We start from the raw sequence: 57,671 nt of genomic DNA, 5'->3' as shown, positions 1-57,671 counted from the left end.
AGAGATAACTAATTCTCTTACTAGCACTTCCCACGTCAAAATCTAAACGGCAAGATGTTCGAATAATCCAATTACTCCATTGTTACTTTTTGATCATTGGAAACAAAATGGGAAAGGATGATTACCATGAAGAAAGCGGAAGTTGGAAATATCATTGAATTTAGAGAAGGCTTAAAAGGAATCGTCGAGAAAGTGAACGAGAACTCAGTAATCGTGGACGTCACGTATATGGAAAATTATCGTGATTTGGAGCTTGAACAAAAAACAGTCGTAAACCATAAAAATTATAAAATCATAGGATAATTCAATTTATCAAACGGGATGGTTACTAGATGACCATTCCGTTTTTCACTTTTTAGCAATCGCCCCATTCGATTCCCCCGCTTTTTGTAACCATTTCCATTTCATGCCGTCTAATTCATTAAAGGGAAAAGCACCTGTATGTGATGCAGGAATATCCAGTTTGAAATTTCTATCAGAAAGAGGAGGGAAACACATGACTTGTTGGACACGTTATATTGGCTGTGTCACATTCGCCGCTTTTCTGCTGACTGGATGCGGTACGGCCACAGACGAAAATGCAGATGAGCCACAGGAAGATTCAATAAAAGAGGAGAACGGAGGCAACACTTCTCAAAGAGGCAATCGTAATAAAATAAGACTGATGGAGCAAAACCTGCAGTATACAATGAACGGGGAAGCAAAAGAAAAAACAGCATTCCTAAAAAAAAGTGATAATCAACCGTTCAGCCTCTATGTTTTGCAACAATTCAGGTTAAGTGCCGAAGAACCTGGAAAAGATATTGTGTTCCTGATTGAAGATGACTCCATTTATATGAGAATCGAATTGTTGAAGGCCGATGTCAGTTGGGATGAGGTGGAAGAAAATGTTCAAGACCAGCTGAAAAGCATTTCAGAAACGACTAGGGATCCTTCACTCGATATCGAGAGCGGCACAGGATTTGAAGTGGAAAGTGGGGATGATGTCATCACTTCCATTTTGCTCAAGGATGAAAAAGCCCCCGTCCGCTTAACGATGTTCACGAAAAAAGATAAAGATTACCGGGATGCTTTTCTAGAGATGGCTAAGACGCTGATGAAAGGGTGACCATTGATTTCCCCATGGTACGGAGGGCTAGGGGGCAGGCCCCCCGTTCTCCATTACTCCTTGCCTGCCTTGCTCTTCCAGACCAGCACTAAAAAAAGGAGGCTTATGTATCCAAAAACCGGATAAATATATCCTAGTAACCTTCCATATCCGAATTCACTAATGACTAAAGCTATTAAAAAGATCACCGCTATGATCAGCATGCTTGGCAATTTAAAATAACTGCTGATTTGCCTCTGTAAGCCATATATGTTTCCGATGACCGATGTGAATATCTCTCCGTATATCACCAAAATGAACATCCAATACAACTGACCGGCCGCAGTTCTCATAATAACTGCTGAAGGGATTTCATAACGATTCACATCAGGAAGTGTCATAAGTGAAAAATGCCCCGTCAATAAAATGATGGTCAGGAATATCCCTCCAAGAATTGCTCCATGCTTAATGACCTTCTCATCTCGAACTTCATACGCAACCGGAACCAGCACAGCTTGTGCCAAAGCAAGATTAAAGGCTGTGTAGGCAAAGGGGGACAAAATCATTTTCACGGTGATCACATCATCCGGAACTTTTGTAAGGGTCTTAAAGAAATCCCCATTACCTAAAGTCGAGAAAAAAAGAATCACGCTAAAGCAGATCATGATTGGTACAACAAATGAGTTCACAGTGAAAACACCGCGCATGCCCATCATCAGGACCAAGGATGCCAGGATGATCGTAGACCAACTTCCTATACTTTTAGGCACGCCAAGTTGTTCTTCAAAAACGGCTCCAGAACCCGAAATCATGACAGCCGTCACCCCTAACAGCATGATTAGGAAAAAGAAGTTGATGATTCCTGCTATTTTCTTCCCAAAAAGAAATTGATTGAACTCCTCATACGAAGATGCTCTGATCCTTGCGGAAATAAGCATGATTTTAGTCCCGGTGAATATGAAAATATAACCTGCTATTAAAATCCCGATAAAGCCATAAAAACCATAACGGGTAAAAAACTCGACAATCTCTTTTCCAGTTGCAAATCCCGCACCTACGACTGTGCCTACATAAACCGCTGCAATCTGAAAACTCCCTGACCATCTTGACAGCATACTCTCCCCTCCTCCCTACATTTATATGTAAGGAAGGGACATTTAAGACAAGCCGGGCAATATTCCTTTCGTCGGCTGTTTTTTTCCTCCGTTTTCATTCTCTCACAGTGCAGTCTGAAACCCCCTATGCATTTCACTTTGAAGCATCATTCCGAATGCATGAATATTAAAAAAAACGCTTGGAATAATCTCCAAGCGTTCAGACTGTATACTAATAAATAAACGTACCAGTTGATTCCAGAAATTCACTCCCTTTCCGCCGACTGTCTTTCATGCCGCATCATTGCAAGCACCTCGGCAGGAGTGTGGCAAATTTCTTCAATCCAATAAGGTTTCTTTCTATATAAAAAAGTGTTCATGAAGGATAACCAAGACTTCTTTTATAATCATGGTTCAGAGTTAGACCATTTCATAATGCCTTATCATCAACAGTGGAGAGCCATTCGTCTATCACCTTCACAACGGACTGTACAGTACCGTCAACAAACGGTGATTTCAGATTCGCAGATTCAACGAGACCAAGGAAGGACTTGCTGCCTCCAAGTTGGCACAGATTCAAATAATCCTCCCAAGCCGTTTCATCTTTTTCAGTCGACCTTTTCCAGAATTGGAAAGCACAAATCTGGGCCAATGTATAGTCGATATAATAAAAGGGTGATTGATAAATGTGGCTTTGCCGCTGCCAATACCCGCCATGCTCCAAGAATTCATTTCCTTCATAATCGCGATGCGGCAAATATTCCATCTCGATCTTACGCCAAGCCTGCTTTCTTTCAACGGGGGAGGCATTAGGATTTTCATAGACAAAATGCTGAAATTCATCAACAGCTACCCCATACGGGAGGAATATGAGGGCACCGCTTAGATGGGAAAACTTATATTTTTCCGTATCTTCCTTGAAAAATAGCTCCATCCATGGCCAAGTTAGAAATTCCATGCTCATCGAATGGATTTCACATGCTTCATATGTAGGCCAATAATATTCAGGAATATCAAGATCACGGCTGCGATACACTTGGAATGCATGACCTGCCTCATGTGTCAAAACATCAATATCCCCGGAAGTGCCATTGAAATTAGAAAAGATGAATGGAGCTTTATAGTCTTCTATAAAAGTACAGTAGCCACCGCTTTCTTTTCCTTTTTTCGCCACAAGGTCCATCAGGTCATTATCAATCATATAGTTGAAAAACTGATTCGTTTCAGGCGATAGTTCCTGGTACATCCTTTTCCCATTTTCGATGATCCACTCGGCATCGCCTTTTGGAATGGCATTACCCGTTCTGAAATGAAAATTCTCATCATAATAGTTCAGCTTCTCCAATCCAAGACGTTCCCGCTGCCGTTCCTTCAGCCGGGTGACAAGCGGTACCACTTCCTCTTTCACCTGCTTGCGGAATGCAGCAACCATATCAGCATCATAATCAGTTCTTGTCATTCGATAATACCCAAGTTCCACGAAATTCCCATAACCCAGCGCTGTCGAAATCCCATTCCTCACCTTGACAAGTTCATCGAATATACGATCCAATTCCTCCTGCTTTTCTTCAAAGAAACCGTAATATGCCTCACTTGCATTTTTCCTTAACTCACGGTCCGAGGACTCCATAAAAGGCTGAAGCTGCGCAAGCGTTAATTCTTTTCCATCGAAGCGAATTTTTGCAGAGGCAATTAATTGTGAATACTCACTTGATAATTTATTTTCTTTTTGAAGCTGTGGTATGATTTCGGGCGAAAAGGTTTTGAGTTGGGCCTCAGCCAGGTCAAATAGTTGAGTTCCCCATTTCTCCTCAAGCTCCTTACGGAATTTCGAGCGAACGAGATCATTGTAAAATTTCGAGGTCAATTCTTCCATTTCAGGAGAGAAGTCATCTAAGTAATCATTCTCCGCTTTATAAAAAACATCATTGGTATCTATGGAATGCCGGATATAGACTAAATTAAACATCGTACCTACATAATTTCGTATTCCGTTTATTTCTTCCATGGCTTTTATTTGTGCATCGGCATTTGCAGCATCCGTAAACTTTTCCAAAGCTTTCATGAACCGGGTTTTAATTTCATCCATTTCAGGCCGCTTATATTTATACTCATTAAATTTCATATGTAAACTCCCTTTCGAATATAAAACATTTTTTCTGTATAACCAGTGTGACGGTATCCAATCGAATTCGTTACCAAGTAACATTCACCATTATCACGGTTGTCGTAATGTAATTTAATTCGCCATAGCTTATTAAAAACCTTTTTATGTCGCTAAAACAAATTCATGTTTTATCAGACATAAAAAAACAGCACCTGTAGTCAAATCCAGGTGCTGGTTCTTTAGCTAATTTTGAGCGGAATACCCAATCTTTTTAAGCAATTCGATCACGGTCGCCTTTTCATCTTGCGTAAGTACACTCATGATATCATCGATTCTTTTTTCATGCTCAGGAAATACTCCTTCAATAAAGGCCTTTCCTTTATCGGTTATCTTTGCAAAGGTTACACGGCGATCCTCTTTACATGCTATTCGCTGCAGATATTCCTTCTGTTCAAGTTTATCCACGACATAGGTAATGCTGCCGCTGGCTAGCAGGATTTTTCCGCCTATTTGCTGAAGAGGCTGATCCCCTTTATGATAAAGCAATTCCAGTACTGCAAACTCAGTTGGATTCAAACCCTCTTCAGCTATATGTTTATTAACCACATCATTAATGGATCGATGAGCTCTAGACATCACAATGAACAGTTTCAAAGACTGTTGGATGTTATTATTCTCCATAACTTCACAACCTTAAAAATTTTTAATTAAAATATCTTGAATTAAAAGTTATTATATGACATTAAGGATTTTTTGTCAATCTGCCCTGTTAGTATGCACTATTGTTTAATCAATCATTTTGATATACTTGAAAAAAAAGCTAAAGTAGTGACAAACATGAAAACGAGGCATAAATTCACCACATACCTACTTATTGTTATTTTACCATTAATTTTTCTCTCTATCATTTATTGGATGCATTTAGAACGTTCCCTTCAAAAAGAAAGACAGGAACAAGCTGAATGGGCGGGAATGGTTTATCAAGAATACATAGATCAAGTTATAAGGGAAACGAAGGAAAACCTTGAGCTGCTTAGCCTTAGCAGTTCCGTGCTTTATATGGATGATAAAAAAACCGAACTTCTTATGAACTGGATCAAAGATACAGATTCCAGGTATGCCGGAGTATATTGGCTAAATCGCGCCGGTGTTTCCATTTCGGGTACGAATAAGAATTTCCATCATTACCATTTAATCGAACAAAATGATATAGAACGTGCAGTAAAAACACAAAAAGCAGTTGTAGCAGGAACAAAGGAGCTTTATAACGCTCATTTTAATTATTTTTCCATTTTTGCTCCCATACTGGATCAAGATAAAAAAGTGCAAGGGTTTTTATTGGCACATATCAGGCTGGATCATATGGAAAAAATATTGAAAATGCTCAGCCCTGGTCATACCTTTATATTGGAAACAAAGGACAAAACCCGAATTTTAGATATAAATGCCGAGGGATTCAATGGACATTCAACATGGGTGGATGTTCCTTTGACCGAAGTCGATTGGACACTGTCCGTCAAAGTGCCCGACAAGATTAACACAAATAACATGAATGTTTTTTTAATGCTTGTCTTTTTCACCTTCTTTATTACTCACATGATTTATATCATCATGGAGGAACTGATCGTTCGCAGGCATGCCAAAAACCAAAAATTACTAAACGAAAGCCAAAAAATAGATTTTGTCGGTACATTGGCTGCAAGTACTGCACATGAAATAAAAAACCCACTTACCGGCATAAAGGGGCTAGTTCAGTTACTGGTTGAAAAACACCCTGAGGAGCAAGATCAGTTCTATTACTCTGTCATCATGAAGGAAATTGAACGGATCAATAGCATCGTCAGCGAATTTTTGATTTTAGGAAAGCCAATGGTACAAACTTTATCCTTATATGATATTCGCAGTATCATTGCTGAATTGAGACCAATAATAGAATCAGAAGCACGTCACTTCAATATTGAAGTGGAATGGAATATCATAAAGGAGCCAATCCTGGTTCATTGTACAAAGGATCAACTCAAACAAGTCATTCTCAACATTGCCAAAAACGGTTTCGAGGCCATGGAAGTTGGGAAAAAGTTAAGGATTCGAATTCACCATGAAAATGAATGGGCTAAAATCATGATTATCGATAACGGGCAAGGACTGACTGAAAAAGATATAGGGAAAGTGTTCGATCCCTTCTATACATCGAAAAAAGAAGGAACGGGATTAGGGCTATTTGTGTGTAAACGAATCATTGAATCTTTTAACGGCACCATCGAGTTTTCAAGTAAACCTTTGGTCGGTACAACCGTTACAATCAGCTTGCCGCTTATAAAAGACCACACTTAGCAATACTTTGAAGAGTTATCGATTTTTTCATGAAGACTAGTAATGATCCCGATTTATTTAAAGATGTCATGCATACGGTGCATGCTTATTGAATCTATTTATGGAATAGGTAAAAATCTTAATAAGGAAGAAGGATATATACAGATGGGAAGTATCGCTGCCATTAAAACAAAAACGCAAAAACAAGATATGACTCTGAAAATCATGATCATCATAGGCATATGCCATTTAATGAATGATTCTCTTCAGGCCGTCGTACCGGCCATGTTCCCAATCCTCGAAAAATCAATGTCGCTTTCGTATACACAGCTTGGAATGATTGCATTCTGCCTGAATATCGTCTCATCGCTCCTGCAACCGGCAGTTGGGTTTTATACGGATAAAAAACCGTTTCCATATGCATTGCCCATTGGGTTGACCAGTACTTTAATCGGGGTCATCATTCTCTCAATTGCCCCAAACTATACCATTATCCTTGGTGCAGTCATCCTGATGGGCTTAGGGTCGGCCATATTCCATCCGGAAGGCTCCAGGGTTGCCTACATGGCAGGCGGACCAAAGAGAGGCCTGGCACAATCCATTTATCAGGTCGGCGGGAATAGCGGGCAGGCACTTGCCCCACTCATCACTGCCATCGTACTTGTTCCATTTGGTCAAAAGGGCGCACTCTGGTTTGCCCTGGTTGCCTTAATGGCCGTTATCCTATTGCTGTATATTGCCAATTGGTATTCCCAAAAATTAGTTCACTTCCAGCCTAAAAAGCTTGCTGCAAAAATAATCAATAAAGAGCGGTCCCATAAAGTGGCCAAAGCCCTGGTATTGATTTTATTCATAATCTTTGCCCGTTCCTGGTATGTATCGTGCATGACGAACTTTTATAGTTTTTATTTGATCGAACAGTATTCATTCACGATAAAAGCCGCACAATTTTTCCTATTTGCCTTTTTGGCAGCTGGTGCTGTTGGTACTTTTTTCGGAGGCCCGCTTGCTGATAGATTCGGACGTAAAAACATCATTTTCTTTTCTTTCGCTGCCAGCATGCCAATAACCGCACTTTTACCATTCGTACCTCCTACAGCCGCTTTTATCTTATTATTGATAGCGGGATTCATTATAATGAGCAGTTTTTCCGTCACGGTAATATACGCACAGGAATTGGTCCCGGGAAAAGTCGGTACGATGGCAGGCTTGACCGTAGGTTTAGCCTTCGGAATGGGTGCCATTGGATCCGTTTCATTGGGAGCCATTGCAGATATAATTGGAATTGAATCCATGATTAAACTAGTGGGATTCCTGCCATTACTGGGAATCATCAGCATATTGCTACCGTCTGATCTAACATTGAAAAAATGGTATGCAGAAGATTGATGCAAAATGGTTTTTTCCAGGAACATATTCTTTATGTCTAAATACAATGAATTATTGTTTCACCCAAAAATCCGCAAAGAAGTATCGATAAGTACCTTACAAAGGAGAAATTTATGAGTGGAGTTTTATTAGGAAGCATCCTATCTGCTATGTCTACAGGGTTTGGTGCGTTACCGATCTTGTTCATTCAAGGTTCAATCACACATCGATTCAGAGACACGCTACTGGCATTTACCGCTGGAATCATGATGGCTGCTTCGTTATTGAGCCTGATCCCGGAGTCTCTGGCCACCGGAGGGTATATTCAGCTGGTAATTGGGGTTTTTCTCGGGGTAATGACATTAACGATCATGGAACAAAACATTCCTCATATCGATCTCAGCCATACGAAAAGTGGTATTCAGTTCGATGAAAAGGCCTTGCTCATCATCACTGCCATTACACTCCATAATATTCCTGAGGGGCTTTCTGTCGGGGTCAGTTACGCCTCTGATACAGCTGATACAGGTAACTTGATCGCTTTTGCCATCGGCCTGCAAAATGCTCCGGAAGGCTTACTGGTCGCCTTGTTTTTAATTAATCAAAAAATCGGTAAACTCACAGCATTCCTGATTGCAACCTTAACCGGCACCATCGAAATAATTACAGGCTTACTGGGTTATTATTTAACCTCTTACATTGGGTTCCTGGTTCCATACGGCCTAGCTTTCGCCGCCGGGGCCATGCTTTTCATCGTTTATAAGGAACTGATTCCCGAAAGCCATGGGGATGGTAATGAACGCACATCCACCTATTCCTTCATTATCGGCCTTTTGTTCATGGTCATATTATTGGAAATTTTATAATTGCGGTACTTCCATGGCTGGCTCCATCAAGTGAGTCAGCTCTTACTTTTTATTTATCAGTGTAATCCATTCAGAAAAATCAAGACTTCTAAACCAATCCGATGCACGAAGGACACCTTCTGGTGACCTCCCCTCGATATATACCCCAAATCCAAAGGAAATTCAAAAGATATATTCTTGTTTATATAAGTCTTTCTTTATTTGTTTTCAGATATGATTCATTTCACCAGAAATCACACAAAGTTGATTGTCTCTTGCCTGCTAATATAAAAAGTCATGGGCATTCAGTTCCTTCTAAAAGGAAATGTCTTCATTAAAGGGCTGCTGTACAATAACAACCATTTCATCTCGCTTATTTCTCACTTCCACTGATGAATGATGTTGAAGAATCAGATACTCATTTATAAGTTTGTCAAGCTGCTCACTTTGGCGAAGGGTATACTCATGGCCAAGTCCATACATTTTCGCCAACTCCATCATTTCCCAACGCTTCATTCGAATCTCAGAACAAATTTCCGTTGCACACCTAGAATTCATAACTACATTCACTACTCCTGCCCTTTTAAAGTTACATTATAATAAAGAAGTATTACAAAATATGCCTTATATGTAAATAGATTCGCAAAAAAAGACAAAACTTCTTAAATTGCGATATGGCTTGGTCCATCAGCAGACAGGATATGACGGAAATTCCTAAGCATAAGCATCATATATTATCAGGAAGATTTCATATGAAGACAGCTCCGAAAATCGCTTTGAAAGATTCCCCTATTTGGATGCTATTATTAGTTTTCGCTTATTCAATTCGAGCAAATAATATTTCAATGATTTAAAAGCAGGACAGCCCCTTAAGTGAAGCAAAAATGTTTATCATTATTACAACCCTCATTTGAAATCCCAGGATAATGATGATGGAACAAAAAAGGAATCCGATAAAGGATCCCTAATGAAATATCCATGCTTTCCGTTAACTTAAGAAAGGTATAGAGCATTACATTACTCGAATGGCAAATAAATATGAAAGCTCGTCCCTTTTCCCACTTCGCTTTCCACTTCTATATAGCCATTGTGTTCTTCAATGATTTTATAGCTGACCATGAGCCCCAGTCCTGTTCCCCTATCCTTCGTCGTATAAAAAGGTTCACCCAATTTTTTTAGCATTTCCGTTGAAATCCCCATGCCTTTATCAGTAATTGAAATGCAAACGTATTTCTCTGAAAATCGGCTTGTTTTAATGTGAACAGATCCACCATCCGGCATGACTTCCAATGCATTTTTGATGATATTAATGAACACTTGCTTTAACTGGTTCGCTTCACATAAAACTCTACAATCATCTTCTTCAAAGTTTGTCTCGAATTGAATATTTTCCAATAGTGCCTGAGCGGCCAGTAATTCCAGTGTCTCTCTCAATATGGTATGAACGTCCTGTTTGAAAACTTTTAGCGCCTGCGGCTTTGCCAGAACCAAAAATTCCGTGATAATGGTTTCGATTCGCTTAATTTCGGATGTAATCACATGAAAATATGTGGAGAACTCCCCTTTAACACCATCCTCAAGCAACTGGATAAAACCTTTTAAAGCTGTCATTGGATTCCTGATTTCGTGAGCAATACCTGCCGCCAATTCACCAACGACATTCAAAGTATCCGATTTACGGATTTGTTCCTGCATTTCGAGATTTTTACTCACATCACGGAAAATGCTTAAATTCAGATTCGAATATAAATTTTTCCTCGTCAAAAATTCAATATGCTTAACTCTTCCATCTTCGAATGTTATCGGAATGATGGAGGAGTATACCTCATGCTTATAAACATTTTCAATGTGAGAGTTCAATTCTGGAGCATTTTCAGGTATTTTATCGATGAACCCCTTAACAGATAAAGAAAGCAGTTTGCGCTTCGAAATCTCCAATATTTTCTGACCCGCTTCATTAATATCCGTGAACCCTTCATGATTCCATAAAATCAGGCCGTCTAATGTTCCCTCAAAAATCTTCCTGAACTTCTTCTCACTATCCCTTAATTCCTTCTCAATCAGCCAGCGCTCACTGACATTTCGAAAGATCGTTACGTTATATCCGTCACCTTCATGTTTTTTTGCAGTCAATTCTAGCAATTTAATTTGGTTATTAGGCATTTTATAAATCAGCTCACCCCGCACCTGGGTGTCTCTTTCAAACGTTTCCATCATCTGACTAAAATGGTGATTGTTGCTGTAAACGTATTTCCAGATATAACTGCCAATCAAATCCTCCCTGCTGGATTCGAATATTTTACATGCTGAATGATTGACCCGAAAAATGATCCCGTCATCATTCCAGAATATGATTGCATCCATGGACTGGTCGAATAATTCCGCAAAAATCCGTTCGCTCGTCTCTAACTTTTTTTCTATTATATTTGATTCTGTAATTCTTCCAAGCACAGACATATATAGTTCATTTCCTACCGTTGAACTTATCGAAAAAGTAAAATGATGCAGTTCATCCCCGACCTTTATCTCTACCTCCCCTTTATAGTTCGACTCATCAAAGGCTCTTTGTATGCTCTCATCCCAATATCCCCGATAATCTGGGGAGATGAGGTCCCTCATATTCTTACCGACAATCTCTTTTTTCGGAATGCCCAAGGCATGGATAAAGGCATGGTTCACTTCCATTATTATTCCTGAACTGTCGAATAGAACGATGCTTTCTATGGCTGTATCGAAAATGTCCAAAAACATCTGTCTTGACATCCCTGTTTCCCTTGACGAAGAAACATCCAATGTCACATCCCCCAAACGATAGAACTGCTGTCCTTCGGAAAGTGATCCCATTCGTATAAACTCTATTTGCTTAAGGGCTCCGGTATGTAGCTGGATAATTTGCCTTTCACTTTCATTCGAGGTTTTTAGGGTGCTTGACACTTCCTGGTTATTTAAAGGGATGACATCGAGAAAATCAGTTATCCTCATGGACTCCAGTTGATCTTTAGGTGTTTCCAGCAGGGCACAAGCGGCATCATTGGCATAAGTGAGACGCAGTTCCTCATCAACCCTGATATAAGGCTCTGACATTGAATCGAACATATTCAGAAACCCTTCGATCTGTTTATTCAATTTTAAAATTTCCTGTTTATATTCCGTTTCATTCTCATAACCGATATTCATATTAACCCCCCTCATCAAAACCCATACCTACCCAACCATATTCGACATCCATCTTGATTTTCCTCGGTATTTTTCGAAAGTCAGCACAAACACCTTTATCCAAAATTAACCTATATATCAAATGATAGTATATTGAATGCTGTAAAACTTAGCGTTAAGCTTAATTTAAGGTTTTTATAATAAATTTAATAAATAATGATTTAGTACAAGGTATTTAGGGAATAAGAAATAACAATGCTTTCTAGCTACCTTAAAATTTATTAAATGGAGGCAATAAATGAAACAACGTGATTTTTTCTTCGATAACGCCAAGTTCATTCTCATGGCATTTGTCGTCTTTGGTCATTTGCTGAATACGTATATACATGACAGTGAAACGATATATGCTTTATATAAAACCATTTATTCCTTTCACATGCCTGCCTTTATCCTTGTTTCAGGATTCTTTGCGAAAGGTTTTTATCAAAAAGGGTATTTAGGTAAAATTACTAAAAAGCTGATTTTACCCTACATCATTTTCCAATTGATATATACCGTTTACTATTATTTCTTATATGAACGTTCTGCCATCACTGTAGACCTGCTTGACCCCCAATGGTCGCTATGGTTCTTGATCAGTTTATTCTGTTGGAATATCATGCTGCTTGGTTTCTCAAAGCTAAAGCCATCAGTAGGCATAGGTTTATCTTTAATAATCGCATTATTGATTGGTTATATAGACAATATTTCCAATTACCTTAGTCTCTCCAGGACATTCGTTTTTTTCCCGATGTTTTTGATCGGGTACCATTTAAGCAAGGAACATTTAAAAAAACTATTCACTCCCAAAGTTCGTTTGGCATCACTTATTGTCATGTTTGTGATTTTTATCGGTTTTTATTTAAATACCGATATTAATTATAAATGGCTGCTCGGTTCGAAACCATATGCCGAACTTGAAGATGCGACAATCGTGTCCATGTTTAAACGCCTGGGATTTTATGGATTGAGCATCATTTCAGTGTTCAGCTTCCTTTCGTTCATCCCACGCAGACAATATTTCTTTACGAATTGGGGTAAACAAACCCTTTATGTGTATCTGCTGCATGGTTTCTTCATTCGTTTCTTCCGCGAAAGCACCATACAGGAATACTTCAGCAATACAGAGAGCTTTATCATGCTCGCCGGACTCTCTTTCTTGATTACCGTGTTATTATCAAGTGAAATGATCGCTTCCATGGCACAGCCGATCATCGAATTGAAGGCGACCAAAACAAAACGATTCATGACTAAAACGAAAGACTATATTAAACAAGCGTTTTAAATAAAACGGATGAAGCATTTCCTGCTTTATCCGTTTTTTCAAATTCGATTCTTATCCGACTTTCAAGCAGAAAAGATTCCCCTTCAATACCATAACTCATTTTTCAAATGGAGCACGCTATGGTAAAATAACTCGTTAGTGCTTGTTGGCTTAAAAAGACATGTACACGAAAGGAGCCAGGCGTTTCTTTTACGCCCTTTAACATGAATATAATAATCAGTACTCTAAACGCAAAATATATCCATACATCGCTATCCATCCGATATTTAAAAGCTTACGCCCAGCCTGATTATGATGTCCAGCTGGCAGAATATACGATAAAAGATCCAATTATGAACATCGTTGGTGACCTTCATTCCAAAAAACCTGATGTCATAGGGTTCAGCTGCTATATTTGGAACATCGAGGAAACAATGAAAGTCGTAGCCATGCTTAAAAAAATCAACCCGGAATTGGTCATCATTCTCGGCGGACCTGAAGTCACCTATGATGTTGGGGAATGGCTTGATCAGATTCCCGGGGCTGATTTCATCGTAATCGGTGAAGGTGAAGTCACCTTCAAGGCCCTTTTATCTGAAATTGAAGGTTCGAATGACTATAAGAAGATCGGCGGCATTGCGTACCGACAGGATGGAAAAAAAATCATCCAGCCTCAGAACGGCAAGGTTGATTTAAAATCCCTCCCTTCTCCATATCGTTTGGAGGAAGACCGCGGCGACCTATCTAAACGTGTCACCTATATCGAAACTAGCCGAGGTTGCCCGTTCAGCTGCCAATTTTGCCTTTCATCGATTGAAGTGGGTGTCAGGTATTTTGATCGTGAAAAGATTAAAGAAGATATCAGGTACCTTATGGCTAATGGGGCAAAGACCATTAAGTTCGTTGACCGAACCTTCAATATCAGCCGAAGCTATGCCATGGAGATGTTTCAATTCTTAATCGATGAGCATCTTCCCGGTGTGGTTTTCCAGTTCGAGATCACGGCGGACATCATGCGTCCGGAAGTTATCCAGTTCTTGAACGACAATGCCCCTGCAGGACTGTTCCGCTTTGAAATAGGGGTACAATCGACGAATGATCATACGAATGATCTAGTAATGAGAAGACAGAATTTCGAAAAACTGACCAGGACCGTAACCATGGTAAAAGATGGTCAGAAAATTGATCAGCATTTAGACCTTATTGCCGGTTTACCGGAAGAAGATTATCATTCTTTCCGAAAGACCTTCAATGATGTTTTCGAGCTTAGACCCGAAGAGATGCAGCTTGGTTTCTTAAAGATGCTTCGTGGAACCGGCTTACGGATACGAGCCGATGAACACCAATATATATACAGCGAACATGCTCCTTATGAAATATTGGGGAATAATGTTTTATCCTTCGATGACATTGTCCGCATTAAACAAGTTGAAGATGTACTTGAAAAATACTGGAACGATCATAGAATGGATCATACTACGGAATATCTTGTCAAAACGGTATTTCAATCACCGTTCGACTTCTTTCAAGATTTCGGTACCTATTGGGATGAACAAGGGTGGTCACGAATCGGCCATCAGCTTGAAGACTTGTTCAGACGTTTACAGCGGTTTTTGGCTTCCCGGGAATCTGCCGAACTTAAAAACATTATCGGACTCATGAAATTGGATTATTTCATGAATCAAAAATACAAACCACGTAAACCTTGGTGGGAAGCTTCATTAGATAAAAGTGGTCGGAAAGAGATATATGAATATATTCTCAATAAGCCTGAACAGCTTGGTTCCTCTTTCACCGCTTTGGCCCTGAATGAAAAAGAAATACACAAACACACATTGCTCGAGGCACTTCCCTTTGATTTGGAAACGTATTTAGCCGAGGGAACAATCGTCGATAAACCTTCATTCATGCTTGCCTATTTTGATCCGAGTGGTAAGGGATCAACGATTTTCCCTCTTTCAAAATCCGGCAGCATCAAGCTTTAATAATAAGGACGGACCCAAGGCTGGGTCCGTCCTTTTTTACTTATCACTTTCACGTTTTTTATTTTCTTTTGCCAAAATTTCATAAATTTTAGTTGCGTTCATATCGCCGCTGAATTCGATTCCAAATTCAGTTCGTACATGTTCACCCATCTTCTCCCCGCTGTTCCGTTTTTCTTTATCCATTACTTCTTCCTTTTCTGCCTTGCTTTGAATTGCGGTTGGCACCTTTCATTGCATTTTCCTCCATTGCGAACTCATTGGAAAATTCATTTTCAGCTTGGTTTCTTTTTGGCGTTTTACTTGCTTTGACAGCTCCATCCACATTGGCTTTCCGTTTCATTTTCATCCACCCTTTTTAATATAGTTTACCTTTTAGAATGGGGTAAAAATGCCGGAAATTATTCAGGGATAATATAGGGACAGACGAGAAAAATAACCGTAAAACGAAAAGGGAGACACTACATGAAAAAGAAATTGGATTCACCAATTGTCAACGATACACAGCCACACCAAATTAACGCACCAAGCTTTAAAGGGACCGGCATAAAACCACAGGCTCCATTCGTCAATGATTATGGAGTCGTCATTGGCGACAGTAAATATGCCTCCGAAAACTCACCACTCGAAAACTGGAGCGAAAATACAGACCCGGAAATCATGGCTGGAGACGAATGGGTACACCCTACCAATGATATAGGCTGGAATTCAACTGAAAACCGCCAACTATTAGAATCTAAAATAGCGCCGCAGCCGCCTTTCATGCATCCAGATAAAGATGTTAGCACTGATACGGATTGAGGCGTGCTTTCTTTAGGGTCAAAGGAACAAGTGAAATCCTAGAAGGGGTGCATCATACACCCCTTATTCTCATTTAACCTGCAAAATCAACTTCCCTTTCGTTTGCCGGGCGTTCATTTCCTCATGAACGGCTGCTGCCTTTTCAATTGGGTAGATGCCCCCGATAGTTAACTTAAGCTCCCCAGACGCAACGTATGCAAAAAGGTCTTGAATGCTAGGCAACAGCAAATCCGGGTGTTTCATGATCTGTGGCAGGAAAAAACCCACGACGGATTGATTGCGCCTCATTAATTGCTGCGGGTTCATCGTATAAGGCTTACGACTTGCATTGCCAAAAACAACAAGACGTCCAAAGGGAGCCAAACATTTCAACGTTTTATTGAAAATATCCCCTCCCGCCATTTCCAGCGCAACGTCTACTCCCTTTCCTCCGGTGACCTCACGGACTTTCATTTCCCATCCTTCTTGTGTGTAATCAATGAGTTCATCTGCCCCCATCTCTTTAGCCAGTTCCAACTTTTCCACTGTACTGGCGGTGGCAATCACTTTTCCAGCCCCGAAGATTTTGGCTAACTGTACGGCAATCGATCCCACTCCCCCTGCAGCAGCATGGACCAATACCGTTTCACCCTGTTGCATGCGTCCCATTGTCTTAAGAATATGATAAGCACTCAGACCTTGGAGGGGCAAGGCAACAGCTTCATGGAACTGAATGGCATCAGGAAGCGGAATGGCCGAGAATTCATCAGAAAGGGCATATTCTGAATATCCACCAGATTCAATTAAGCTGACGACCCTTGTACCAGGTTTGATTTTGGTCACCTTACCACCGACTTCCACCACTACGCCAGCCACTTCCGCACCGGGAATGAACGGAAGCGGTGTAGGAACTACATATTGCCCTTCCCTTCTGGCTGTATCTGCATAATTGACGCCTACACAATCGATTTCAATCAGAACTTCATGCCCTGTTGGCACAGGTCTTTCCGTTTCAGTCAATTTCAGTACTTCCGGTCCGCCGTATTCTTCAAAATGAATAGCTTTCATCTTTATCCCTCCCTTATTAATTTCCTGTAAATTCCGGCTTTCTTTTTTCTTTGAATGCCGCTACCCCCTCCAGATGATCTTCCGTGGAAGCCATCAAGGTTTGCGTAATACGTTCCTGTTCCAGTATTTCATCAAGTGTAGCCGTAAATGAATGGCTGACGAGCTTTTTCATCATCCCATATGCTTTTGTCGGTCCATTTGCCAGTTTTACCGCAAGTTTCAATGATTCCTCTTCAAGTTGATTGAGTGGATATAAATAATTAATGACACCTAGCTGATATAAGCGTTCCCCAGAAATTGGCTCGGCCGAAAAGAAGAGCTGCTTTGCAAGGTGGGGCCCTACTAATTTAGGTAAAAAATACGAACCCCCTCCATCAGAGATCAGGCCTACCTGTGAAAAACTCATGGCAAATTGACTATCATCGGTAGCCACGATTAGATCACAGGCGAGTGCCAAATTGAATCCGGCACCAGCAGCAAATCCATGGACAGCAGCGATTACAGGAACCTCGGAAGCATCCAGAGCCAATATGCATTCATTCATTCTGCCAACATGATCATACAATTGACCTGCAGTGGCCTGCCCCATTGACTTCACATCGCCTCCTGCAGTGAATGACCTTCCCGCACCTTTGATGATGACTGCCCTTATATGCGGTGTTTGTTTAACATCCTTAATCGCTTTCGTTAAGCTTGCAATCATATCCGGACTAAATGCATTCAAGCTTTCAGGGCGATTCAAAGTCAGGATCATTACATTATCGATTACTTCTTTCAATAAGTGTTCTTTTAACATTTACCCATCCCCTTTTTCTATTTGATCAACCAGCCGCCATCCACCAATAAATCCGTACCAGTCATATAGGAAGCCTCCGGGGAAGCAGCAAAGGTAATGACATTACTTATTTCCTCCGCTTTCCCCACTCTTTCCAGTGCCGTGTTCCGTTGAATGGACTTTACGAATTTTTCATTTTGCAGTCCATCCTCCGTCAATGGCGTTTCAATGAATCCCGGTGATACGGAATTGACCCGAATGCCGACTGCAGCGAGTTCCAGTGCCAAAGATTTCGTTAAACTGATGACTCCGGCTTTAGCAGAGCTGTAATGCGGGATGAACGCTCCTGCCTGATGTCCTGACAGTGAAGCCACATTCACGATTGCCCGATTGCTGGAACCTTCATTTCCGCCACTAGCTCCTTCTTCCATCAATTTACCCAAGTACTTGGAAACTAGAAAGACACTTTTCAAATTGACATGTTGAATCATATCCCAATCAGCTGCAGATGTATCCAGGAGCTTCGAGGACTTTGAACCACCTGCGTTATTGATTAAAATGTGAAGGTCACGATATTTTCCCTTCACATATTTGGCCAGCTCCATTACCTCTTCCTCGACGGTAACATCTGCAGGGAAAATATCAGCAACCGGAATCGGGTGCCTGGCATTGATTTCTGCAGCTGCTTCCTCCAGCTTTCCTTTCGTCCGCCCTACCAACAGCACTTTTGCCCCTTCGTCCGACAAGCGCATCGCCGTAGCTTTCCCAATACCAGAGCCTGCACCTGTTACCACCGCTATTGACTGCGAAAACCTCATCCCCTTCACTCCTTATCTTTATTTTTGAACTACGATTCCTGCCTTTTCAATTCCGCTTCGATCCTTCCATCCACCAACTCTGGGACAAGATCCAACGAACCTTTTTGCGCCGCCAATTCCAAATCGGGGATCAAACTATGTTTGTCAAACAACTGTCCGACATACGATGATTTCAGGATATCAAAGGCATTTTCGCTATTCGTGCGATAAAGCGCATTGGCAGCCTTTGCTGCATCGTTGAGTATAAACGTACCTTGTGATCCAGCAATCAGGCAATCTATCAAATGGCCTGCACCGTAAAAGTCTTCCAGACTGAATTCACCTGAATTTCCCGAACAAACGATGAGGATCGTTTCAGTTTTATGATACTTTTTTATTTTTTCCGCAACAGACGGATTATTCAACAAAGAAGCAATATAAACCCTTTTGGCAGCGGCTGAATTCCTCAACGCGACCGTTCCATTAGTAGTGGACAATATTAAAGTTTTGCCGCGTACCAACTTACTCAATAGCGTTGGACTTGGATACATTAAATCATCAACCGGCTTTGCTTTTAGTTCTCCTGCCACTACAAAATCCCCATGGTCCAAGTCCTGGCTTTTCACCAAGGCATCCAGTGGATCCATGACAGGTATCACCTGGCGTGCTCCATCATGAAGTGCTGAAATAATCGTGGTAGTCGCTAATAACACATCCAGGATGACCGCAACTTTCTCCCCTTCTTGAAGCTTTTCCACATCTATCTCTTCTTTTTTTAGTAGTAAATGAATGTTTTGAATATATTCCATTTTATTAAACTTCCTTCGCAGCTACATTTGCAGCATGAGTGAGTAAGCTTTTCACCGTTTTTCCAAGATTGGAAAAACGGGGATCATCAGTCTGGCCTTTTTTATATCGATAATAGATTTGCTGAAGGATGACAGCTAACTTAAAATAACCAAAGGTTAAATAAAAATCGACGTTGGTAACATCCCTGCCACTTCTTGCTGCATACGCCTCGATAAACTCCCTTCGAGTCAGGAAACCAGTTAAAGTCGTGACGGACGCTTGACCCACACCGATTTTGATAAGTTCCGGGTCACCGCTTTCAGTCCAGTAGCTTAATGCCACTCCTAGATCGGCTAGCGGATCACCAACGGTGGACATTTCCCAATCAAATAAACCAACCATCTCTGTAAGGTCCTGGTTGAACATGGCATTATTGATCTTATAGTCATAATGGATTATTGAAGTCTGGCTATACTTCGGGATATTCTGTTGAAAATAATTAATAAGCGGACGTATTTCCTTTATTTCATCAGTCTTTGCTCTCTCATAGCGGGAAATCCATCCGTGTACTTGTCTTTCAATGAACCCTACAGGTTTGGATATTTCGACCAAACCCGTTTTCTCATAGGGAATCGAGTGAAGATCAGCAAGCCGATTCACCATCACATATGAAAGCTGTCGGCACTTTTCAACAGCAGGCTCGATTCCCTTCGGAAATTCAGTATCTATTACAATTCCATGTTTCCTTTCCATTAGGAAAAAAGGGGCCCCCGCAACCGATTCATCATCCGAGAACAGAATAGGCTCGGGAGCTGCTTGGAAATATGGGTTGATTGAGGAAAGGATATGATGTTCACGCTTCATATCATGTGCCTTTGGAGCAACAGGGCCAAGCGGCGGCCTTCTGAGAACAGCCTCCCACTCACCAACTTTCAGCTGATAGGTCAAATTGGAATAGCCCATAGAAAATTGTTGTAATTCCAACGGTTCATTTGGAAGGTCCAATACATTTTTTCTTAGGAAACCTTCTAATGCACCAATATTCAATTCCTCGCCGGGCCGAACAGGAATCGTATCGTCAACCATGTTCTTCCACTCCTTTAGACTTTGTCATTCTAATTATGAACAAGATGTGAAATGAGCTTTTCTTTAATAAATTCAGGAATAGGTTCACTTTTTTGTTTCAAAAAATTAAAACAGACTAAAACTGCACTTCCTTTAGCAATCACTTCCCCAGTTTGTGAACAGAGGATATCATGGACCATATCACAGCTTTTCGTACCTACCTTTGTCAAAGATGTACGAATGGTCAAGAGTTGATTGAAATATCCCTGAGCAATAAAGTCGCATTTAGTGGAGGCTAACAAAAAATTCCAAGATTCTACATTTGTCGCCAGGCCTAAAGCTTCAAAAAATTTCAGGCGTGCTTCTTCGAGGTATATGAAATAGCTTGTGTTATTGATGTGGCCCAAAGCATCCGTTTCGGAAAAACGGACGTTGACTTCCAATTCATGCATAAGACCCCTCCTTGATTAACGATGTACGAAAGCAGGTTTACGTTTATCCAAGAAAGCGGAAACCCCTTCTTTAACATCTTCAGTTTGGAAGATTTCTTCAAAAAGATTCGTTTCAATCTCTAGACCTTGTTCAAGTGTTGCCTCACTTCCTTCATTAATCGCCTTCTTGATTCTCGAAAGTGACTGAAGTGAGTGCCTTGTCATTCGTGAGGCCAAGATTTTCGCTTCCGATAAGCCGCTGCCTTGCTCAACGACTTTATTGACAAGCCCGATCTTTTCCGCTTCCGCGGCACCAAGCGGATCACCGGTAAATATAATCTCTTTTGCCTTTGCATTTCCTACAAGTCTTGACAAACGCTGTGTACCGCCAGCTCCAGGGAATAAGCCTAATTTCACTTCCGGCAGTCCGATTTGAACTTGTGTTTCAGCTACTCGCAAATCACAGGCCAGTGCCAGTTCGCATCCGCCGCCCAAGGTCAGGCCGTTTAATACAGCCATCGTAGGTTTAGGAAACTGTTCGATTTTAGTTAGGACGGCATGACTTTCCTTAACCATTTCTTTCATATTCGGGTTCCCCATCATGCTAGGGAATTCTTTTATATCAGCCCCTGCCGCAAATGCGATATTGCCTGCACCGGTTATGAGTACCGCAACAGTTTCAGTATCTTTTGATAGTTCATCGAAAGATTCTCCCAATTCTCTGAAGACTTGTTTACTGATTACATTTAATGGAGGATTATCGATGGTGATGACCGCAAGCTTATTTTCCTTAACCACTTTAATTAATTTTGTCATCAATTCTTCACTCCTTGGTTTGGATAATCATACCAGCCTTTTCCTGTTTTCCTGCCTAAATGTCCTTTATTCACCTTTTCTTCTATACAAGCATTTGGCTTGTCTTCTTGATTTCCAGTTTCATTGAAACGCTGCTGCATGACAAAATACCCTACATCAATACCTGATAGATCCATCAGTTCAAAAGGACCAATGGGATGGCCTAAAGCTTTCCTGCAAATCAAATCGATATCCTTATAGTCAACAATTCCTTCTTCATACAAATATAAGGCCTCACGCTGCAACGCTCCCAAAATTCGGTTGGCTACGAATCCCGATATCTCTTTCCTCAACAAAACTCCTGTCCTATTCATATTCTCTGTGACTTCCATTGCAAGCTTCGCTGTTTCCTCGGATGTTTGGTCACTCATTACAACCTCAACACAATCCATTACTAGAGGCGGGAAAAAGAAATGCATATTAATGAACTTATCCGGACGATTCGTTACACTCGCAATCAGGCTATTGACAATCGTTGAACTATTCGTGGCAAAGATGGTTTCTGCTGGGGCCAGTTCTTCAAGTTTGGCGAAAACCTCCTGCTTCACATCAAGTTTTTCAACTACCGCTTCAATGATCAAATCAGCCCCACTGGCCGCTTTCTCAAGTTCGGTGGTATATTGAAGACGGCTAAAAGCAGCCAATTTACGATCTTCAGACAATTTTCCTTTTTGAACCCATTTAGTCAAAATGACGTCCAATTTTTCTTTGGCTGCATTCAACGCGTTTTCATGAACATCCTGAAGAATCGTTTCGTAACCTCCTAGTGCAGCAAGCATCGCAATTTGATGCCCCATCTGCCCAGCCCCAATAACGGTAATTGATTGGATTTGCTTGTTGGCCATGCCTTCTATCTCCCTTCGACTAACCGGTTAGTATGTAACCTGGTCACGCTTCAATTCCCTGCAGAATCATCCCCATAAAAATGGCTGCAACTTCCTGTTCGGTTTTTTCACCTTCTGGGTCGAACCAATGATAGCTCCAATTGGCCACACCCAAAATAGCAAAAGAGATGATCGATGCATCGAGATTGGAACGCAGTTCTCCGCACTCGATGCCACTAATCAGAACTTGCTCGATTTTATTACGGAACTCATCCCGCTTAGGAAGGATTTGTGCAAGCTTATCGTCACTTAGATTCTTCATTTCACGGAAAAAGACCGTTGCGCTGGATTTTTTGGTTTTAATGCTCTTTAAAAGCATCAAGACCATATCGAAAAGTTTATCCTTGCAGCTTTTCCCAGGTTCCAACATGATTCTTTCCTGCTCACTAAGCAACTCGTCGATATAAGCTAGATGAATATCCATTAGCAACTGCTCTTTGCTCGTAAAGTAATAATAAAACGTTCCCTTCGTCACCCCGACCGATTCGACGATATCAGAAATCGACGTTTCACTAAAGCCCTTCTTTTCAAATAAGCGTATGCTATGTTCTGTCATTTTTTCTTTCATGTATGCATCCTCGCAATCTGTTAAAATTTCAGCTGAATTGATATCATACGCTTTCGTGCCATCAAAGCCCTTTTATTTCCTGGAAAGTTCTTCTCTTAAAGCCCTCCTTAAAATCTTTCCGACATTTGTTTTCGGTAACTCTTCACGAAATTCAACGAAATGCGGAACTTTATAAGCCGATAGGTTTGCACGGCAGTAATCGATGATTTCCCGTTCATTGGCCGTTTTATTATCTTTAAGTACAAGCACCGCTTTTACCGACTCCCCTCGGTAAGCATCTGGAACTCCGATGACAACGGCTTCCTGGACAGCTGGATGTTCATAGAGAACTTCCTCGACATCTCGCGGATATATATTATAACCACTTGCGATGATCAAATCTTTTTTCCTGTCGACAATATAGAGGTATCCATCTTCATCAACTTTGGCGATATCACCCGTATAAAGCCAACCATCCCTTAGGGTAACCGCCGTTTCCTCTGGCATATTCCAGTACCCTTTCATCACTTGAGGCCCTTTGACGACCAATTCCCCCAATTCGCCAGACCCCACTTCTTTTGTTCCGTCTCCCAGGTCCATCACTTTATATTCAGTCGAAGGGACACCAATCCCGACGCTCCCAGGTTTCCTTTTTGCAAATGCCGGATTACAATGCGTTGTTGGCGAAGCTTCCGTAAGACCGTAGCCTTCCAATATCTTCGCACCTGATTTTCGTTCGAACTCACGCAGCAGTTCCACGGGCATCGGTGCACTTCCGCTGTTACAGACCTGAATGGAGCCCATTCCATATTCTTCTGCCTTCGGATGATTCGTCAACGCTACATACATGGTCGGTACACCAGGAAAAGTGGTCGGCTGTTCACGCTTAATCGTTTCCAGCACTTCTTCTATTTCAAATCGTGGCAGCATGATGGAGTCACCCGCGATATACACGGATAAATTCATTGCGGACGACATTCCAAAAACATGAAAAAGCGGGATGACCGACAGCGTTCTTTCAGTACCTATTTTTAATTCATGCTTGAAGAATTCATACGTTTGAACGACATTGGCCAGAATATTGCTGTGTGTCAGCATCGCCCCTTTTGAACGGCCAGTCGTTCCTCCTGTATACTGAAGAACGGCTATATCATTTTCCGGATCGATTGATACGGGATTGATTTTTCCGTCTCCTGTCTTCATGAATTGATCAAAAGACGCATCAGGCTGAAAATCTGCATCCGAAGTCTGCAGGCTTACGACGATAATATTTTTCAAATTTGAATGTTGCTGCACACTTTTCACTTTCGGGTATAATCCATCCAATACAACGATCGTTTCTGCACCGGAGTCCTGTAAAATATGCTGCAGCTCCCTTTCAACCAGCATTGGGTTGATTTGGGTGATAATGGCTCCTGTTGTCAATGATCCATAATAAGCTATGACGTACTGCGGACAGTTAGGCAGCATGATGGCGACACGATCACCTTTTTGAACACCTTTTTTTTGCAAGGCTGAAGCAAAGGCTCGCGACGCATGAAAAAGTTCCTGATAAGATATCTTTCGGTCATAAAAAGTAATAGCTGTATTGTTTGGATGGGACTCACATGCATTTTGAAGGATTCTTTGCATCGGGAACTCAGGGACTTTTATTTCCTTTGAAATTGAATCAGGATAAACGGAAAGCCATTTTTTTTCATTCATCATTTCATACCCTCCAGCCATATTTACTTACCTTTCATTACTTTGCATGTGAACCCCCATCGACGATCAAAATATTACCAGTCACAAAATCAGATGCCTTTGAGGCCAGGAAAACCGCTGCCCCTTTCAAATCATCATCACTCCCTAACCTTTTTAGCGGCGTGGAATCCAAGATAGGATTCTTTCCTTGCTCAAGAACCCCTTTCGTCATTTTTGTCGGAAAGAAACCAGGTGCGATTGCATTAACATTGATATTATGCTGACCCCATTTAACGGCTAAATCCTTCGTTAAAGTAATGACCGCCCCTTTACTCGTATTATATCCGACCGTATCGAGCACCCTCGGGTCGGTACCCCCTAATCCGGCAACGGAAGCGATGTTTATGATTTTCCCATGTCCCTGCTCAATCATGACCCTGCCTGTTGTCTGGCTCATGATAAAGGTTCCGGTTACATTGACATTCATCACCTTCTGCCACGCTTCAAGGGGCATGTCGACGGCTGGTGCCCCCCAGGATGCCCCGCTATTGTTCACTAATATGTCGATGGCACCAAATTCACGGTAAGTTTCGTTAACGACTTCCTGGACATCTGACGGATTGGTGATATCACACTTGAAGGAAAGCGCTTTGACTCCAAGCTTTTCGATTTGCGAGGCAACTTCGTCACATGCTTCCTTCTTCCTTGAACAAAGTACGACATTTGCCCCAGCTTCGGCAAAGCCGGTCGCTATTTGTGCTCCCAATCCTCTCCCTCCACCGGTTATGATCGCCGTCTTTCCAGTTAGATCGAATAAGTCGGTAACTTTCATATTTTCACCTCATGCTTTTGTTGGTATTTTCGAAGTTCTATTTTAGCAACTTGTGAGCGGTGAACTTCATCGGGACCATCAGCAAGCCTTAAAGTCCGTGCATTGGCCCAATGAGCAGCAAAAGGGAAATCATCGGAAATCCCGGCAGCTCCAAAGCCTTGGATGGCCCTGTCCAGCACATTCAATGCCATATTTGGCGCCACCACTTTTATCATCGCGATCTCCGCCTTCGCTTCCTTGTTCCCGACGGTATCCATCATATAGGCAGCTTTTAAGGTCAGAAGTCTTGCTTGTTCGATTTCAATCCGTGAATCAGCAACCCACTCCATGATTACACCTTGTCTCGCCAATGTTTTACCAAAAGCGACACGATCTTGAATGCGCTTACATAATTCTTCAAGTGCTCTTTCAGCAGCGCCGATCAGCCTCATGCAATGATGTATCCTTCCCGGTCCGAGCCTTCCTTGGGCAATCGCAAATCCTTTTCCTTCACCCCATAGAATATTCGTTGCCGGGACCCTTACATTTTCAAACGTGATTTCGGCATGGCCATGCGGGGCATGATCATAACCAAACACAGGGAGCATTCTTTCGATTTTGACACCAGGTGTAGCGAGCGGGACAAGAATCATTGACTGTTGTTCATGCTTGGCCGCCTCAGGATCTGTCTTACCCATGACGATGGCAATCTTGCATCGGGGATCGCCTGCTCCTGAAGACCACCATTTTCGGCCGTTGATGACATACTCATTACCCGTCCTTTCAATCCTGCATTCGATATTGGTCGCATCGGAAGACGCCACTTCCGGTTCCGTCATCGAGAAGCATGAACGGATTTCCCCAGCAAGCAAGGGCTTCAGCCAGCGTTCTTTATGTTCATCCGAGCCATATCTCACCAACACTTCCATATTACCAGTGTCCGGCGCATTACAGTTGAAGATTTCAGGTCCTATCGTCGACCTACCCATGATCTCGCAAAGCGGGGCATATTCTAGATTTGTTAAACCCGCGCCATAACCGCTATCAGGTAAAAATAAATTCCATAATCCTTCTTCTTTTGCTTTTGCCGTCAATTCAGATAAAATCGGGGGAATTTCACTCCAGCGGCTTTCCTGTGCTTCGAGCTGCTTTTTGTAGGTCGATTCATTTGGGTAAACGTGCTTCTCCATGAATTCCGTTAACTTCTTTTCCAGATTTTTCACCTTTTCAGTATGTTCAAAGTGCAAATTGAATTCCTCCTTTTAAACTTACTAACCGGTTAGTATGTTATTACTTTTAAAGTATATACACAAGATTCTGATTTTTTCAAATAATTTAATCTTTTGTTTTCTTGTCATTCAAGATCACGCATCTTGACCTTTTCGTTCTCACTATATTGCTTTTGTTGCACGGTTGGAAATATACAAACGATTTTCGTACCTTTTTTCAGTTCACTTGTGATGAATACTTTTCCTCCATGCTTTTCGATGATTCTAAAACAAACGGAAAGACCCAAACCCGTTCCTGATGTTTTCGTAGTGAAAAATGGTTCTCCTACTTTTTGAAGGGAGTTTTCCGGAATACCATCCCCTTCATCCAAAATGCTCAAAAAAACTTCCCCATTTTTTTCATTTATGCTCACAAAAATATTTCCGCCATTCGGCATCGATTCTATGGAATTTTTTATCATGTTTATCAGCACTTGCTTGATTTGGTTTTCATCAAAGTACATAAAAATTGGTTCTGAATCATAATTTTTATGAATTTGAATATTGTTCAGTACAGCATTTGTCTCCAACAGCGTTACGGCATGGTTGCAGCTTTCCTTTATATCCTTCTCAAGAAATACCGCCCCAGTGGGTTTCGATAGCAGCAAGAGCTCATTCAGCACTTTCTCGATTCGATTTATTTCCGAAAAAATAATATCGTAGTATTCCTGCTTTTCGGCACCGCCATCTTTAATCAGCTTCACGAATCCCATTATCGCCGTCATCGGATTCCTGACTTCATGTGCAATCCCAGCCGCAAGTTGGGCAGCCGTTGATAACTTGCTTGATGTGATTGCCAAATGTTCGTTTAGGCTCACAAGCTTTTCCTCCGCATGTTTACGTTCATTAATTTCCGATAATATGCCCGCTGTCCCGATGAATTTCCCAGCGTCATCGTAAATAAGTTTAACGAATGCCTCAACCCAGCTTGTTCCCTTTTTCGCATTTAGTTTAATGTCCGCACGAAAATATTTATCCCCTCGATGAAAGGAGTCCGCAAAGGCCTTTAATACGTCTTGATAAGAATTGTTATCCATATGTTTAGAAAAGTGAAGCCCCAGGGATTCATTCACGGATGCACCACTCATCGATTTCCATGCCGGGTTTAAGTACAACCATTTTCCTTTATCATCCGTTTGGAAAATAACCTCATTGAAGCTATTGACCAATTCTTTAGAGTAATTGGAGAAAATGCGATAACGCCCTTCACTATCCTGCAATAAAGCTATCGTTTTCCGTTTATGATCATAGATGGCACCCAAACACCAGGCTATGGTTAAAATTACGACTAAATATATTCCTGCAAAGGCGGAAAAACCGCGTTCTTCATGACCCAGCCACCCTACATAGGGTAATATCAATACAAAAAAAAGAACAGGGACAATGATCCTTCCAGTATATTTCTTCACATTCTCCACCTCCTTACCAAAATGATTTATACTTCATCCGATCGAATTCCAAGAAAGGGATCAAATTATGCATATTTGAAATGGTAGGACACTCACTTATAGGTAAATTTCAACATTTTAATCCATGATTCCTGCAAACAACACAAAAAACCTTTCCACCGAGTGGAAAGGTCACTGATCAACTTAAATCATTTACCCAATGATGACGCGTTCTTTTGGATAATGGAAATTTTCCGTAACTTCTTTATGGCCTATGATATACAGGAGAGAGGTTATCCCGACACGGCCAATGAACATAATGATCATAATGACAATTTTACCGGTATTGCTGAGGTCAGGCGTAATTCCCATCGAAAGGCCGACTGAACCGAAAGCCGAACATACTTCAAAAATGATTTGCATCAAAGTGAAATTTTCAGTAATGGATAATATGAAGACCGCCATTATGCAAAGAAGCGATCCCATGATCATAACCGCTGTCGCTTTTCGGATATCATCGGGATGAATCTCCCGTTTGAAAACTTTTATGGAACGCCTTCCTCTCATGAAATTCCATAAAAATAGAATCATGATGGCCAGTGTAGTTGTCCGGATTCCTCCCCCGACTGAACTTGGGGAGGCTCCAATGAACATCAATATGCTCAACAATAAAAGGGTCGGTTCCGAAAAGTCACTCACATTCATGGTTGCCAAACCGCCGCTCCGCGTATTGGAGGACATAAATAATGAGTAAAAGAACGATTCATGCCAGTTCTTATTTTTAAAGAACCTATTAATTTCCAGAAGATAAATCAGGATCGTTCCCCCAACGATAAGGGAAAAGAAAGTGACTGAGGTCAGCTTCGTGAACAAAGAAAAATGAAACTTATAAGTACGTGCACTATTGGACAAAAACTCCCTCAGCTCAATCAAGACAGGAAACCCAATGGCTCCAAGGGTAAGCAGGATAATCGTTATGAACTGTACAAAATAATCGTCTTTAAATGGAATCATCGATATACCGGTAATATCAAAACCAGCATTCGTGGTGGCACTTACGGCTAAAAATAAGCCATTTAAAAAGGCTTCTTTCCCGTTTGGAAAATAATTCAGAAAGTAAATGCCTAAAACGAGAGCCCCTATCATTTCAATTACGACAAATATCTGAATGATTTGGATCAATAATTTAACAAGACCGGAAAGATTCGATTGGTTTTGATCTGTCATGATCAATTGTCTTTCCTTCAACCCGATTTTCTTGCCCACTATAAGCCAGAAAAAGGTTCCGAGTGTCATGATGCCAATACCGCCAAATTGGAGAACGAACATGAGAATGAAATAGCCTACCTCATTATACACTTCGGGCAAACTTACAACTGTTAGACCTGTTACACTAACTGCACTTACGGCTGTGAATAAAGCATCCATGAATCCAAATTCCACGCCTGGCTTAAGAGCGACCGGCAGACTCAACAGTACGGTCGAGATGCTGACTGCCAAAACATAATAACCGACGATAAGCTGAGCTGGTGTTAACTTTGATAATAATTTTTTGATAGCAAACATAAAGAGTTTCCTTTCTTGCTCCTTTATAGTTATGCAAATCACATAACCATTAAAAATCTAGTTTACCCTTTTTTCATTCTTTTTTCCATTCTCTTTTAAAACTGACTTACTTACAACAAAAAGGCAGGTTTACCAATAAGTTTGATGCTGCTCGCATAAGTAAAACTCCACATTCTACTTATACTATCATTACAGCGGCAAAAGCCGTTGAAAAAGTAAAGGGGAGATTCAAATGGCTAACAGCAGTAACAACCTTCTTGTTCCAGGAATCGAACAAGCATTAGAACAAATCAAATATGAAATTGCATCTGAATTCGGTGTACAATTAGGTTCCGATACTTCAGCACGTGCCAATGGTTCAGTTGGCGGAGAAATCACGAAACGTCTTGTACAACAAGCACAATCTCAACTTAAAGGTCAATAATTCACAATTAAATATCCATGGCTAAGAGTCCAGCTGCATGCTGGACTCTTTTTAATGATTATGTCCATTTCCATTATTGCCTTTACCCCTTTTCGACTTATCCCAATCTTTCCTATCTTGTTTATACTGCTCACCCTGTTTACCTTGTTTTTCCTGCCTATCCTGCGTATCCTGTTTATCTTGTCTATCATCCCTACCCTGTTTATTTTGCTTATTTTTATTGTCGGGCTTTATAGAATCATCACTATTCTTTTCTTTGAGTGATGAAACTTTTTTTTCATCGAACTTTTTATCATTTTTCTGCTTGTCCTTTGATTGGTTGCTGTGATATCTATCCGATTTCCCTTTTGACTCGTTGCTTTTTTCCTTATATCCATTTATCGCATTCCGTTTTCCACTTGTATCTTCCCGTTCGGTTTGTTCCTTAATTTCGGTAACTCCCGCGTTTTTCCGTTCAGTCGGTTTGGCTTCATTGGCCGGCTTTTGTTTTATTTCATTTTCATTATTCTCTTTTTTCTTTTCTCCATCCGATTTGTTTTCCGCACTTAGCATTACGCCCTTTTCTTTCGGAATAATAACGTTTTCTTCGACTTTTTTAACTGGCGCCGGGGCAGGCTCCCTCTTATTGACCTTTATCTTATCTTTATCTTCATTCAACTTCTTTTCGAGATACTTACCCGTGGATATGCCTTGTTCCCTAGCGTGCTTCCGATCGCTTTTTGTTGCCTGGATCACTTTCATCTTTGTTTTGGAAACACTATCCTGCTCAGATATTTCTTTTATCTCCGCTTTTAAATTCTTATCCAGTTCTTTATTTTTTTCCATTAACGTTGTGGAAACGACTATTTGTTTATTTCCTTTCAAATAACCAAGTTGCTTCGTCGTTTCAACGATTCGGTTTGTAACAGCCTTTATATCCTTGCCTTTCCAGTCCTTCAGCTGACCGATCACAAGCTTTCCGTCTTCATTTAATCCTGTAAGCTTAAGAACTTCTAAATCATCGTCAAGCTCCAATTCAATGCTTGGATTCACATCTATCGTCATATATGCCGACACAGGACCAGAGAAATAAGAAGGAAGAATTGAAAAGAGAATCAGGAAGGTGGAGGCAATGCTTAGCACGGCCGTTTTTTTGAAAGATGAATGAATATTGGAAAAGGCTAAAGTGAATTTTTGTTTTGCAGGTGAAAAAGTGATTTCCTCACCCACTTCATATTCCCTTTCCTGCCTTTTGGTTTTCAGAAATTCACCCTCGGGGGTCAATAGGGTTACAAATCGTTTATTAACTGAAAGAATAACTCCTTTTTTCATTCATCGATAGCCCCTTTTATATAATCATTCAAATACAAAAAATCTCCGTTTATTATGATTGCCACGGCAATGATGTATTTTCTGTTCCGTTCAATCGTTTTTCTGCTTACTTCCACTTTTCCCTCAAGCTGTTTTACGGGCAGCCGCTTTTTTGCAAACAGGATTTCCTTCAGTTCGTCATCTTCCATTAACAATTTAGCGATCATAATAGCTCCCTTCCTGGCATCTGCATGTTTGGGAGAGTTTTCAACTAAATCCTCAAATGACAGACCAAAATCCTCTAGATGGCTTATATAAAGCTGAATTTCTTCTTTTCTTCTTTCCGATTCCTTCTGCATCTCGTATTCATTGATGGAATTTTCATTATCGATATATATTTGGCTTTGATCATTCTCATCATTCAGTGTTAAATCCAATAGGATTTCTTTATGTTTGGACTGACTTCTTAAATAATCTATAACCCTTCGTTTAACGAGGGTTTCGGCAAATGCCAATAAAGAACGGCCTTTTTCCGGGGAGTATTTTTCAATTGCCTCGTTAAAAGCAATCATTCCAATACTGAATTCATCATCTGATTCGTATATGTAACGTTTGCAAACCGATGAGACTGTTTTTGCAATAAAAGGTTTGAATGACTCTATAGTATCATTACGAAGGCTATTATCGCCTTGTTGAATTTTCAATACGGTTTCTTCTAAAGAACGCTTTTTTTTGAATGCTGTAAACAACAAACCAAGCATTTGCTCACCTCGCTCCTGTTGAACATAAAATACGCATCAACATACTTATCTTAAGCGGAGGGAGTCTAAAAGACAGTACCAAAAGAACTATTTTTGCGATAAAAATGAAATCATACAATTTATCAACATGATAAAATACTTAGTTTTTTCTCGTTTGTTACAGTGCAATTACAGTAAAATATCTTTTTCAGTTTTTTTGCCCAATACAATGGGACAATTGTCATTTTTATAACCGGAATTTAATATTCACATCTTTTAACATATCATTCGTAAACATACCTGCGCTTTTGAGGGTCATCTCCATAAATACTTTAAGAAGCAAAAAAAATAGGCGTGACCTGCACGCCTGTTTTTTTAAGCTTCCTGTATTTTTTTCTCTTCTTTCTCTTTTTTTTCTTTTTTGCTTGAAATGATCCATGCACCTGCTGCAATTCCAATCAATACAGTCCAGAAAATCGATTTCCAAAGAGTTGATTCAGGGAAATGATGATCAATGAAAGCAAGTGAAGGGTGTGCAAGTGTGTGTACCGCCAATTTCACACCAACCCAACCCACAATCAAAAATGCTGCCGTTTCAAGTGAAGGACGCCGATGAAGCAGCTTAACGAACGCATTTGCTGCAAATCGCATAATGATCAACCCGATCATACCGCCGAGGAACATGACAGCGAATTGCCCTCCGTCAATACCGCCGACTTTCATCCAGCCTGTTGCAGGAAGTGTAACAGCCAGCGCGACGGCAGCCAACATGGAATCGATTGCGAAAGCGATATCAGCCGCTTCAACCTTTACCACGGTCATCCAGAAGCCGGATTGCTTTTTAGGATTCGTGATTTCCTTCTCACCTTTACCAGCGTATTTTTTGTAAATGTGCTGAAAAGCGATGAAAAGTAAATAAATCGCACCGATTGCTTGAACTTGCCACACCTCGACAAGAAAGGAAATAAGGAATAGACTGGCAAAACGGAAAACAAAAGCTCCCATCAAACCATAAAACAAGGCTTTCCGCTGTTGTTCTTTTGGCAAATGCTTAACCATGACAGCCATGACGACTGCATTATCTGCAGCCAGTATCCCTTCTAATCCAACCAAGATAAGTAGGACCCAGCCATATTCCAATAACATTGATGCTTCCATCCATTCAACCTCCAATAGTGGTATTTCCTTCCTATTGGCATTGGCAAAAAGAAAAAGACCTCTGCCGTATAGGCAAAGGTCTTGCTGAACATGAAATCATGTCAACAAAGCCGATGAATGTTTAACATTCACGTAATGACGACTTTGTTTTAGGGCGAACCCTAACGCTACTCCCCTTTGAAAAGGAAAATCAGTTATTAAGTATATTAATAGTATACGCGCTCGTTATGAAAATAACAATCTTTTTTTATAAATGGATCTCATTTTCTGTTCCTTTTGGATAATTTTATCAACGATAAATATTCTTTGCCGAAACGAATCCAGTTCGGTTTGGCAGAAAAATAGTTCTGAAACAGCGATAAAAAACTCGTGTATTTCCCTTCATATGGATACCATTGTATTTCTGTATCGTTTTTACCTTTATCGATCATGATTGCTTTTTCATGGCAGAAAATCTTCAATCCATGCTCGCCATGATAGCGGCCAACCCCACTTTGTTTGGCACCGCCAAATGGTAAATGATGATTAGCAACCGTAATCAGCACATCATTGATCGTCACCGCACCGGTTACTAACCGTGACGCAATCCGACTTGCTTTTTCCCTATCCATTGTCCAAACGCTGGAATTGAGTCCATATTCACTTTCATTTGCCAGGGCGATCACTTCTTCCTCCGTATCGAAAGGCACAACAGGCAACACGGGTCCGAACGTTTCTTCTTTCATGATTTTCATGGAATGATCGACATTGGAAAGAATCGTCGGCGGAATGAAATGGGTCTGCCCCGTTTTCCACTCTTTCGGAGGTGTTCCGGTTTCAAGTACGGCCCCTTTATTCAGTGCATCCTCCAGTTGGTCAGCCACAATATCGACTTGTTTAGGGAAAGTCATTGAACCGATATCATCCTGCGATTGCACCCCCTGCCTCATGGACTTCGTTTTTTCTTTAAGAAGCATCAGGAATTCCTTATAAACAGGACGTTCCACATAAACCCTTTCAACACTCATGCACACCTGCCCACTATTTGTGAAAGCCCCCCAAAGAGCCCCGTTCACAGCCCGTTCCAGGTTAGCATCACGCAGAACGATCATCGGATCCTTACCGCCAAGCTCCAAAGTCGTTGGGATCAGGTCTCTTGCTGCAACCTCACCAATCATTTTTCCGGTCCTTACAGATCCAGTAAAAAATATATAATCTGGTTTTTGCTCAGTTAATGCCGCACCCAATTCTTTCCCTCCATGGGCAAACTGTATTGTTCCTTCTGGGAAACCAGCTTCAAGAAACAGATTTTCGATGCACGCCCCAACTAAAGGAGTTACCTCTGATGGTTTGGCGATGACAGTATTTCCAGCCGCTAGGGCATTAAGAATGGGAACCATGGAAAGCTGCAGCGGATAATTCCATGGTGAAATGACGAGAATCGTTCCACGGGGCATATAATGGATATAAGATTTTTTACCAATTAACAAGAGTGGAGTGGTGACCTTCCGCCCGGAAAGAGTTTTCACTGCATGTTTCTCGATATGCTTGATTGCATCGATCGTTGGCATGATGTCAGCAACCAGCGCTTCAATTTTCACTTTTCCCGCATCTTTTGAAATGACTTCTGCTATTTCATCCATCCTTTTAACCATCAATAAACGGAGCCGTTTTAAATAGTGCAGCCGTTCCTTGATGGGAAGATTCGACCATGATTTGAACGCATGTCTTGATTTCATATATATATGAGGAATCGAATTCAATGGTGTTGGGACGATTTCCGCAATCTTCTCACCTGTTGCCGGAGAAAACACTTCCAACTTGTCATGTATTTCTTCCATAACTACTCCCCTTGCTTTAACTTTTTTTATCGGTACTCCATATCATTTTTATGCTTTAAATAAAGATCGACCGAGGAGGAACACCTCCTCTGAAGTGCAGCAAAACTTATCGGCTGCACAGCTGTCAAAACGCCCTTTTAAAAGTGAAATTAGGATGCCTGGAAGAATTGATTAGAGCGCCTGAGCACTTTTCTTGAACAGATATACGTTCTTATACTTCACAAAACGTACGAAAATTCTCCCCTGAACCCTCTTTATATAATGCCAGAGACACAGCAGCCTTTATAATATAATCGCTTTGAACCAACTTCACAACCGGTTCTTTCTCTTCATAAGATTCCTGACCGACTCCCTGCCGCTTAATCGGTGTATTCCCCTTAAGATGAATTACACTAACAAATTCGTTTACAGTTTACAGTATCCACTGCATCACATCACGTTTTACAACTCAATTGGTGAAGCTCCATGAATCCACCTCCATCGCAAATACCATTAACTTAATCTTCCAGACATGATAGCGCTCCAAAATGGAATATATAGTAAAAAATCTTCGTTATAAAAAGGAATATTCACTTTTTTATCGAAGGTAATGTATATAAGAATCGAAATTCTGATAATCCGGCAGACAAGTTTATCGGTTTTAGTGTTTAATACTGGGTAATGGAGGATAAATTCATATTATCGAATAAAAATTATTATCTATATAACCGATTTTCCGTTACTATATAAGAAGGCGATTTTTTCGCGCATACATATTTGAGGTGAGCGCACAAGTGAAAAGAATAATTAAAGCATACGACTTCCCTATTTTCATCGCTGTCGTATTACTCTGTTTGTTTGGTTTAGTCATGATTTACAGTTCGAGCATGATCACTGCTGTCGCTCGATACGGCCAGTCCATGGATTTCTTCTTTGAGAAACAAAAAACAGCCTTTCTCATTTCATTCGTGGCAATGATCGTCACGATGATTCTTCCTTATAAGATGTACAAAAACAAAATGTTCTTGATGTCTATGATGTTTGGCATGGCCGGTATCCTTTTCCTGTTGTTTGTCTTCGGCCATACAGCAGGAAATGCCACAAGCTGGTTCAAGATAGGGACAGCATCGATACAACCTGCGGAATTTTCCAAGTTAGCCATGATCATTTATCTGGCAGCCATTTACGGAAAAAGGCAGGATCGAATCAATAGTATTGATAAAGCCGTCATCCCGCCGATTTTCTTTCTGGTATTCATCTGCTTTTTAATCGGAATACAGCCTGATTATGGAACGGCAGCGGTCATTTTCCTGATTTCAAGTACCATGATCATTTCATCCGGGATGTCTTTTAAGAGTATATTCAAACTCTCTTTGATCACTGCGATATTCGTTGCCATATTTGCATTGGGGGTGCTCGTGACAGGAAATTTCTCAGCCGTTCTTTCTGAAAATAAGTTATCCCGTTTTACCGGGTTTGCAGACCCTTTCGGAAAGGCGGGAGAAAGCGGGTATCAACTCGTGAATTCCTTATTCGCAATAGGATCCGGCGGCCTTACTGGAGTGGGACTTGGTGACAGTGTACAAAAATACGGGTACCTGCCTGAATCACATACTGATTTCATCATGGCCGTCATTGCAGAAGAGCTCGGGATATTCGGAGTGGGATTCGTTCTATTGACACTGGGTTTTATCGTCCTGAGGGGATTTGTACTTTCAGCCAAATGCAAAGATCCATTTGGAAGTCTTTTATTGATCGGCATCTCATCCATGATCGGCATTCAAGTCGGTATCAACGTCGGCGGAGTGACCGGACTCATCCCAATTACAGGAATCACCCTTCCATTCATCAGTTATGGAGGATCTTCCTTACTGCTGCTCATGCTTTCAATGGGCATATTCCAAAATGTCGTCATGCGAATGAACTTACTTGAACAGAAAGAAAAAGTCGTGTCCATCCCAAAAGATGAGATCGCGTCTTCAAAATAAACGATCAAATACCCCTGGCATTTCTGTTCATGGCAGGGGTTTCCCTTCTCAATAAGGTTATGGAAGTTATCACAAAAAAAACAGGCAGTCGAATCCGACCGCCTGTTTTTTCATTTATAATGGATACCGATTTTAGTAAAGCCAGAAATCAGGCTAAGCAAAGGACAAAGTAGGCAGAAAAATGCAAACGGAGCATATTCAAGGGTTGAAACACCCAATACCTGTGACAGGAATACACCGCAGACACCCCAAGGAACCAGAGGATTCACAACTGTTCCCGCATCTTCAAGTACCCTCGCAAGCGTTTTGGGCTGCAGGCCTAAATCTTCATATTTCTGCTGAAAAGCTTTCCCAGGCAGTATAACTGACAAATACTGTTCACCCACTAGAAAATTCACGCTGATTCCTGCAAATACAGTAGCGGAAATCACTTTCGCTACACTCGTCAATGAATTCTGTACCGCATTTAAAATAGAAGGAATGACTCCCAATTCAAACAATAGTCCGCCCATCGCCAAGGCCAGCAACACCATCGAAACGGAGAACATCATACTTTCAATTCCGCCCCGCGATAGGATTGAGTCAAGTTGTTCCATTCCACTCTTCAGTACAAAACCGCCGTATAAGATATCCGCTAGTTTTGCAACCGTCAAACTTGGGGTTTGTATGAAAGCAATGACAGCCGCCGAAATGATTCCTGCTGACAGAGTCGGAATCGCTGACACCTTTTTCAAAGCCATGATTAGTACGATGACAAACGGAATCAAACTCCATATGCTTATATTCGTTTCCATTTCCAGGGCTTTGGTCATGGCTTCGATTTCCTCAACGCGAGCAACTTTGACATTCGGTGAAAGGAAGTAAAAGATGATAAGCGATATGAAAAAACCTGGAATCGTAGTCCAAAGCATATTATTAATATGTTCAAATAATGGTGCTCCAACCGTTCCTGATGCAAGGTTGGTAGAGTCGGATAATGGAGACATTTTATCGCCAAGAAATGCACCGGAAATGATTGCACCGGCCGTAATCGCCAACGATAAATCCATCGCCGACGCCATCCCTATCAAAGCAACGCCGATTGTGGCTGATGTTGTAAGTGAACTCCCGATACAAAGCCCAGTTAGCGAACACACCAGAAATGTGATTGCATAGAAATATTCACCGGAAATCCAGTCAAACCCATAGAACATGATGGTAGGGATTGTCCCGCTTGCCATCCAGATCGAAATTAGCATTCCAATGAAAAAGAATATATAGATGGCTCCCATACCAGTGCCTGCACCTTTGACGATAGCCGCCTCCATAATCGAAAATGGCAGCTTCTTGAACTTTCCATAAACAAATAGAAATAGGAGTGCCGCTATAATTGGAATATGGGGGGCAAGTCCATAATGAATGATGCCAGTTGCAATGATTAAGAAAAGAATGGCCAAAACCCCGATTGCTTCAGGTAAGGAGAGTTTTAGCTTTGCATCTTCAAGACGCATGATGTATTTCCCCGCTTTCATGTTGTGTATTCACTGAGGTAAGGATCGGACCTTTTCACTCCTCATAATTACTGAAACGCTTTTAAGCACTAAAGTTACTAGCTAAATATAAAGGAGTTTCAGGTGATTGTCAAAGGAATAATAATCTATTTTAGTAGAATTCGATTCTTCATTCCTTTTTATCACAAAACGAAAACCCATACTTTGCTTCGTATAGGCTCAGCCTAGTATACCCTAAGATATAAGTCCTCTTCTTTGCTTGCCCCAAATAAGGACCTGTCTTAATCCAATACCGATATCCCTACAATTCTTTCCCTTATGTCGCAGCCCCACCTAAATGAACAGCAAACCGTTCCTGATCATAGATAATTTGGCTTTTAACTATGATTCCTGTACGCCGAATATTTAGATTTAAAATTTCATCAACTGCTGCATTCGAATGTGTAATTACACAAATTCTTTTATTATAACCTTATTTGGATTTATAGCGAATTTTTGCAATTGATACTTTTTGCGACGCATTTTCCTGGGCTTATACCTTTATTAAATCGCCATCCACACCTTTTAACTATCTATTTTTATTAATTTACCTTTACCTTTAACATAGCCTTAAATAAAAATAGCCAACATCTCCTCTTTTCAAAAAAAGGTTAATGTTATACAATAAGTTTGTTAAACATTTCACAAACTTCCGTTAAAAAGTATCCATCCAAGAAGGATGGATACTTAGAAGGCTACATTAACAAGGATATATAGATAGGTAATGTAATTAAAGATAGAATGGTACTAATTACAAATGAAGATGCTGTTTCAGTTGATAACGAATCAAATCTAGTTGAGATCATTGCCGCTACAGCAGATCCCGGAAATGATACTAGCAAAATGGCTTTAATTGTATCTGCATGATCAAGGCCAATTAGATGAGCAACCAGAATCATATATAATGGAATAGCCACAACTTTTAAAATGGAAATACCAAAAGCAATTGGTCGTAAGCTAATCTTACGGATACCCACGGTTACACCAACAGCAAATAATGCAACCCCAGATGTCACTGACCCAATTTGATCGAGCGCATTTTTTATGATATCCGGTGCCTGGAACCCTAATAGTGTTAATACAACAGCAAGTAAGGGAATACATGCAAGCGGTTCGCTAAGACCATGCAAAACGATACCCAGAATGTTTGTTTTTTCATCTTTAGATTTACCCAATCCGGATTGTCCGACCGTACCAACTATTGTTGCCAATGGATCCAGAAGGGCATTCACCACAATACCGGTAATCGCAATAGGTATAGCTATCTCTTGCGCCCCAAACAAGCTGCCTAATACAGATATCCCCATAAAAGCAAAGGCTGGCTGAGTTGCGTTTAATGAAAACATAGATGCTTTAGTTAAATCGAATTTAAACACCAAACGAGCCACTATTAAAAGGATAATGTAAAAGCCAATAACACCTATGGTCATAGTTAAGAAAAATGACCATTGATTAATTAAGGTTTGTTTTGAGGTTGTTGTGATCCCAATGAATAAGTGTGCAGGTAATGCAAATTTTGTAACTAACGTGTTAAGCCCTTTGGATGATTCTGAATTAAAAACTTTAAAATACCCACCCAAATAACCAATAATAATTGTAAAAAAGATTGGTATTAATGTTAAAAATATATTCCCAATATTCACTCGAGATGCACTTCTCTTTCCAAATAAATTGTCCGATTTAAAAGATTACTATGACTGACTTATACGGAGATTCCCCTAAAACGGATCCCCTTTCTTTTGAGACAACAAAATGATCTGGATTTATTTCCCACGAATAGTTTTGTACTCCGGCTTCCACATGGATTCTGTTATTGCTTTTTCAATATCTGTTATATCCGCTTTCGCAATGCCTTCTTCAATGGCTGTCTTTGCCACTTCAATGGCTACAGATTTAGAAACCTCTTGCAATTGTTTGATTGAAGGGAGTAAAGAAGCACCAGGCTTACTGCTATCCGATAATCTTGAAACAGCAGATGAGGCTGCTGCAAGCATTCCCTTAGAGACTTTTGTTGCTTCTGCGACAATTGCACCAAGTCCAAGTCCTGGGAAAATATATGCATTATTAGATTGTCCGATTGAATAAATCACATCATTATAGTCAACATCATCAAACGGGCTTCCTGTCGCTATTAAGGCTTTACCTTGAGTCCACTTTATCAGGTCTTCAGGAACAGCTTCCGCTAAGGAAGTCGGATTTGACATCGGCATAATTATAGGATGTTCCACGTGCTTTGCCATTTCTTTTACAACTTCTTCTGAGAAAGCCCCTGTTTGACCAGAAGTGCCGATTAAGATGGTTGGTTTAACCTTTTTTATTACCTCTAATAATGGAATAATTCCGACTTCATTCCGCTCCCAGTCCTCGACTTCCTCAGCTTTCCGGCAATACGACTTTTGGAATTTCAAAACATCTGGAATGTCATCTATCAACAATCCACGATAATCGACGGCCCAAAAGTTACCATATGCCTCTTCTCTGGAAACGCCATCTAGGATCATGGCTTCAACCATTTGATCAGCATTACCGATTCCTGCTGCACCTGGACCAAAAACAACCACCCTTTGTTCCTTTAAAGGAACACCAGTTACTTGTAAGGCAGACATTACGGCGGCTAGTGTTACTGCACCTGTACCTTGTATATCATCATTAAAAGTGAGAATTTTCTCGCCATAATTATCGATTATATTTCGTGCATTTATATTTCCTAAGTCTTCCCAGTGAAGTAATGCCCTTGGGAAGAAGACTTGAGACATTTTAACAAATAAATCAATGAATTCGGTGTATTCATCACCGCGAACACGCCCAAACCTGTTACCAATATACAGTGGATCACTAATCAGGCTTTCATTGTCTGTCCCAACATCCAGGACAATAGGTAGCACCCTGCTTGGATCAATTCCAGCAGCTGCTGTGTAGACTGCCAATTTGCCAATGGCTATGTTAATTCCGCCAACTCCCTGATCTCCGATTCCAAGAATACTTTCAGAATCTGTAACAACTATTAAATCGATATCATCAGATGAAAGGTCCAGGTTTTTAAATGCATCTTCCATTCCCTCCATATTATCAATAGATAGGTAAAGACCTCCTGGACGGTGATATTCCTGGGAGTACTGTTGAATAGCCTCTCCTACAGTAGGTGTGTAAATGATCGGCAGTATTTCACTTAGATGGTCTTTAAGTAGACGGTAAAACAGGACCACATTCCTATTAAATAAATCATATAACATTCCATTCTTCCGAATATTGCTCGGTTGAGTGGAGAATTGTTCATAAGCTCTTTTTACTTGTTCCTCAAGAGTAAGCACCTGGGATGGTAGCAAGCCTACCAATCCTAGCTCCTTTCTTTCTTCATTAGTGAAAGCGACCCCTTTATTAATAAATGGGTTTGACAGAACACCTTTTCCTCTTAAAGTTGTAACCAAACCCGTTTTTGTCTTTTCATAAGCTGTCATAGACTTTCCCTCTTCCTAAAAATGTATATTTAAAAATGATCATTACCAGGCAATAGAGTATATTCTTCCCTGGGGAAGTGTAATTACTAAAAGAAAACTGTAAAAAGGAAAATAAATATACAGCACAAAAATAATATTTCCTCATTACTGCTTATTTGTTCAATCTTGTGGAAAATTTATAAATAACTCAATCGCCAGTCTATATCTTAGTAGTCATTTACGGAGGACACTAGCTTATTTAACTAATTTTAGTATTATGTAATTAAAAAAAGTAAGCAGCACTTTGGCTGCTTACAGATAACGTTGAATAATATGGCTCTTTTCATCATTAAATTTGTGTTGGGAGACTGGCCGGCCTACCGTTCCATAGATTACCTTAACATCAAGGACACCGATATCCTTCATGAATTTTAAATATTTCCTTACTGATACCCTGGATATACCCGCCACATTTACGACTTCCTCTGTTGAAAAGGGAGAATTTTTAAATACCTGTATCACATTCCATATAATCTTTAAGGTATCTTGTGCTAATCCTTTCGGTAATTCCTCTGGTAAATGAATTTCTTCTTGATGCAAAATTCGATAATCCAATTCTTCTTGATTTAGCATATTTTTATCTTGAATAAAATCTGATTTGTTCCGATATGCTGATAAGGCCGCGTTAAAACGGTCAAATTCAAACGGCTTAATTAAATAATCAACAGCACCTAGTCTTAATGCTTTCTGAATCCTCTCAATGTCCGACGCAGCAGAAATGACAATAACATCTATCTCTTTTTCACTTTCTCGAATTTGCGAGAGTAAATCGAGTCCATTTTTCCCAGGCATGAAAATGTCTAATAGAACTAACCCTATTCTTTGATCTTCCAATACATTCAGAGCTTGATCCACTGAGGAACAGACAGCAGCTAATTCGTAGCCATCGACTTGATTCAAATAGCGCTTATTGAACTCTGCAACCATCGGGTCATCTTCTACGATCATTACCTTAATCATCCTACATCATCCTTGCTTTGTATGGTATATAAACCACAAACGTTGTTTCTTGACCTTCTTTTGAACTAATATTGAGATCTCCTCCTAGCTTATCCAGGCTTGCCTTAACTAAATATAAACCAATCCCCCTGTCCTTTCCTTTTGTTGTATATCCTTTTTGAAGGATATGATTAAGATTGGCATCAGATATTCCCTGTCCAGTATCATGAACTTCAATAGTTAAAATATCATCTGCATAATCAAACTTTAATTCAATTCGTTTAACGGGCCTTTTTTCTACTGCTTCTATGGCATTGTCAATCAAATTTCCTATTATCGTAATTAGCTCATGAGTAATAGCTGCATTTTCTGGTTCGGGCAATTGAAAGTCAGAGGATAATGCCAGCTTAGCACCTGCTTCCCTTGCATAACTTAGTTTTCCAATTAAAAAACCGGCTAGTACTGGATCTTTAACGGTTTTGGTAATAAAGCCAATCTCGTTTTCTCTGTGGTCAACAAGATCACTAATATATGCTGCAAGCTGATCATAATAATGCATATGCACCATACCAAGTATTACATGAAGTTTGTTCATGAATTCGTGCGACTGGGCCCTTAACGATTCAGCATATAAGCGGACTCCAGTCAGCTGTTCCGCCAGCAGATGTATTTCTGTTTTATCACGAAATGTAGCCACGGCCCCTACGATTTCATCCTTCACAAATACTGGTACCCTATTCACTAGTAAGACACTATCTTTTAAATCCTGCTCTTTATCTAATTCGACTTTTCCGGTCTCCAGGATTCTATCCAGGTTTGAGTCAGGCATATAACTAGTTACCTTTTTACCCGTTGGATTTTCATTAATGCCCGCTTTCTTAAATATCTTTAAAGCTGCTTTGTTTACGAGAGTAATGGTTGAACTCTGATCTACCGCTATGATTCCCTCTCGAACTGATTGTAATATGGCATTTCGCTCTTTTAAAACCTTCGCAATAGCAAAAGGTTCCAGCCCAAATAATATTTTCTTAATATACCTTGCCAAAAGTATTGCGCCGGCAATTCCGGTCAATATTCCAAAAACGGTTCCTACATAAATATTAAAACGGCTTTTTAAAACAGCATCATTAACTTTTTGAAGAGAAATACCGACCACCACGGCTCCAATTTGATTATCCTCTGAATCATAAACAGGGGTGAAAGAACGCAAAGACCTGCCTAAAGTTCCTTTGGAGATAGAGATGTGCTCTCTACCTCGTAATACATCTTTCTCATCCCCTCCAACAAATTTTTTTCCTATTTTACTTGGATCGGGGTGAGTTTTCCGGATTCCATTATTATCGATTATTACTACAAATTCTACATCTGTCGATTTTTTTATCCTATTGGTAAATTGCTGAACTTCCTGATTGTTTTCACTTCCACTTAACGCTTCGATTACAAGCGGGGTTTGTGCTGCCATTCGTGCTACGTTTACTGCTTTTTCAGTCTGGCTCTTTTCTATAGTATCTGCAACTGTTTGGCTAATGAGAATATCTGTAATGAATAATGAGAGGGCTACCACCCCACACACCAGTATCATAATAGTAAACTGTAGACTCCATTTACCTTTCTTCACTTCTACACACCTCTTTGGTCTAAAAACTCTATTAACTTTAAGGGATACTTTTATGTTAAGTATGTTCATTTTACTTACATCACACAATTATTCGGTACTGTATCAAGTTCAAAAAGGTAGCCAAGTGATTTAAATCAATTAAGAGAAGATATATAACCTAACCATTTGCTAATGTATCCTTAAAAACACTGATTCAACCGCAATATTTTCCAAATAATAAAACAGACTATACCTTCTTAGGCTTAGATATAAATTAATTATTCCCCTTTAATGTCTGAACCCCAACTTACCTCGATAGTTCAATATAAGTAATTTTTGCTTGTTAAATCCACAAGTTTTCTATTCGTATTATGCAGTTCATAAGAAGTTTAGCGGAATATCCCAGCAATTCTTACAATGCTCGAAGTTACTATGAGTTTCTTATTTAACCTTTCCAATTAGTTACTATTTAATTTTCAAAAATACAGCTGTCTGCCATCTTCTATCTCCATGTTTCCGTATTAAATCGACATGTTTAAAACAGGAGGAATGATTAAAATACACGCATTTTCAACAGACTTCAAATCAACAAAGTATTAAAGAGAGTACTCAAGAATCTTCTACCCTATCTAGACTTTTTGACCAAAAAGGGTCGTCATTTTCCCAAGTATGGAAACATGTTTAAGCTACTATCAAAAAACCCTTTCGATATTTAAACAATGCCCCAGATAAAGGAAAAAGCCCGTGTATAATGAACTGTGCCCCATTTTACGGACAGTATAAAAAAGTGCCTAAGCGGCTAATAAATGGTCCCGGTATTGTACCGGGGCCATTTTCTTTAGCCCCCATTGATAACGATGATCATTATATTCTTCAATAACTCGATCAACTTCTTCCTTCACATCCGTTAAATGAGTACATGTTTTATATTCTGCCAAATCCTTAAAGTGGCCAAAGAAACTTTCCATTGGCGCATTATCCCAACAGTTTCCCTTGCGGGACATGGATTGGGTTATCCCAAGTTCCTTCACTTTGCGCTGAAATAGCGGATGGGTGTAATGGAACCCCTGGTCAGAATGAAGGATTGCATTCGGATGGAACTTGTGACACACAGCCTGCTTTAGCTTACTTAAAGTCTCGTAAACGATATCCATTTCTAATGAAGTGGATAAATGGTACGTAACGATTTCTTTTGTCGCGGCATCTTTTACGCAGGATAAATACGCTTTTTGGCCTTTCCCATAATAAAGATAGGTAATGTCAGTAAGCAGGACCTTGCCTGGCTCCTCCTGATTGAATTCACGATCAAGGAGGTTTGGACAAGTAAGGTGCTCCTTGGTTGCTTTGGCCATCTTCCGATATGGGTTGGCCCTTCTGATTTTCGCTAGGAGATTATATTTTGTCATCAACCGCCTGATTTTTTTATGATTCATTACCGCTGAGTAGTCATTCTCCATAATCATTTTGATTTGGAGGGCGCCTACTTTTTCCTTTTTACTGATGAAAATATTTCTAATCAATTCTATGTCCAATTCATCCTGTTCTTCACGAAGCTCACGGTAAGGAGCTGCCTTTAACCAATCATAGTAGCCACTTCGACTTACACCAGCCAACTTGCATAGATAGGAAACAGCCTTCTTTAATTGGTGTATTCTGATTGTCCTTTCAATTAGATAGAACTTCTCAGCAACAGTTAGAATCATTTCTTTTTCAGAGCCTGCCTTTCTAGCTCTTCCAGCTTTTTTAGGAAGTCATTTTCTGCTTCAAGGAATTTGATTCTCGCCTCGGCCTTCCTAAGTTGGTCCTCTACAGACTGTGGCTTAGAAGTGGGGCGTCCTGTACTTCCTTTTCCACGGCGTTCCGTAAGGAAGCCTTCCTCACCAAACCTTTCAAAGGTACTACGCCAGCGCTGTAGACAACGTTTAGGTTGTTTCTTTCCAATTATTTCGAGATTAAATCCCTGGTCAATGAAAATTTGAGAGGGGGATTTCCCCTTTTTATAATCCTTAACAGCTTTTGTCTTAAATTCCGGACTATAGGAAATAGATCGCTCGGAAGCACTAATGATATTTGGATTCTTTTCAAGTTCTTTAATCTGAAATTCAGTATATATATTCTTACTCATAGAAACCCTCCGTCCATACTCATTACATCTATTGAAACATAAAAAAACCCGGATAAGGGACACTTTTTTATGTGTGTCCGTTATCCGGGGTATAGTTCATAAAACACGGGCTTTCTTCTTTATTTCAAATCCATTGGATTATATAATTCCACGTCAGGATTTTTATCTTGGAACCAACGAAGTGCAAACTCATTTTCAAATAAGAATGCATATTTATCAAACCGGTCCTTAACAAGGATGCTTCTCGAGCTATGAAGGTTTTCATCAAGCTTTTCATCTTCAGCCCAGCGTGTAATCTTGCTGCCCATGCGTTCCATCACGACTTCAACATTGTACTCGTTCCTCATTCGATGCTCGAATACTTCAAATTGAAGCTGCCCAACCGCACCAAGCAGATATTCTTCCATCCTAACCGTTTTGAAGAGCTGAATTGCCCCTTCTTGTACAAGTTGGTTAATACCCTTATGGAAATGTTTCTGTTTCATGACGTTTTTAGCTGTTACCCTCATGAATAGTTCCGGCGTAAACTGAGGCAGCCTTTCAAACTGAAACATGTCTTTGCTTGTGGTAATCGTATCGCCAATTTGATAATTACCAGTATCATATAAACCGATGATATCTCCGCTTACCGCTTCATTTACAGTGTTTCGATCATCAGCCATGAATTGGGTGGAGGAAGAAAGGTTGATCGGTTTCCCTGTCCTGCTCAAGTTGACGCTCATTCCACGCTCGAATTTACCGGAGCAAATGCGTAGGAAGGCGATTCGGTCACGGTGTTTTGGGTTCATGTTCGCCTGGATCTTGAAAATGAAACCGGAAAAATCATTGCTGACAGGATCCATTTCACCTGACGTTGTCATCCGTGCTTGTGGAGCTGGTGCAAACTTCAGATAAGCATCCAAAAACGTCTGAACACCGAATGTCGTTAAAGCACTTCCGAAAAATACAGGACTAAGTTTTCCATTCGCAATGTTTTCTTCAGAGAATTGGTTACCCGCTTCCGTCAACAGCATGATTTCTTCCAAAGTTTGCTCATATAGCTGGGAATCCTTAAGTTTATGATCCACTTCGAGTTCACCATCTTCATTCAACGGAAGGAAACGCTCTTCCCCTTCAGTTTTGAACTGTTCAATCCGCTTGTTGAACCTGTCGTAAATGCCCACGAAGTCTTTTCCCATCCCGATCGGCCAGTTCATTGGATATGTTTCTATTCCTAATACCTCTTCAAGTTCGGCAAGCAATTCCAGCGGCGTTTTACCTTGTCGGTCCATTTTATTGATAAAAGTGAAAATCGGTATACCCCTCATCCGGCATACTTTGAATAATTTAACCGTTTGATCCTCGATACCTTTTGCCGAGTCGATGATCATCACGGCGCTATCAACAGCCATCAGTGTACGATATGTGTCTTCACTGAAATCTTGGTGGCCCGGTGTATCGAGAATATTGACACGGAAGTCATCATAATCGAATTGCATGACTGAGGATGTAACGGAAATTCCCCGTTGCTTTTCAATTTCCATCCAGTCACTGGTTGCATACTTCCCTGTTTTTCTAGCTTTAACTGTTCCGGCATCGCGGATCGCGCCGCCAAACAGCAGTAATTTTTCTGTCAAAGTCGTTTTCCCGGCATCCGGGTGAGAGATGATTGCGAAGGTCCGTCGGGATTGAACCTCGTCTTTTAAATTAGTCATAATATGTTCCTTTCATTATTGGAGTCATCAATAAAAAATTTATAGGAGGTTTATTGTATTTTTTACATTGGAATGGCAACCTTTCTTTGTATGCAAAAATCCTGATCATACACAATATATGTAAGAAGAAATATATCATAAGGCTTAAGCATTGGCTACTCAGCATTCATTTCAATCAACCTTTCTATTTTAACACGATATGAAGGAAAGATGTAGAGGTGAATGAAACACCCACTAGGGGATTTATTCAGATGCAAAACAAAGGACGCTTAATAGCGCCCCTTATCTTGATCCATATGATTACCGTTCATTTATTCATGATTTATTTATTTACCTTGCAGTTTTTAACGATTTTTGATTCCGCTTGTTCTTCCAGCGTTTTTTTACTTCCTTGAATATGATTGGAGCAGCAAAAATGAGAGCTCTTTTTAATAATTTCTTCATTTTTCATCAGTCCTTTCTTTCTTATCCTATACCCGATTATTTTCGCAGAAAACTTTAATGCCAACTTGTTTTCCTGTTTTCACCATAAAGCCATTTCATATTTGACATGGAATCCCAAGTCAAATTTCAATCAAGGAAAATCCTGCGCGACAATATCGTTATATTTCCCCATATAAAACCTGTCTAATATTATTTTCCCCAAATGGGAATGTATAAATTACTTCCATTTGTTTTATCCTTTATAAAGGTGGGTATATACTAAAAAACTGGAAATTGCTCCAGAGGTTATTGTGGTAATTTTTCCTGTAGGCTTTCACATATTATCAAGCATCATCGTATGATAATCTTAACTTGAATGAGGGTGCTGGATAATGTGTGAAATTGATTTTTCCCTCTAGGTAAAATCATCACCATTAATATTTTTTAACTTTTTAGGAGGATTCATCGAATGACAGTAACAGGTAAAGTGAAATGGTTCAATAGTGACAAAGGATTTGGTTTCATCGAAGTACCAAACGGAGATGATGTTTTCGTACATTTTTCCGCCATTCAAGGAGAAGGTTTCAAAAGCCTTGATGAAGGTCAAGAGGTTGAATTTGAGATCGAAGAAGGAAACCGCGGACCTCAAGCTAAAAACGTCGTAAAACTCTAAAGCATAGATACACAAACATAATTGATAGGCAATGCAAAAGGATGCCGCCCATATCGGGCGGCATCCTTTCCTTTATATGTACATGCGAAATATTCACGTTATTTTTCATTAAAATGATCCAAAATGAAATCGGGAACATGTTCGCCAGAAAAACTCTTGATGTCCACATCTCTGCTTTCTTTATAATAAAAGGCAGCTGAATACTCCCCGCTCCAATCAATTTGGGCATTATCAATCGCTGTCTCGATTTCAGAAGCGGTCTTAATTTTCAAGCGATTTGGCTGTTGTTCAATCTGCTGTGCAAGTTCACTTTCAGAATTCGTGTGATAAATTTTCGAATCGGACTTCGCAACCAGGATATAAGAAATATCATCAGCCATTAACCGCGCTTGTTCCGATTGTCCGGTACTTACCATCCATTCTGAAAACTTAGGATATGAAGAATTCCAATACATATAAATGGTTTTGTTATTATTCAAAAGAATCTCTATGGAGGCATAATCACCAAAAGAAGAAGTCATTTGTGCGAACGATTGATTATTCAGGTCCTCCGACAATGCCTTCACTGCAGCTTCCAGCTGTTGACGGTCCGTGATCGTTATGGATTTGTCCACTTGGCCGCTCGCCGTTATCTTGATTTTAGAAACATCTTGAGCAGAAACATTCAATACCTGATTAACCATTTTTTTATATTCATTAGACTCATATATTTTCGCCAATAGTGGCATGTATGAATCGTAATTCTGCAAATGATACTCTCTTGCTAACCGTTTTCCATTCTTGAGTTCATACATCAGAAATACGGATTGACCATCATTCCATTCACCAATGGAAACCTTTTTACCCTTATCGATGATTTCCTGATGCAATAACCTGATCGCTTCAATATTTTCCTTCTCTTTAAGATAATTGGAAGCATTATTCGACGTGTCATCGCCTTCAAAAAATATAGGAGATTCACCAATATAAATTTGGCTAATCATCTTTTCATCAGGAATCTTGGTCTTATACTGAAAGGGATCTATTTTTATAATGAGTGCCAGCACAATGACAGCCGCTATAAACGCTACATAACCTTTCAGGTTGACCCGTATTCGCCAAGTCTTTTGCAGGACGATTTCCCCTAAATAATATCCAAGCAAAGAACCGACGGCATATCCAAAAAAAATCCACCCAGGTTCGCCTGTCGTTTCGCTAAAATAAAGCCCTGTAAACAGCATCATGCATAATGTCAGGCCGATTTTAAACACTGGCTTAATCTTCGGGTAAACAAATGCCTGCGACACATGCTCCAGCTTTCTCCTCTCATAGAGAAAAAGAGAGCTGATCAGAAATAGAAAGGTTAATATACTATAAATTAATGTATTAATAGAGAAGAAAGTGATTTTTTCCATCTCCGTTGCTGCTAATAATGGGGAGATGCCATTCATATTGGCACTTAGATAATACTCTGCAGAAAATCCTGTTATCAAAAATTTCACATTAGCTGCAAACAAAACAAAAAGCCCCACCGGCAAAGTAAGAAAAATATAGGTCAGCACTCCTTGAAAGGCTGATAATCCCGTAACCATTCCAAGTAAAACGGCAACGGAAAAAATCAAAGCTTCCAAAATAAATGTTGTCCCCATCCAAGACCATATATCCGTCATGGTATATAGCCGTTCTATATCAATTGCCGAGTGAAATAATATCAATATTGAACCTGTAAGTAAAATCGGCAAACCCATGAAGCCAATTCCCGTTCCAATCATATGAGCGTAGATGCTGCGTCTCGTAATCGGTAAACTATGAATGAAGTCTGAGGCTTGTTTCATTTGTAAAAACCGAAAAAGGAAGATGGCAAGTAATACTGGAATAACGATGACCAAGACAAACTGTATCATCTGCTGACAGAAAAAAAGGTTTTCGAATTCCACATATTCATTGTTCCCATTCAAGATAATCGCTAACATTTCCAGAGGCAGCGCAAATATGAGGCCTACAAGATATAGAAAACCAATCCAGCCAGTACTTCTGAAAATATAGATAATCAGTTCCCTATTAAACCAGGTTATTCTGGATGACATAACCGATATCCCCCATTTCATAAATGAATATCTCCTCAAGAGTAAGGGGGAGAATATCTAATATTTCCGGCTGAAACTGATTAAAATGCGATTTAATCATGGCTTCACTACCTTTAACGATACAAACGATTACGCTGCCGCGTCTTTCCTTGTTAAGGATTTGAATTCCGCGGTATAAACCATGGGGAATTTTGTGCTTAAAGGCAATTTGCACTTTATGTACATCAGCTTTCAAGTCATTCAAAACCTTTTGGATAACAAGCTCACCCTTATGCAAAATCCCTACATGATCGGCTAAATCTTCAATTTCCCGGAGATTATGGGACGATAGTAAAATCGTCATATCCCTTTCCGAAACATCCTGAATCAACAACTGTCTCACATTTTTTCGCATGACCGGATCTAATCCATCAAACGGTTCATCCAATATTAGAACTTCCGGCATCGTCGAGAGTGCTAGCCAAAAAGCAACCTGTCTCTGCATCCCCTTCGATAGTTTATGTATTTTATTTTGGACGGGTATCGGGAATACTTCCTGTAATTGATAGAAACGTTCTTGATTCCACTCGCTATAAATATGGCTATAAAAACCTGCCATTTGCGTGATCGTATAGTTAGCCAGGAAATAAGGCGTGTCAGGAAGGAAGAAACAACGATTTTTCACTTCACGGTTTTCAAACACATATGATCCATCAATAAGAACTTCACCTGCATCCTGTATCAGGTTGCCTGAAAGCATTTTTAATAGAGTCGTTTTTCCCGCCCCATTTGAACCTAATAACCCGAATATGGAGCCTTTTGGTATAACCAAGGTGACGTTTTTGATTGCTTCTTTTCCTTCATATAATTTACTCACCTGTTTTATTTCAATCATGAATCCCCCCCCTTTGCCAATGGACTGATTTCCTTTATTATTCTATAAATTTCACTTTTATCGATTCCGATGTACAGAGCTTCAGCGAGTACCTTTGAAAGCTCGTTTCTGATCTCTTCTTCTTTCAATGAATTTTTGAAGGATCTAGGAGGTGCCACGAAATTCCCTTTGCCTGGTAAGGTATATATAAACCCGTCAGACTCTAGCTGCTTGTAAGCTTTCTGGATCGTATTTGGATTGATGGTCAATTCCTGAGCCAATATTCGGATGGATGGTAGCTGATTATGTTCCTGTAAAACTTCATTGATCATTAGTTCCTTTAACTTATCCATCAATTGCTCATATACCGGCTTTCCACTTTGAACATCCAATTCAAACATCATGAACCCTCCCTGCAATGGGTGTATTACATCTCCTAATACAGTACATTATAAAACAATATCTTCCAATTTAAAACCAATTTAATACCATTTCCAAACAATACTCGCTTTCATTTTGTTTAACAAGACTTACAGCAGGGAAGTAATGATAGTAAGAATGAATAAAGGAGTTGTTTTCATTGAAACCATTATATACAGCTACAGTTACCGTACACGGTGGTCGTGAAGGACATATTAAATCAGAGGACGGGATTCTGGATTTCGATGTGAGGTCACCGAAGGAATTAGGTGGTTCCGGTGAGCGCGCCACAAACCCTGAACAGTTATTCGCAGCCGGTTACGCGGCATGTTTTGACAGTGCCTTGAATCTTGTACTGCAAAAAGAAAAGAAAAAGGCCGATACGTCCGTGACGGCAAATGTAACGATCGGTAAAGATGAGGAAGACGGCGGTTTTAAATTGGCTGTAAGGTTGGATGTTTCGATTCCCGACCTAAGCAGGGAAGAAGCCGAAGAGTTCGCCAAAAAAGCACACATGACCTGCCCCTATTCAAAAGCAACACGCGGAAACGTCGATGTCACCTTGATTTTGGTATAACGTTTAAGCAAGGGACTGGATACGGCATTAAGGCCGGCTCCAGTCCCTTTTTCTTATTTCACTTCTTCCAATCCCTTCAGTTTCAAAAGAAAGCCAAGACCTATTATCGCCATGATGATTAATGACCCTAGTGCCATCCTGCTCGCCAATGTACCGAGGTCGTGGAATATCAACGTTATCGTTCCATATAATAGCGGACCGATTATTGAAGAGACTTTTCCAGAGAATGCAAATAATCCAAAAAATTGCCCCCTCTTCTCATCCGGAGTCAATTCAATGATATAGGTCCGTGATGTCACCCACATCGAACCTAGCGAAATTCCGAACATACTCCCTGCAACCCAGAACCAAAGGGCGGTTTGTGCGAAGACCGCTATAAATAAAGCGACCAAGAGCAGAACCCCCACATACGTCACAGCCAGCCGCGGTCCCTTCGACTGTGTGATGTATCCAAACAGAAACGATCCGGCAATGCTCGATACTGTCGATACCAGGTATAGCAAAATGAATCCGCTGGAGGAAAATCCAACAACAGTCTTGGCATATACGGCCATCATGCCGATAGTGGTCGCAATTGCATCATTTAAAAAGAAATAGGCAATCATGAATGTAAAAACCGATCGGTAGGAGCGCATCTCTTTAAATGTTGATTTAATTTCCTTATAACCTGATAAAAAAGGTTCTTTCGCTTTTTGCTGTTTTGGAGATTCTTTTAAAAAAAAGAATAAGGGAAGGGAAAAAACCAGAAATAAAATGGCCGTGGGTATGAAGGCTTCATGTGAACTCCCTTTACTTATGAATGGATAGATTGACAGTCCCACTAACGTTCCAAGGTAGCCTACCGCCACGCCAAACCCTGATATTAGCGGCAATTGCTGTTTCGTGCCTAAATCACTCATCATCGTATCATAGAAAACCAGACTCGAATGATAGAAAAACTTTGCTATCACAAATAAAAGAATGACGATCGCCAAGGAAACGGGAATGCCCAGAACCTTTCCATCCAATGGCGTCCCCCCGAATACCCCCATTAAAAATGTACATAAAACGGAAATGAGTGTAAAAACCATAATGTATTTTTTCATTTTTCCCGTTCGATCGATCATGACACCGAACAGCGGGGAAAACAAAACGAGAAACAAACTGGCAATCGCATTAGCGTAGGAGATGAAGGTACTCGCAATCTGATCAAGAACGGCATTTTCCCCAATCTGTTCCTGGAGGAAGAATGGAAAGAAAATCGTATTGATATTAGAAGAAAAAATCGTATTGGCAAAATCGTAAAACGCCCAAGAGAGAATGGGAAGGGAAAAATATAAACCAAAATTCCCCTTCCATTTTTTAGACTTCGGTTTCACCTGCAATTCCATCTGCTTTCCCTCCTTATTGATACTTAAATTATATGTATTCCATACCTTTCCAATAAATCCTTTAAGTCGGATTATAACATTGTGTAAAACATGATTTTTTCCTGCCTAACATGTAATATTATGAAATGAGACTGTCCTGCTAATTTTTAATCATTATGCCTGATAGGAGTGTGAAAGATGACCGCATTTTTTCTTATTATCGTGATAACCATGCTTGTCCTGTTCGCTCTCTACGCTAAAGGATCAAAAAGTGATTTCCCTGAAAGCTTAATAAAGCAGCATTCCCCCATTAAAATTGGACATCGAGGTGCATCTGGATATTGCCCCGAGAATACAATGGCATCTTATAAAAAAGCCATTGAATTGGGTGCTGATTTCCTGGAAGTGGATATCCACCTCAGTAAAGATGATGTCCTTGTGGTTCATCATGATCCCACCTTGGATCGAACCACAAACGGCAAAGGGAACCTCCGTGATTACACGGCAGCCGAATTAAAGGAACTGGATGCAGGAAGCTGGTATCATTCTCGCTATAAAAACGAAAGGATACCTTTACTAAGTGAGGTATTGGAGAATTTCGGGTCTGAGGTCGGAATTTTAATCGAATTGAAACATCCCTCTGCTTATCCCGGCATAGAAGAGAAACTTGCCGAAGAATTAGGTAAATTCCAAGAATGTTCAACAAGTAAAAATATGATAATGGTTCATTCGTTCGATATGGAATCCATGAAAAGGTTTCATCAATTAATGCCGGACATACAAGTGGGCGTTTTGATAAAACGGCGAATCAATGACCAAAAAATAAAAGAGATTGCCGAGTTCGCATCATTTTTGAATCCAAAACAAACGATTTTGAGTACGAAGCTGCAAAGGCGAATCCAAAAGCACGGGATGAAAGTATTTACATGGACCGTCAACAATAAAAAACAAATACATATGTTCAAAATGATGCAGGTAGATGGGATCATTTCCGATTTTCCAGATTATTTTTTGGATTGAAACTTTGAATGATAAGTGATAACTAGTTCTTTACACGGTTTAGGGTGAGACCATTCCGAATCCCTTTTAAAATTCCCTTTGAAATTTTGATTAAAGGTTAAGAACAAAAGACTGTAGGCAAAAATGAACTGCCCCGTAAATGTTAGACACCAAACTAACATTTACGGGGTGTTTTTTATGGCTAATTTTTCTACCGAACAGAAAATATTCATTACACGACTTTACCTTGAAGGTGAGCACAGCTATATGGATCTTCAAAAAATATTTGAAGTTTCGTATCAAATGATTCAAGGATGGGTTCGTTTATACCAAATTCAAGGAGCCGATGGATTTAAGAAATCCTATACAAGTTATTCTACGGAGTTTAAAATGGATGTACTTAATTATATGAATAAAACGGGTATATCTTCTTACGACGCAGCCGCAAGGTTTAATATTTCATCTCCAGCGCTAATTCGGACGTGGAGAATACATGTTAATGCCTATGGATTAGATGCCCTAATTTCTAAGAAAAAGGGGAGACCATCCATGAAAAAAGATATCAATCCATCCAAACAAATTGAAGGTTCGGTTAAAGAGCTTGAAGAACGAATTAAACAACTAGAAATGGAGAATGCGTATTTAAAAAAGTTAAATACTTTAGTTCAAATGCAGGAAAAATTACAACCCAAATCAAAGCGCAAGTAATTTATGAACTAAAGTCCATTTATGAGGTTGTGGCCTTAATTAAAGTCGCTGATATTCCACGTAGCACGTACTATTATCGGGAAAAACGCTTGAATCGAGAAGATAAGTATTCGAAGGTAAAAGCCACTATTCAGTCTATCTATCATGAACATAAAGGACGTTACGGTTATCGTCGTATCACAAAAGAGTTAAAAAAATATGGATTTTCTCACAATCCAAAGACCATCAACCGACTCATGAATGAAATGGGCGTAAAATGTTTAGTCCGTATGAAAAAGTATCGTTCGTATAAGGGGCGTGTTGGTCGAATTGCCCCCCATATTTTACAACGTGATTTTCAAGCCGAGAAAATGAATCAAAAATGGGTAACAGACGTAACGGAATTTCATTTATTTGGGGAGAAACGTTACCTATCCCCTATCCTTGATTTATGTAATGGTGAAATTATTGCCTACAAAGTGATGAAACGCCCTGTTTATAAACTTGTTGGAGATATGTTAGATGAGGCGATTAAACACCTAAAACCAGAAGATACAGTCATCCTCCTTTCGGATCAAGGGTGGCATTATCAAATGAAGAAGTATCAAAAAACCTTAAAAGATTCCCGCATTATACAAAGCATGTCCCGTAAGGGGAATTGTTTAGATAACGCAGTCATTGAAAACTTTTTTGGCTTGTTAAAGTCTGAATTGCTTTATCTCCAAGAGTTTGAAAGTATGGAGCACTTTGAAAAGGAATTAGATGATTATATTCATTACTATAACCACAAACGAATGAAGGTAAAATTAAAAGACCTGAGTCCGATAGAATACCGAACTCAGGTCTTAGAAGCTGCTTAAATTATATGTCTAACTTTATTGG

Annotated in this window: 51 protein-coding genes; 14 read left to right on the top strand and 37 right to left on the bottom strand. The window is 40.2% G+C overall.

All coding sequences use genetic code 11. From position 1 onward, the window contains the following. Positions 1-126: 126 nt before the first annotated feature. The gene (locus tag AC0VX1_RS07335; RefSeq protein ID WP_064505160.1) at positions 127-303 is read left to right on the top strand and encodes a YkvS family protein; all 177 of its coding nucleotides are present in this window, start codon (positions 127-129) and stop codon (positions 301-303) included. Between the two features lie 193 nt (positions 304-496). Further along, a complete protein-coding gene (locus AC0VX1_RS07330; protein WP_475470592.1) occupies positions 497-1,108 on the top strand; it encodes a hypothetical protein in 612 nt (203 codons plus the stop codon). A gap of 53 nt (positions 1,109-1,161) precedes the next feature. Here AC0VX1_RS07330 and AC0VX1_RS07325 read toward each other — a convergent pair whose 3' ends face one another. From AC0VX1_RS07325 to AC0VX1_RS07315, 3 genes are all read right to left on the bottom strand, one after another. After that, complete coding sequence (locus AC0VX1_RS07325; protein ID WP_475470590.1) at positions 1,162-2,202, bottom strand: YkvI family membrane protein; 1,041 nt, start codon at positions 2,200-2,202, stop codon at positions 1,162-1,164. A 409-nt stretch (positions 2,203-2,611) separates the two neighbouring features. Then, positions 2,612-4,306 (bottom strand): M3 family oligoendopeptidase, encoded by a 1,695-nt coding sequence (locus AC0VX1_RS07320; RefSeq protein ID WP_475470588.1) that lies wholly within the window; start codon positions 4,304-4,306, stop codon positions 2,612-2,614. Positions 4,307-4,531: 225 nt separating this feature from the next. Further along, positions 4,532-4,969: a MarR family winged helix-turn-helix transcriptional regulator gene (locus AC0VX1_RS07315; protein ID WP_034314147.1), complete on the bottom strand. Its 438-nt coding sequence runs from the start codon at positions 4,967-4,969 to the stop codon at positions 4,532-4,534. Between the two features lie 156 nt (positions 4,970-5,125). Between AC0VX1_RS07315 and AC0VX1_RS07310 the strand changes: the two genes are divergently transcribed. From AC0VX1_RS07310 to AC0VX1_RS07300, 3 genes are all read left to right on the top strand, one after another. Further along, entirely contained in the window at positions 5,126-6,622 is a 1,497-nt protein-coding gene (locus tag AC0VX1_RS07310; protein WP_475470586.1) for an ATP-binding protein, read from the top strand. A 144-nt stretch (positions 6,623-6,766) separates the two neighbouring features. Continuing rightward, positions 6,767-7,990: an MFS transporter gene (locus tag AC0VX1_RS07305; RefSeq protein ID WP_413023393.1), complete on the top strand. Its 1,224-nt coding sequence runs from the start codon at positions 6,767-6,769 to the stop codon at positions 7,988-7,990. 113 nt (positions 7,991-8,103) lie between these two features. Continuing rightward, positions 8,104-8,835, top strand: coding sequence for a ZIP family metal transporter (locus tag AC0VX1_RS07300; RefSeq protein ID WP_034314151.1), 732 nt, complete (start codon positions 8,104-8,106; stop codon positions 8,833-8,835). Positions 8,836-9,129: 294 nt separating this feature from the next. Here the strand turns inward: AC0VX1_RS07300 and AC0VX1_RS07295 are convergent, their stop codons facing one another. Both AC0VX1_RS07295 and AC0VX1_RS07290 read right to left on the bottom strand, forming a co-directional pair. Continuing rightward, a complete protein-coding gene (locus AC0VX1_RS07295; RefSeq protein WP_034314155.1) occupies positions 9,130-9,372 on the bottom strand; it encodes an aspartyl-phosphate phosphatase Spo0E family protein in 243 nt (80 codons plus the stop codon). A gap of 459 nt (positions 9,373-9,831) precedes the next feature. Beyond that, a complete protein-coding gene (locus AC0VX1_RS07290; protein WP_475470583.1) occupies positions 9,832-11,991 on the bottom strand; it encodes a PAS domain S-box protein in 2,160 nt (719 codons plus the stop codon). Between the two features lie 277 nt (positions 11,992-12,268). On the opposite strand from AC0VX1_RS07290, the gene AC0VX1_RS07285 reads away from it, so the two are divergent. Further along, entirely contained in the window at positions 12,269-13,294 is a 1,026-nt protein-coding gene (locus AC0VX1_RS07285) for an acyltransferase family protein (protein ID WP_413023353.1), read from the top strand. Between the two features lie 203 nt (positions 13,295-13,497). Then, positions 13,498-15,258 (top strand): B12-binding domain-containing radical SAM protein, encoded by a 1,761-nt coding sequence (locus AC0VX1_RS07280; protein WP_475470581.1) that lies wholly within the window; start codon positions 13,498-13,500, stop codon positions 15,256-15,258. 36 nt (positions 15,259-15,294) lie between these two features. Here AC0VX1_RS07280 and AC0VX1_RS07275 read toward each other — a convergent pair whose 3' ends face one another. Next, on the bottom strand, positions 15,295-15,441 hold the full coding sequence (locus tag AC0VX1_RS07275) for a hypothetical protein (protein WP_164468810.1): 147 nt from the start codon (positions 15,439-15,441) through the stop codon (positions 15,295-15,297). Further along, positions 15,434-15,598 carry a hypothetical protein gene (locus AC0VX1_RS07270; RefSeq protein WP_057278994.1) on the bottom strand — a complete coding sequence of 55 codons (165 nt, stop codon included), beginning with the start codon at positions 15,596-15,598 and terminating at the stop codon, positions 15,434-15,436. Before AC0VX1_RS07270 ends, AC0VX1_RS07275 begins: the two co-directional genes overlap by 8 nt. A 122-nt stretch (positions 15,599-15,720) precedes the next feature. Between AC0VX1_RS07270 and AC0VX1_RS07265 the strand changes: the two genes are divergently transcribed. Further along, entirely contained in the window at positions 15,721-16,056 is a 336-nt protein-coding gene (locus tag AC0VX1_RS07265; protein ID WP_413024592.1) for a DUF3905 domain-containing protein, read from the top strand. Between the two features lie 69 nt (positions 16,057-16,125). Here the strand turns inward: AC0VX1_RS07265 and AC0VX1_RS07260 are convergent, their stop codons facing one another. The 14 genes from AC0VX1_RS07260 to AC0VX1_RS07195 form a co-directional block, all read right to left on the bottom strand. Continuing rightward, on the bottom strand, positions 16,126-17,103 hold the full coding sequence (locus AC0VX1_RS07260; protein WP_475470578.1) for a quinone oxidoreductase family protein: 978 nt from the start codon (positions 17,101-17,103) through the stop codon (positions 16,126-16,128). A 16-nt stretch (positions 17,104-17,119) separates the two neighbouring features. Beyond that, complete coding sequence (locus AC0VX1_RS07255; RefSeq protein WP_475470576.1) at positions 17,120-17,899, bottom strand: enoyl-CoA hydratase/isomerase family protein; 780 nt, start codon at positions 17,897-17,899, stop codon at positions 17,120-17,122. A gap of 17 nt (positions 17,900-17,916) precedes the next feature. Continuing rightward, the gene (locus AC0VX1_RS07250) at positions 17,917-18,696 is read right to left on the bottom strand and encodes an SDR family NAD(P)-dependent oxidoreductase (RefSeq protein ID WP_475470574.1); all 780 of its coding nucleotides are present in this window, start codon (positions 18,694-18,696) and stop codon (positions 17,917-17,919) included. Positions 18,697-18,725: 29 nt separating this feature from the next. Further along, on the bottom strand, positions 18,726-19,484 hold the full coding sequence (locus AC0VX1_RS07245; RefSeq protein WP_475470572.1) for a 2-phosphosulfolactate phosphatase: 759 nt from the start codon (positions 19,482-19,484) through the stop codon (positions 18,726-18,728). A 4-nt stretch (positions 19,485-19,488) separates the two neighbouring features. Further along, a complete protein-coding gene (locus tag AC0VX1_RS07240; protein WP_475470570.1) occupies positions 19,489-20,550 on the bottom strand; it encodes a phosphotransferase family protein in 1,062 nt (353 codons plus the stop codon). A 29-nt stretch (positions 20,551-20,579) separates the two neighbouring features. Then, positions 20,580-20,981 carry an acyl-CoA thioesterase gene (locus AC0VX1_RS07235; RefSeq protein ID WP_475470569.1) on the bottom strand — a complete coding sequence of 134 codons (402 nt, stop codon included), beginning with the start codon at positions 20,979-20,981 and terminating at the stop codon, positions 20,580-20,582. A gap of 15 nt (positions 20,982-20,996) precedes the next feature. Then, positions 20,997-21,776, bottom strand: a complete 780-nt coding sequence (locus AC0VX1_RS07230) for an enoyl-CoA hydratase (protein ID WP_098184729.1) — start codon at positions 21,774-21,776, stop codon at positions 20,997-20,999. Next, positions 21,776-22,660, bottom strand: a complete 885-nt coding sequence (locus AC0VX1_RS07225; protein ID WP_214810230.1) for a 3-hydroxyacyl-CoA dehydrogenase family protein — start codon at positions 22,658-22,660, stop codon at positions 21,776-21,778. The genes AC0VX1_RS07230 and AC0VX1_RS07225 overlap by 1 nt, the downstream gene beginning before the upstream one ends. A 43-nt stretch (positions 22,661-22,703) precedes the next feature. Then, positions 22,704-23,267, bottom strand: coding sequence for a TetR/AcrR family transcriptional regulator (locus tag AC0VX1_RS07220; protein WP_145504946.1), 564 nt, complete (start codon positions 23,265-23,267; stop codon positions 22,704-22,706). Positions 23,268-23,339: 72 nt separating this feature from the next. Further along, on the bottom strand, positions 23,340-24,950 hold the full coding sequence (locus AC0VX1_RS07215; protein ID WP_283930832.1) for a long-chain-fatty-acid--CoA ligase: 1,611 nt from the start codon (positions 24,948-24,950) through the stop codon (positions 23,340-23,342). Positions 24,951-24,987: 37 nt separating this feature from the next. Continuing rightward, positions 24,988-25,761 (bottom strand): SDR family oxidoreductase, encoded by a 774-nt coding sequence (locus AC0VX1_RS07210; protein WP_034314189.1) that lies wholly within the window; start codon positions 25,759-25,761, stop codon positions 24,988-24,990. After that, the gene (locus AC0VX1_RS07205) at positions 25,758-26,987 is read right to left on the bottom strand and encodes an acyl-CoA dehydrogenase family protein (RefSeq protein WP_475470566.1); all 1,230 of its coding nucleotides are present in this window, start codon (positions 26,985-26,987) and stop codon (positions 25,758-25,760) included. Before AC0VX1_RS07205 ends, AC0VX1_RS07210 begins: the two co-directional genes overlap by 4 nt. Positions 26,988-27,094: 107 nt before the next feature. After that, on the bottom strand, positions 27,095-28,417 hold the full coding sequence (locus tag AC0VX1_RS07200; RefSeq protein ID WP_413011655.1) for an ATP-binding protein: 1,323 nt from the start codon (positions 28,415-28,417) through the stop codon (positions 27,095-27,097). A 192-nt stretch (positions 28,418-28,609) separates the two neighbouring features. After that, positions 28,610-30,004, bottom strand: a complete 1,395-nt coding sequence (locus tag AC0VX1_RS07195; protein WP_475470564.1) for a TrkH family potassium uptake protein — start codon at positions 30,002-30,004, stop codon at positions 28,610-28,612. A 190-nt stretch (positions 30,005-30,194) separates the two neighbouring features. Between AC0VX1_RS07195 and AC0VX1_RS07190 the strand changes: the two genes are divergently transcribed. Beyond that, positions 30,195-30,386: an alpha/beta-type small acid-soluble spore protein gene (locus tag AC0VX1_RS07190; protein WP_034314196.1), complete on the top strand. Its 192-nt coding sequence runs from the start codon at positions 30,195-30,197 to the stop codon at positions 30,384-30,386. A gap of 51 nt (positions 30,387-30,437) precedes the next feature. On the opposite strand, the gene AC0VX1_RS07185 is transcribed toward AC0VX1_RS07190, so the two are convergent. The 4 genes from AC0VX1_RS07185 to AC0VX1_RS07170 form a co-directional block, all read right to left on the bottom strand. Further along, positions 30,438-31,697: an anti-sigma factor domain-containing protein gene (locus tag AC0VX1_RS07185; RefSeq protein WP_475470562.1), complete on the bottom strand. Its 1,260-nt coding sequence runs from the start codon at positions 31,695-31,697 to the stop codon at positions 30,438-30,440. Then, complete coding sequence (gene sigI / locus AC0VX1_RS07180) at positions 31,694-32,437, bottom strand: RNA polymerase sigma factor SigI (protein WP_054397036.1); 744 nt, start codon at positions 32,435-32,437, stop codon at positions 31,694-31,696. The genes AC0VX1_RS07185 and sigI overlap by 4 nt, the downstream gene beginning before the upstream one ends. Before the next feature lie 354 nt (positions 32,438-32,791). Next, on the bottom strand, positions 32,792-33,574 hold the full coding sequence (locus tag AC0VX1_RS07175) for a TerC family protein (protein WP_413010663.1): 783 nt from the start codon (positions 33,572-33,574) through the stop codon (positions 32,792-32,794). Positions 33,575-33,834: 260 nt separating this feature from the next. Next, on the bottom strand, positions 33,835-35,394 hold the full coding sequence (locus AC0VX1_RS07170) for an aldehyde dehydrogenase family protein (protein WP_475470560.1): 1,560 nt from the start codon (positions 35,392-35,394) through the stop codon (positions 33,835-33,837). A gap of 773 nt (positions 35,395-36,167) precedes the next feature. On the opposite strand from AC0VX1_RS07170, the gene AC0VX1_RS07165 reads away from it, so the two are divergent. Further along, a complete protein-coding gene (locus AC0VX1_RS07165) occupies positions 36,168-37,361 on the top strand; it encodes an FtsW/RodA/SpoVE family cell cycle protein (RefSeq protein ID WP_475470558.1) in 1,194 nt (397 codons plus the stop codon). Positions 37,362-37,471: 110 nt separating this feature from the next. Here the strand turns inward: AC0VX1_RS07165 and nhaC are convergent, their stop codons facing one another. The 8 genes from nhaC to AC0VX1_RS07125 form a co-directional block, all read right to left on the bottom strand. Further along, on the bottom strand, positions 37,472-38,851 hold the full coding sequence (gene nhaC / locus AC0VX1_RS07160) for a Na+/H+ antiporter NhaC (RefSeq protein WP_475470556.1): 1,380 nt from the start codon (positions 38,849-38,851) through the stop codon (positions 37,472-37,474). A 734-nt stretch (positions 38,852-39,585) separates the two neighbouring features. Next, complete coding sequence (locus AC0VX1_RS07155; protein WP_034314223.1) at positions 39,586-40,533, bottom strand: AEC family transporter; 948 nt, start codon at positions 40,531-40,533, stop codon at positions 39,586-39,588. Positions 40,534-40,653: 120 nt separating this feature from the next. Continuing rightward, positions 40,654-42,348, bottom strand: a complete 1,695-nt coding sequence (locus AC0VX1_RS07150) for an NAD-dependent malic enzyme (protein ID WP_413022110.1) — start codon at positions 42,346-42,348, stop codon at positions 40,654-40,656. A 291-nt stretch (positions 42,349-42,639) separates the two neighbouring features. Beyond that, positions 42,640-43,347 (bottom strand): response regulator, encoded by a 708-nt coding sequence (locus AC0VX1_RS07145; RefSeq protein ID WP_098865242.1) that lies wholly within the window; start codon positions 43,345-43,347, stop codon positions 42,640-42,642. A gap of 1 nt (position 43,348) precedes the next feature. After that, a complete protein-coding gene (gene dcuS / locus AC0VX1_RS07140; protein ID WP_475470554.1) occupies positions 43,349-44,944 on the bottom strand; it encodes a DcuS/MalK family sensor histidine kinase in 1,596 nt (531 codons plus the stop codon). A gap of 770 nt (positions 44,945-45,714) precedes the next feature. Continuing rightward, positions 45,715-47,048 (bottom strand): IS3 family transposase gene (locus AC0VX1_RS07135; RefSeq protein ID WP_475468889.1). Its coding sequence is split into 2 segments (ribosomal slippage): positions 45,715-46,676 and positions 46,676-47,048, totalling 1,335 coding nucleotides; the frame shifts between segments, so codons are not numbered across the junction. 119 nt (positions 47,049-47,167) lie between these two features. Further along, on the bottom strand, positions 47,168-48,742 hold the full coding sequence (locus AC0VX1_RS07130) for a peptide chain release factor 3 (protein ID WP_413022112.1): 1,575 nt from the start codon (positions 48,740-48,742) through the stop codon (positions 47,168-47,170). Positions 48,743-49,064: 322 nt separating this feature from the next. Then, positions 49,065-49,193, bottom strand: coding sequence for a hypothetical protein (locus AC0VX1_RS07125; protein WP_268563974.1), 129 nt, complete (start codon positions 49,191-49,193; stop codon positions 49,065-49,067). Positions 49,194-49,634: 441 nt separating this feature from the next. Here AC0VX1_RS07125 and cspD point away from each other — a divergent pair, with 441 nt between their 5' ends. Next, the gene (gene cspD, locus AC0VX1_RS07120) at positions 49,635-49,838 is read left to right on the top strand and encodes a cold-shock protein CspD (RefSeq protein WP_034314240.1); all 204 of its coding nucleotides are present in this window, start codon (positions 49,635-49,637) and stop codon (positions 49,836-49,838) included. Between the two features lie 98 nt (positions 49,839-49,936). On the opposite strand, the gene AC0VX1_RS07115 is transcribed toward cspD, so the two are convergent. The 3 genes from AC0VX1_RS07115 to AC0VX1_RS07105 are packed head-to-tail and all read right to left on the bottom strand — an operon-like array spanning position 49,937 to position 53,158. Then, a complete protein-coding gene (locus tag AC0VX1_RS07115; RefSeq protein ID WP_475470551.1) occupies positions 49,937-51,904 on the bottom strand; it encodes a DUF6449 domain-containing protein in 1,968 nt (655 codons plus the stop codon). Continuing rightward, a complete protein-coding gene (locus AC0VX1_RS07110) occupies positions 51,879-52,778 on the bottom strand; it encodes an ABC transporter ATP-binding protein (protein WP_475470549.1) in 900 nt (299 codons plus the stop codon). Before AC0VX1_RS07110 ends, AC0VX1_RS07115 begins: the two co-directional genes overlap by 26 nt. Then, positions 52,775-53,158: a GntR family transcriptional regulator gene (locus AC0VX1_RS07105; protein WP_413010668.1), complete on the bottom strand. Its 384-nt coding sequence runs from the start codon at positions 53,156-53,158 to the stop codon at positions 52,775-52,777. The genes AC0VX1_RS07110 and AC0VX1_RS07105 overlap by 4 nt, the downstream gene beginning before the upstream one ends. Positions 53,159-53,337: 179 nt before the next feature. Here AC0VX1_RS07105 and AC0VX1_RS07100 point away from each other — a divergent pair, with 179 nt between their 5' ends. Next, a complete protein-coding gene (locus AC0VX1_RS07100) occupies positions 53,338-53,754 on the top strand; it encodes an organic hydroperoxide resistance protein (RefSeq protein ID WP_106027726.1) in 417 nt (138 codons plus the stop codon). A gap of 53 nt (positions 53,755-53,807) precedes the next feature. On the opposite strand, the gene AC0VX1_RS07095 is transcribed toward AC0VX1_RS07100, so the two are convergent. Then, a complete protein-coding gene (locus AC0VX1_RS07095) occupies positions 53,808-55,124 on the bottom strand; it encodes an MFS transporter (RefSeq protein ID WP_413022114.1) in 1,317 nt (438 codons plus the stop codon). Positions 55,125-55,301: 177 nt separating this feature from the next. Here AC0VX1_RS07095 and AC0VX1_RS07090 point away from each other — a divergent pair, with 177 nt between their 5' ends. Then, positions 55,302-56,123 carry a glycerophosphodiester phosphodiesterase gene (locus AC0VX1_RS07090; RefSeq protein WP_475470546.1) on the top strand — a complete coding sequence of 274 codons (822 nt, stop codon included), beginning with the start codon at positions 55,302-55,304 and terminating at the stop codon, positions 56,121-56,123. 177 nt (positions 56,124-56,300) lie between these two features. Further along, a protein-coding gene (locus tag AC0VX1_RS07085; RefSeq protein WP_475470544.1) for an IS3 family transposase occupies positions 56,301-57,649 on the top strand; the annotation gives its coding sequence in 2 pieces (ribosomal slippage) (positions 56,301-56,760 and positions 56,760-57,649; 1,350 coding nt in all). Positions 57,650-57,671: the final 22 nt, after the last annotated feature.

The organism is Peribacillus sp. QJM3NY_7, assembly GCF_056173225.1.
Note: the sequence above shows the minus strand (reverse complement) of the source record. Positions and strands in the feature narration are given on the sequence as shown.

Excerpts from the sequence above, each read along its gene's own strand:
- AC0VX1_RS07335 (WP_064505160.1), top strand. The coding sequence starts at position 127 with ATGAAGAAAGCGGAAGTTGGAAATATCATTGAATTTAGAGAAGGCTTA.
- AC0VX1_RS07330 (WP_475470592.1), top strand. The coding sequence starts at position 497 with ATGACTTGTTGGACACGTTATATTGGCTGTGTCACATTCGCCGCTTTT.
- AC0VX1_RS07325 (WP_475470590.1), bottom strand. The coding sequence starts at position 2,202 with ATGCTGTCAAGATGGTCAGGGAGTTTTCAGATTGCAGCGGTTTATGTA.
- AC0VX1_RS07320 (WP_475470588.1), bottom strand. The coding sequence starts at position 4,306 with ATGAAATTTAATGAGTATAAATATAAGCGGCCTGAAATGGATGAAATT.
- AC0VX1_RS07315 (WP_034314147.1), bottom strand. The coding sequence starts at position 4,969 with ATGGAGAATAATAACATCCAACAGTCTTTGAAACTGTTCATTGTGATG.
- AC0VX1_RS07310 (WP_475470586.1), top strand. The coding sequence starts at position 5,126 with ATGAAAACGAGGCATAAATTCACCACATACCTACTTATTGTTATTTTA.
- AC0VX1_RS07305 (WP_413023393.1), top strand. The coding sequence starts at position 6,767 with ATGGGAAGTATCGCTGCCATTAAAACAAAAACGCAAAAACAAGATATG.
- AC0VX1_RS07300 (WP_034314151.1), top strand. The coding sequence starts at position 8,104 with ATGAGTGGAGTTTTATTAGGAAGCATCCTATCTGCTATGTCTACAGGG.
- AC0VX1_RS07295 (WP_034314155.1), bottom strand. The coding sequence starts at position 9,372 with ATGAATTCTAGGTGTGCAACGGAAATTTGTTCTGAGATTCGAATGAAG.
- AC0VX1_RS07290 (WP_475470583.1), bottom strand. The coding sequence starts at position 11,991 with ATGAATATCGGTTATGAGAATGAAACGGAATATAAACAGGAAATTTTA.
- AC0VX1_RS07285 (WP_413023353.1), top strand. The coding sequence starts at position 12,269 with ATGAAACAACGTGATTTTTTCTTCGATAACGCCAAGTTCATTCTCATG.
- AC0VX1_RS07280 (WP_475470581.1), top strand. The coding sequence starts at position 13,498 with ATGAATATAATAATCAGTACTCTAAACGCAAAATATATCCATACATCG.
- AC0VX1_RS07275 (WP_164468810.1), bottom strand. The coding sequence starts at position 15,441 with ATGGATAAAGAAAAACGGAACAGCGGGGAGAAGATGGGTGAACATGTA.
- AC0VX1_RS07270 (WP_057278994.1), bottom strand. The coding sequence starts at position 15,598 with ATGAAACGGAAAGCCAATGTGGATGGAGCTGTCAAAGCAAGTAAAACG.
- AC0VX1_RS07265 (WP_413024592.1), top strand. The coding sequence starts at position 15,721 with ATGAAAAAGAAATTGGATTCACCAATTGTCAACGATACACAGCCACAC.
- AC0VX1_RS07260 (WP_475470578.1), bottom strand. The coding sequence starts at position 17,103 with ATGAAAGCTATTCATTTTGAAGAATACGGCGGACCGGAAGTACTGAAA.
- AC0VX1_RS07255 (WP_475470576.1), bottom strand. The coding sequence starts at position 17,899 with ATGTTAAAAGAACACTTATTGAAAGAAGTAATCGATAATGTAATGATC.
- AC0VX1_RS07250 (WP_475470574.1), bottom strand. The coding sequence starts at position 18,696 with ATGAGGTTTTCGCAGTCAATAGCGGTGGTAACAGGTGCAGGCTCTGGT.
- AC0VX1_RS07245 (WP_475470572.1), bottom strand. The coding sequence starts at position 19,484 with ATGGAATATATTCAAAACATTCATTTACTACTAAAAAAAGAAGAGATA.
- AC0VX1_RS07240 (WP_475470570.1), bottom strand. The coding sequence starts at position 20,550 with ATGGTTGACGATACGATTCCTGTTCGGCCCGGCGAGGAATTGAATATT.
- AC0VX1_RS07235 (WP_475470569.1), bottom strand. The coding sequence starts at position 20,981 with ATGCATGAATTGGAAGTCAACGTCCGTTTTTCCGAAACGGATGCTTTG.
- AC0VX1_RS07230 (WP_098184729.1), bottom strand. The coding sequence starts at position 21,776 with ATGACAAAATTAATTAAAGTGGTTAAGGAAAATAAGCTTGCGGTCATC.
- AC0VX1_RS07225 (WP_214810230.1), bottom strand. The coding sequence starts at position 22,660 with ATGGCCAACAAGCAAATCCAATCAATTACCGTTATTGGGGCTGGGCAG.
- AC0VX1_RS07220 (WP_145504946.1), bottom strand. The coding sequence starts at position 23,267 with ATGAAAGAAAAAATGACAGAACATAGCATACGCTTATTTGAAAAGAAG.
- AC0VX1_RS07215 (WP_283930832.1), bottom strand. The coding sequence starts at position 24,950 with ATGAATGAAAAAAAATGGCTTTCCGTTTATCCTGATTCAATTTCAAAG.
- AC0VX1_RS07210 (WP_034314189.1), bottom strand. The coding sequence starts at position 25,761 with ATGAAAGTTACCGACTTATTCGATCTAACTGGAAAGACGGCGATCATA.
- AC0VX1_RS07190 (WP_034314196.1), top strand. The coding sequence starts at position 30,195 with ATGGCTAACAGCAGTAACAACCTTCTTGTTCCAGGAATCGAACAAGCA.
- AC0VX1_RS07185 (WP_475470562.1), bottom strand. The coding sequence starts at position 31,697 with ATGAAAAAAGGAGTTATTCTTTCAGTTAATAAACGATTTGTAACCCTA.
- sigI (WP_054397036.1), bottom strand. The coding sequence starts at position 32,437 with ATGCTTGGTTTGTTGTTTACAGCATTCAAAAAAAAGCGTTCTTTAGAA.
- AC0VX1_RS07175 (WP_413010663.1), bottom strand. The coding sequence starts at position 33,574 with ATGGAAGCATCAATGTTATTGGAATATGGCTGGGTCCTACTTATCTTG.
- AC0VX1_RS07170 (WP_475470560.1), bottom strand. The coding sequence starts at position 35,394 with ATGGAAGAAATACATGACAAGTTGGAAGTGTTTTCTCCGGCAACAGGT.
- nhaC (WP_475470556.1), bottom strand. The coding sequence starts at position 38,851 with ATGCGTCTTGAAGATGCAAAGCTAAAACTCTCCTTACCTGAAGCAATC.
- AC0VX1_RS07150 (WP_413022110.1), bottom strand. The coding sequence starts at position 42,348 with ATGACAGCTTATGAAAAGACAAAAACGGGTTTGGTTACAACTTTAAGA.
- AC0VX1_RS07145 (WP_098865242.1), bottom strand. The coding sequence starts at position 43,347 with ATGATTAAGGTAATGATCGTAGAAGATGACCCGATGGTTGCAGAGTTC.
- AC0VX1_RS07130 (WP_413022112.1), bottom strand. The coding sequence starts at position 48,742 with ATGACTAATTTAAAAGACGAGGTTCAATCCCGACGGACCTTCGCAATC.
- AC0VX1_RS07125 (WP_268563974.1), bottom strand. The coding sequence starts at position 49,193 with ATGAAAAATGAAGAAATTATTAAAAAGAGCTCTCATTTTTGCTGCTCC.
- cspD (WP_034314240.1), top strand. The coding sequence starts at position 49,635 with ATGACAGTAACAGGTAAAGTGAAATGGTTCAATAGTGACAAAGGATTT.
- AC0VX1_RS07115 (WP_475470551.1), bottom strand. The coding sequence starts at position 51,904 with ATGTCATCCAGAATAACCTGGTTTAATAGGGAACTGATTATCTATATT.
- AC0VX1_RS07110 (WP_475470549.1), bottom strand. The coding sequence starts at position 52,778 with ATGATTGAAATAAAACAGGTGAGTAAATTATATGAAGGAAAAGAAGCA.
- AC0VX1_RS07105 (WP_413010668.1), bottom strand. The coding sequence starts at position 53,158 with ATGTTTGAATTGGATGTTCAAAGTGGAAAGCCGGTATATGAGCAATTG.
- AC0VX1_RS07095 (WP_413022114.1), bottom strand. The coding sequence starts at position 55,124 with ATGGAATTGCAGGTGAAACCGAAGTCTAAAAAATGGAAGGGGAATTTT.
- AC0VX1_RS07090 (WP_475470546.1), top strand. The coding sequence starts at position 55,302 with ATGACCGCATTTTTTCTTATTATCGTGATAACCATGCTTGTCCTGTTC.